This window comes from Cobetia crustatorum (assembly GCF_000591415.1).
GTDB lineage: Bacteria > Pseudomonadota > Gammaproteobacteria > Pseudomonadales > Halomonadaceae > Cobetia > Cobetia crustatorum.
This window is the reverse complement of record NZ_JEMF01000005.1, coordinates 1-56,227: the sequence shown is the minus strand read 5'-3', so window position 1 is coordinate 56,227 and position 56,227 is coordinate 1. Positions and strand designations below refer to the sequence as shown.

The following is a 56,227-nucleotide window of genomic DNA, read 5'->3' as shown; positions in this document are numbered from 1 at the left end:
CCAATAGAGAAATAGAAACGGCCTGCATCAATTGATGCAGGCCGTTTCTATTTCTCTATTGGGTGTGATCTATGCGACGCGCGCCTTGGCATTGAGCAGATCGAGCAGCGTCTCGCAGAAGCTGAAGCGTGTTTCGGCGTCTTCCATGTCGGTGGCAAAGCGCAGAGTGTCAGCACCTTCCAGTTTGTAGATATCTGATTGACGCTGAATGAGGTTGACCAACGTCAGCGGGTCGACCGGCGTCTGGGCGCCGAAGATGATACGACCTCGTCCTGCACCGGCTTCCAGCTTGGCGATGCCTAACGCTTGAGCGCGTTGGCGTAGACGGGTCTGGCGGAATAGGGTCTTGACTGGCTCTGGCAGTAGCCCGAAGCGGTCGACCATCTCTACCTGCAGCTCACGTAGCCCGCCGGCATCCTCGGCATTGCTGATGCGCTTGTACATCATCAGGCGCTGTTGGACATCGTGCAGATAGTCGGCCGGAATCAACGCGGGCAGATTGAGGCTGACCTCGACGCCGTCGTCTAGAGGGGACTCGATATTAGGTGTCTTGCCTGCCTTGATGGCCTTGACTGCACGATCAAGCATTTCCATGTACAGCGAGTAGCCGATGGTTTCCATTTGCCCTGACTGCTCATCGCCCAGTAACTCGCCAGCACCACGAATCTCCATGTCATGTGAGGCCAGTGTAAAGCCTGCGCCAAGATCCTCTGCTTCGCTGATGGCTTCCAGGCGTTTGATGGCATCACGCGTCATCGACTTGGGATGTGGTGTCAGCAGGTAAGCATAGGCCTGATGATGCGAGCGACCGACACGTCCCCGCAGCTGATGCAGTTGGGCGAGGCCGAACTTGTCGGCACGCTCGATCAAAATGGTATTGGCACTCGGTACATCGATGCCGGTTTCGATGATGGTCGAGCAGACCAGCACGTTGAAGCGCTTGTGATAGAAGTCCGACATGCGTCGCTCAAGGCTACGTTCTGGCAATTGGCCATGAGCAACGCCAATGCTGGCCTCTGGCACCAGCTCGGCAAGGCGAGCTGCCGTTTCTTCGATAGTCTTGACTTCATTATGCAGGAAGTAGACCTGACCACCGCGCAGTAGCTCACGCAGAATGGCTTCCTTGACCACGCCATCGTTGCGTTGCTGAACGAAGGTCTTGACTGACAGGCGGCGCGCCGGGGGCGTGGCAATGATGGACAGGTCGCGAATGCCGCTCATCGCCATGTTCAGCGTGCGCGGAATGGGTGTGGCGGTCAGGGTCAGGATATCTACCTCGGAGCGTAGGCTCTTGAGGCGTTCCTTCTGGGAAACACCGAAGCGATGCTCCTCATCAATCACCAATAGGCCCATGTTGGGTAACTGGAGAGATTTGGACAGTAACTTGTGGGTGCCAATCACGATATCAGCCTGACCATTCTTGATGCGCTCAAGTGACGCCTCTTGCCCCTTGCCGCTGGTGAAGCGCGACAGCAGTGCAATCTCTACCGCGGTATCGGCGAAGCGATCACGGAAGTTGTCATAATGCTGCTGGGCCAGCAGCGTCGTCGGTACCAGTACGATGACTTGACGTCCGGAATTGACGGCGAGGAAGGCGGCGCGCATGGCGACTTCTGTCTTGCCGAAGCCGACATCGCCACACACTACGCGGTCCATCGGTTGTGGGGAGCACATGTCCTGGATGACCGCGCCGATGGTCTGGGCCTGATCCGGCGTTTCCTCAAACGGGAAGCTGGCGGCGAAGCGGGCGTAATCCTCGGCGGGGAAGTCGCAGGCATGGCCGACGCGCGCTTCGCGGCGTGCATAGACATCCAGCAATTCTGCCGCCGTATCGCGAATCTTCTCGGCGGCCTTGCGCTTGGCCTTCTCCCATTGCTCCGACCCTAGTCGATGCAGCGGAGCCAACTCGTCGCTGGCACCAGAGTAGCGTGAGATCAGGTGCAGGCTATCGACCGGTACATAAAGCTTCGCACCATCAGCATATGCGAGCGCCAGGAACTCGGCTTCTTGACCGCCAGTATCGATGGTCTCAAGTCCCAGATAGCGCCCTACGCCGTGCGTATGATGGACGACCGGTGCGCCATTGCGCAGCTCTGAGAGATGGCGTACAGCCAGCTCGTTATCATCGGTGGCGCGTGCTTGACGGCGGCTCTGGCGGACCACTTCACCGTAGAGCTCTGTCTCGGTAATCACCACCAGTCCTTTGCTGGCGACACCGGTCTCTGTCTGGGCGGTGCTGGTGATCCAGGCGCCTTCGTTCAAGCCGCCCACGACAAGGCCTACAGCTGCGTTACTAGCGAGGAAGGTATCGAAGTTCGCGAAATCATCCAGCGTACGCAGCCCGAAGCCGCGTAACAGTGGAGATAGCTGCTCTTCCACCACCTCGCGGCGGCCCTGAGTTTCCGCCACAAACAGGACACGCTGGGCTTCATCGCCACTTAACCGCTGGCTCAGGAAACTGGCCAGTGCCTTGGTCGGGTCAGTGCTACGTGCATCAATGGCGAGTGTCGGCAGTGGCTGATGACCAAATTCGATGGCGTGCTCGTGGCTATCACGCAGCAGTTCGATGCGCTCATGCTGCTTGATCAGTCCGAACAACTCGTTGACCGGCACGAAGGCACGGTGAGGCGGTAGTAGCGGACGTGTCGGATCGACGCCGAGGTTGGCATGGCGCGTAGTGATGGCGTCCCAGTGATGCTCAGCGGCTTCACGTACGCCAGGCAGCATGGCGATACGCAGGGTCTCACCGAGATGGTCGAACAGTGTCGCGGTTTCTTCGAAGAACAGTGGCAGGTACTGCTCAAGACCCGGTGAGGGAATACCCTTGAGTGCATCGTTGTAGAGGATGCACTGACGCGGATCGATATCAAATAGCGTCTCGAAGCCTTCGCGGAAGCAGGCAATTGCGCCGCGCGTCAGCGGGTATTCGTGTGCAGGCAGAATCTCGATGGATTCCACCTTGTCGCCACTGCGCTGAGTGTCGGGGTCGAAGGCGCGCAGAGTGTCGATCTCCTCATCGAACAGATCAATACGCAGCGGTTGCTTGCTGCCCATCGGGAACAGGTCAATCAATGCGCCACGCAGTGCGTACTCGCCGGGCTCATAGACTGTCTCGACGGCACGATAACCGGCACGCGAAAGACGGGTGCGGAAGTCTTCGCGATTCAAGGTGTCACCACGGCTCAGACTGAAGACCTGCCCCGCGATGTAATCCACTGGCGCAAGGCGCTGCATCAGGGTATTGACCGGCACCGGCACGATGGCACGTCGGCTGATTTGCAGCATGCGCAAGGTGCGCAGGCGCTCAGAGACGATGTCCTGATGTGGAGAAAAACTGTCGTAGGGCAGCGTTTCCCAGTCAGGGAAGGGTAACAGGCGTTCAGGATGGCGCGTGTAGAAGCGTAGATCAGCCTCAAGGCGCTGGGCACTGGCGGTATCAGGGGTGATCACCATCAACGGGGCATCATCAGCATCGGCCAGACGTGCCAATGCCAATGCAGCAGCGCTGCCGCCATCCAGTGTCCAGTAAGTGGTTTCGCGGCTAGGGCGCGGCAACGGGGGCGTCAGCGGAGTCTCGAACATGGGCTCTGTATCTTGTGTCCTGGGGCTTGGGCGCTCGTGGCCGGGCGACGGTAGGTGCGAGGAAAAGGGCGCGACCGCCGAAGGTATGCATGATCATAGCAAGTCAGTTGTGTTGATGGGGGCGGGTGGAGCGCTTTTACAGTAATGGGCTGCTGTAGGGCAGAAGATGATGCATGCACGGCGTTGTTATGGGGCATGGCAAGAGTGGGAGAAAATGCTGTCTGCTCTGCAATGGGGTAAACGGTCTTGTAGTCAAATCGTTGATTCTGTAGCACTACTACCCCCAGTGCGACCATCCTTTCATTGTCCCTCACCGGCCCGTTGCGCATACTTGCCTGGCCTTGTCCTGCGTTGCAAGTCTACTTGCTGCGCCCGTTTTTAGATCGTCCGTCAGAGGAAAGCATCCGTGAGCCAAGAGAATCTCGAAGCCTGTTTCAAGCAGTGGCAGGACAATGAAGCCCTCGCCGAACAGATGATTCCGTTGTTGGGTGATCTCTATCGTCGCTTCAATGTCGTGCCCTCCATCTATGGGCGTTCGCTGATCAACCGTTCGATGGTGCGCATCCTCAAGAATCATCGTTGGGTTCGCAAGGCCGAAGGCGTTGAGCTGTCGGTCGAAGATACCTTCCCGCTGGTGCGCGCGATGATTGCGCTTAACCTCGGTCCTGCGCATATCGATATCGGTAAGCTGGCGGTCGCGTTCAAGCGATCCGGTGAGACGGATATCACTGCTTTCCTCACACGTGAGCTGGCCGAGATCGTCGGTGGTCACGTCGAAGGCGGCATGGGCGGCGAGCCGAAGGATGTCGTGCTGTACGGCTTCGGTCGTATCGGTCGTCTGCTGGCGCGCATCATGATCGAGAAGGCAGGCGGTGGTAATCTGCTGCGTCTGCGCGCCATTGTGGTACGTGGCGATGGTGATGATCTGGAGAAACGTGCCAGCCTGCTGCGTCGTGACTCCGTGCACGGGCCTTTTGAGGGCAGTATCACTGTTGATCAAGAAAACTCGGCGCTGATCGTCAATGGCAACTACATCAAGATCATCTACGCCAGCTCACCGGCCGAGATCGATTACACCGTGCACGGTATTGATAACGCCATCGTGGTAGATAATACCGGTAAGTGGCGTGATGAGGCCGGCCTTGGTCAGCACCTGGAATGTAAAGGTGTCGCCAAGGTACTGCTGACCGCTCCGGGCAAGGGCGATCTGAAGAATATCGTCTATGGCGTCAACCATGCTGACATCAATGACAGTGACCGCATCATTTCTGCAGCGTCCTGTACCACCAATGCCATCGTGCCGCTGCTGAAGGTATTGAACGATGAATACGGTGTCAGTCAGGGGCACGTCGAGACGGTGCATTCCTATACCAACGATCAGAACCTGATCGATAACTTCCACAGTGGTGATCGCCGTGGTCGCGCTGCAGCGCTGAACATGGTGCTGACCGAGACTGGCGCTGCCAAGGCTGTCGCCAAGGCGCTACCGGAACTGGAAGGCAAGCTGACCGGCAACGCCATCCGCGTGCCGACACCGAACGTTTCCATGGCGATCCTCAACCTCACGCTGAACACGGCAAGCGATGCTGAACGCATGAATGACTTCCTGCGTACCGCGTCACTGCACTCTTCACTGCAAAAGCAGATCGACTACGTCGATTCCTGTGAGGTCGTGTCGTCAGACTTCGTCGGTAACCGTCACTCCGGTATCGTCGATGGTCAGGCGACGATCGTCACTGACAAGCAGGCCGTGGTCTACGTCTGGTATGACAACGAGTTTGGCTACAGCTGTCAGGTCGTGCGTATCCTGCAGCATATGTCCAACGTGCGTTTCAGCTACTTCCCGACGCGCTGAGCTTGAAAACCAAGCTTGAAAACCAAGTTTGAAGGCCAAGCTGATGGAAATTGAAGGCTGAACTCGATATCTGACCTTGATCGTTGAGCTTGTGTGTTGGCAAGCGTGCTGCACATTTCCTCAACAGGAATCGTCGGCTATCGCAACGGTCGCCAAAACAGCCTCGAAATGGTCCTCAAGACAATGCCCTCGCCATCCATGATGGTGGGGGCATTGTCATTTTGGCGGATCGCACCACTTTAGTGTCGTATGGTCTTTCCGGCCTCGCATCTTTATAATGAGGCGGATTTTTTGGGCCGGCCCAGTCTCTGGGTCACACCTCCAACCGTCTGATAAGAAAAGCATTCATATATCGTGACGCTAGCTATTCTTGGGGCTGCCTGGCCATTTATCGGCCTCTAGTCGTGTCATCGACGCATGATCTTTCTTTAATAACATCAGATCCGACAATTGGGCGAGTCTATGATCGAAGTCAAACGTGGCCTGGATCTCCCCATCGCTGGGGCTCCGGAGCAGCGTATCGAGGATGCGCAGCCCGTTCGTCGCGTAGCGATCCTGGGTGTTGACTACGTCGGTATGAAACCGACGATGGAAGTCAGCGAAGGGGATAAGGTGAAGCTGGGGCAACTGCTCTTCACCGACAAGAAGACTCCCGGTGTGCGATACACCGCGCCTGCAGCTGGTACTGTGGTAGAGATCAATCGTGGCGAGAAGCGTAAGCTGCTGTCTGTAGTGGTCGAAATTGATGAGCAGGGTGGCGCAGAGGAATTCACGGCGCACGGCGAGACAGCTCTCGCCACGCTCGAACGTCAGGTGATGGTCGACCAATTGGTCGAGTCAGGCCTGTGGACGGCACTGCGTACCCGCCCGTTCTCACGCGTTCCGGCGCTCGATGCCAAGGCGGCGGCTATCTTTGTCACTGCCATCGATACCCATCCGCTGGCTGCTGATCCGGCCGTTGTGCTCAAAGGACAGGAAACGGCTTTCCGTCAGGGGCTTGTCGCACTGACACGCTTGACTGAAGGCAAGGTCTTCCTGTGTCAGGCACCGGGTGCTGATATTCCGGGTGGCGACGTTGCAGGTGTGGTCAGCGAGTCCTTCAAGGGTCCGCATCCGGCCGGTTTGCCGGGTACGCATATCCATCATCTGGCACCCGTCAGCCTGAAACGTCAGGTGTGGCATGTCGGTTATCAGGATGTCGTCGCCATCGGTACCCTGCTGGCGGAAGGCTGTCTGGATACCCGTCGTGTGGTCGCTGTTGGTGGCCCGCGTGCGAGGAAGCCGCGCTTGTTGCGTACGCGTCTGGGTGCCAGCACTGTTGACCTGCTCAAGGGTGAAGTGGAGCAGGCCGAAGACACGCGCGTGATTTCCGGTTCGGTGTTCTCCGGGACCACCAGTGAAGGCGCATTGCGTTTTGTTGGCCGCTACCACACTCAGGTGAGTCTGCTCGAAGAAGGTAACAAGCGTGCCTTCATGGGCTGGCTGTCCACGGGCGCCAACCGTCACTCGGTACTGGGTATCTATCTGTCGAAGCTGACAGGGCTGCGTGATTATCGTCCCAACACCTCGACCAATGGTTCCGAGCGAGCCATGGTGCCGGTGGGTGCGTACGAGAAGATCATGCCGCTGGATATCCTGCCGACGCAGTTGCTGCGTTCACTGATTGTCGGCGATATCGAGACTGGGATGCAGCTTGGCTGCCTTGAGCTTGATGAAGAGGACCTCGCGCTGTGCACCTACGTGTGCCCGGGCAAGTATGAGTACGGTCCCATCCTGCGTGACAACCTCACCACGATCGAGAAAGAGGTCTGATGATGGGCATTCGACAGACTCTGGATAATCTGGAGCCGCACTTCCACAAGGGTGGCAAGTACGAGAAGTTCTACGCGCTCTACGAAGCCGTGGACACGATTTTCTATGTACCGGCGAGTGTCACGCGCACCACGGCACACGTGCGTGATGGTATCGATCTGAAGCGGATCATGATCACGGTTTGGATGTGTACCTTCCCGGCCATGTTCTTCGGTATGTACAACGCTGGTCTGCAGGCCAACGACGCGATCGCGGGTGGCTTCAGTTCACTGGGTGGCTGGCGTGAAGCGATCGTCATGCTGCTGGCAGGAAGCCATGATGCCGGTAGTGTATGGGCCAACTTTATCCTTGGTGCCACCTACTTCCTGCCCATCTATCTGGTGACCTTCGCGGTCGGCGGCTTCTGGGAAGTGCTGTTCGCCATGCGTCGTGGCCATGAAGTCAATGAGGGCTTCTTCGTCACTTCCGTGCTGTTCGCATTGACGCTACCGGCGACGATTCCGCTATGGCAGGTCGCGCTCGGTATCACCTTCGGTGTGGTGATCGGCAAGGAAGTCTTCGGCGGTACTGGCAAGAACTTCCTCAACCCGGCGCTGTCTGGTCGTGCCTTCCTGTACTTCGCGTATCCGGCCAGCATTTCCGGTGACGCGGTCTGGGTGCCGGCTGATGGCTATACCGGTGCGACGGCACTGTCTACCGTAGCGCAGGATGGCATGAGCACCCTGATGCAGCAGATGAGCTGGTCCGATGCCTTCCTGGGCTTCATCCCGGGTTCCATGGGTGAGGTCTCGACGCTTGCGATCTTCATTGGTGCGGCCGTTCTGCTCTGGACGCGGATTGCCTCGTGGCGAATCATGCTGGGTGTGTTGTTAGGCATGATCGCGACATCAGCCCTGTTCAATGCCATCGGCAGTGATACCAATGCGATGTTCGAGATGCCGTGGTATTGGCATCTGGTGATCGGTGGCTTCGCCTTCGGTATGGTCTTCATGGCTACCGATCCGGTCTCGGCCTCGATGACCAACAAGGGCAAGCTGATATTCGGTGCGCTGATCGGTGTGATGACCGTCCTGATTCGCGTAGCCAATCCGGCCTTCCCGGAGGGCATCATGCTGGCGATTCTGTTCGCCAACCTGTTCGCCCCGCTGATCGACCACTTCGTCGTGCAGGCCAACATCAAGCGCCGTATCAAGCGCGAGACTGCCGGCATCACGAACGAGGAGACCGTCTGACATGGCCAGCAATAATTCCATCAAGAAAACCCTCGGTGTCGCGCTCGCGCTGTGTATCGTCTGCTCGGTGGTCGTTTCCACCGCAGCGGTCGTGCTGCGTCCGCAGCAGCTGACCAACGCCGAGCTTGACCGCAAGAGCAACATTCTTGCGGTCGCCGAGCTGCTGCAGTCGGGCGAAGATGTCGGCCAGCAGTTCCGTGACAAGGTCACCGCCAAGGTGGTTGATCTCAATACTGGCGACTATGTCGACAATATTGATCCGGAAAAGTATGACCAGGCCAAGATGTCCAAGGATCCGGCGACTTCACGCACACTGTCTGGTGATGAAGACCTACCTGGCATCAAGCGTCGTGAGCAGTATTCCGTGGTCTACCTGGTCGGTGATGCCAAACAGCCTGATCAGATCATTGTCCCGGTGCGCGGCAATGGCCTGTGGTCGATGATGTACGGTTATCTTGCCCTCAAGGGTGACGGCAATACCGTCGTCGGACTGTCCTTCTATCAACAGGGGGAAACTCCTGGGCTTGGCGGCGAAGTCGACAATCCGAAGTGGAAGGCTCAGTGGGATGGCAAGAAGATCTATCCCGAAGACAGCATGGATCCGGAAGTGCGTCTGAAGAAGGGCGGTGTCAATTCGTCCTCTCCGGATGCCCAGTACCAGGTCGATGCTCTGTCTGGTGCTACCCTGACCAGTAACGGTGTGACCAACCTGCTGCAGTTCTGGATGGGTGAAAATGGCTTTGCCAAATACCTGACCCAGTTCCGCGACGTCAAAGGAGCGTAACGATGTCTGCCGAAACTCCTAAAGGTGTCCTGACGACGCCGATCTTCAAGAACAACCCTATCGCGTTACAGATCCTCGGCATCTGTTCCGCGCTGGCGGTGACCAACTCGATGAACACCGCCCTGATCATGGGGATTGCGGTGTCGCTGGTAACAGCGTTCTCCAGCATGTTCATCTCGTTGATTCGCAACCATATCCCGTCGTCTATCCGCATCATCGTGCAGATGACGATCATTGCCTCGCTGGTCATCGTGGTCGATCAGTCGCTGAAGGCTTTCGCCTTCGAGACTCCAAGCAGCTGTCGGTCTTCGTCGGTCTGATCATCACCAACTGTATCGTCATGGGTCGCGCCGAAGCTTACGCGATGCAGAACGGCCCGGTGATGAGTTTCATCGATGGTATCGGCAATGGCTTGGGCTATACCGTGATCCTGCTGGTGGTTGGCTTCGTGCGTGAACTGTTTGGTTCTGGCTCTCTGTTCGGCATGACCATCCTGCAAACCGTCAATGACGGTGGCTGGTACATCCCGAATGGCCTGATGCTGCTGCCGCCGTCTGCGTTCTTCGTCATCGGTCTGTTCATCTGGATACTGCGTAGCGTCTATCCAGAACAGGTCGAGAAGGCGGAGTACAAGATTACCGCCAATACCAAGATCAAGGAGGCCGTGTAACATGTTCGAACACTATCTGAGCCTGTTCATCAAGGCCGTGTTCGTCGAGAACATGGCACTGGCCTTCTTCCTGGGGATGTGTACATTCCTGGCGGTGTCCAAGAAGATCCAGTCCGCGATCGGTCTTGGCGTGGCGGTTGTCGTGGTGCTGGCGGTGACGGTGCCGGTCAACAACCTGATCCTGAACTACCTGTTGCGTGAAGGCGCGCTGACCTGGACGGGTCTGGAAGGGGCCGAGAGCATCGATCTGTCCTTCCTGGGTTATCTGTCCTACATCGGCGTCATCGCGGCGATCGTGCAGATCCTCGAGATGTTCCTCGACAAGTTCGTGCCTGCGCTCTACAACGCGCTGGGTGTGTTCCTGCCGCTGATCACGGTCAACTGCGCCATCCTCGGTGCTGCACTGTTCATGGTTCAGCGTGACTACACCTTCGGTGAGTCCGTGATCTATGGCGTGGGTGCAGGCTTTGGTTGGGCGCTGGCGATCGCTGCACTTGCCGGTATTCGCGAGAAGCTCAAGTACTCCGACGTGCCAGCTGGCCTGCAGGGTCTTGGCATCACCTTCATTACCGTTGGCCTGATGTCGTTGGGCTTCATGTCCTTCTCCGGCGTCCAGCTGTAACGCAACCGAGCATAAGGAAACCGACATGGTTGATATTTCCATCATCGTGCTCGGCGTTGTCATGTTCACCGTGGTCGTTATCGGCCTGGTGCTCGTGATCCTCGCAGCACGCAGCAAGCTGGTCTCGAGTGGCGACGTCCAGATCGAGATCAATGGCGATCCTGCCAATACCCTGACAACCCAGGCCGGCGGCAAGCTGCTGCAGACCTTGGCAGCCAATGGCATCTTCCTGTCCTCCGCCTGTGGCGGCGGCGGTTCCTGTGCCCAATGCAAGTGTCGGATCTCTGAAGGCGGCGGCTCCATCCTGCCGACAGAAGAGTCCCACTTCACCATGGGTGAGAAGAAGGAAGGCTGGCGTCTGTCGTGTCAGGTACCGGTCAAGCAGGACATGAAGGTCGAGGTTCCGGAAGAGATCTTCGGCGTCAAGAAGTGGGAAACCACGGTCAGCGCCAACCCGAACGTCGCGACCTTCATCAAGGAGTTGAACCTGGAACTGCCGGAAGGTGAGGAAGTCAACTTCCGCGCCGGTGGTTACGTTCAGCTGGAAGCGCCGGTTTACGATATCAAGTTCTCCGACTTCGACATCGATGAAGAATATCGTGGCGACTGGGAGAAGTTTGGCCTGTTCAACATTCAGCACAAGAATGAAGAGCCGGTGATTCGTGCTTACTCGATGGCGAACTATCCGGAAGAGTACGGCATCCTGAAGTTCAACATTCGTGTCGCGACGCCGCCGCCCAACAGCCAACATCCTCCGGGTCTGATGTCCACCTATGTCTTCTCTCTGAAGCCGGGCGACAAGATCACCGTGATGGGGCCGTTTGGTGAGTTCTTCGCCAAGGACACTGATGCTGAGATGGTCTTCATCGGTGGTGGTGCTGGCATGGCGCCGATGCGCAGCCATATCTTCGATCAGCTCAAGCGTCTGAACTCTACGCGCAAGATCTCGTTCTGGTACGGCGCGCGCTCCATGCGCGAGTCGTTCTATAACGAGGAATACGACCTGCTGGCCGAAGAAAATGATAACTTCGAGTGGCATCTGGCGCTGTCTGATCCGCAGCCAGAGGACGACTGGGAAGGAGCAACAGGCTTCATCCACAATGTTCTCTATGAGAATTATCTCAAGGATCACCCAGCCCCTGAAGATTGCGAGTACTACATGTGCGGTCCGCCCATGATGAACGCCGCGGTCGTCAAGATGCTGACTGACCTGGGCGTGGAGCCGGAGAACATCCTGCTCGATGACTTCGGTGGTTGATCGATGATGTCACGCGTCGCAAGACGACTGGCAGGGCCGGCCCTCATAGGGCTGGCCCTGCTGGTTGCAGGCTGTGAAAATTCCAGCAACCCTGAGTTGCACCGTTTTGCCGGGCCCATCTTCGGCACCGGTTTCCACGTCAGTGTAGTGGGGGATCTGGATGCGGATGAGGTGGCAGACCTCAAACAAGCCAGTGTCGAGGCGCTGAATAAGGTCGATTGGCAGATGTCGACCTACAAGGACACCTCGGAGCTCTCGAAACTGAATCAGGCACCGGTGGATGTGCCCGTCACGCTGTCTGATGATCTGGCGCATGTGCTCAGTGAGGCGCAGGATGTCGGTAACCGTTCGGATGGTGCCTTTGATGTCACGGTAGGTCCTGCGGTCAACCTGTGGGGCTTCGGACCGGATGCACGTCTGGACAAGGCGCCCAGTGATGCGCAGATTGCCGAAGCCTTGGCCAAGGTCGATCACCTGGCACTTGAGCTTGATGGTAATACGGTGATCAAACGCAAGCCGGTGTACACCGATCTATCGGGTATCGCCAAGGGCTTCGGTGTTGATCGAGTGGCCGATGCGCTCGAGGCAAAGGGTATCGAGAATTACCTGGTTGAGGTCGGTGGCGAGATTCGCGTCAAGGGCGAGAAACCTGGTGGTAAACCATGGCGGATCGCTATCGAAGCGCCGAAGTCATTCGAGCGTTCCGTGCAGCGCATCATCAATCCGGGCAATGCGGCGGTGGCCACTTCTGGTGATTATCGCAACTACTTCGAGCAGGATGGTGTGCGTTACTCGCATACCATTGATCCACGTACCGGTCGGCCCATTCAGCATCGTCTGGCCTCCGTTACCGTGATCACGCCGAACTGTTCGACGGCTGATGCCTGGGCCACGGCACTTAACGTGCTGGGCGCTGACAAGGCCATGGCGACGGCAAAACGTGAGAACATTGCGGCCTACTTCATTGTCAAAACCAAAGATGGCTTCGAGCAGTCCTGGAGTCCGGCATTCGCGCCTTACCTGAAGGATGCGCCGGTCGCAGGAGCTGACAAGTCTGCAGGCAAGACGGTTCACTAAGCAGTTCTGAATCGTTGCCTGTGTCTGATGTATGACGGTGCCTATCCTCATGATGCTCTATCACGAGACACAGGCCCGTTCCGTAGGGGGATAACCCCGGGAGAAACTGACATGACTATCTGGTTACTGGTGTTCGCGGCCATGCTGCTGCTGATTGCAGCAATGGCTGTCGGGGTATTGATGGGTGGCAAGCCGATTGCCGGTTCTTGTGGTGGACTCAATAACCTCGGGCTCAAGGATGGCTGTGATATCTGCGGTGGCAAGGACGAGGAGTGCGAGAAAGAACAGGATCGTCAGCGCTTGATGGAACAGAGCGGTGGTAAGCCGGCCAGTGATCTGGCTTACGAAGCTCCGCGTCGCTGATTTGCTATACGTGACTCTACGCATGGCTCAATGCCTGCCGGCCTGACGACTGGCCAGCCGCCGGTTCTGCTATGACGGAGTTGCTCTCAATGAGAGTGACCTGTGGTAGCAGGGCCGGCTCACGAACAATCAAGGAGCAAAGCGAGTCTCATGGCAGTCTATAACTACGATGTGGTCGTGATCGGTACCGGTCCGGCGGGGGAAAGTGCTGCCGTCAATGCAGCCAAGCATGGCAAGCGCGTCGCAGTCATCGAGGCGCAGTCTTCGGTGGGTGGCAACTGCACCCACAAGGGCACCATTCCCTCCAAGGCGCTGCGTCACGCGGTCAAGCAGATCATCGAGTTCAACACCAATCGCATGTTCCGCGACATTGGTGAGCCGCGCTGGTTCTCCTTCCCCAAGGTACTGGAGCGCTCGCGCCGTACCATCGAACAGCAGGTCGAGATGCGTACGCGCTTCTACGCCCGCAACCGCATTGATGTCTTCTTCGGGACGGCGCGTTTCAAGGACGAGCACACCGTCGTGGTGCGTGATGCCCATGAGGGTGTCGAGGAGCTACATGCCGAGAAGGTCGTCATCGCGACGGGCTCTCGCCCTTATCGTCCGGCTGACGTCAATTTCCGTCATCCGCGCATCTATTGCTCCGACACCATCCTGGGTCTGTCGCATACGCCACGCACGCTGATCATCTACGGTGCTGGTGTTATTGGCTCTGAATATGCCTCTATTTTCTCGGGTCTTGGCGTCAAGGTTGATCTGATCGATACGCGTGATCGTCTGTTGTCGTTCCTGGATAACGAGATTTCCGATGCGCTGTCCTATCACCTGCGTAATAACGGGGTGCTGGTACGCCACAACGAGGAATATGAGCGCATCGAGGGCGATGAGTCCGGTGTGGTCGTACATCTGAAGTCAGGCAAGAAGCTGCGTGCAGATGCCTTCCTATGGGCCAATGGCCGTACAGGCAATACTGATAGTCTTGGTCTCGAGAATGTTGGCCTGCAGGCCAATGGCCGTGGCCAACTGACAGTGGATGAGCAGTACCGTACCAGCTTGGACCACGTCTATGCTGTGGGTGATGTGATCGGTTGGCCGAGCCTGGCCTCAGCTGCCTATGATCAGGGGCGTTATGCCTCTGCCAATCTGCTGGGCGAAGACTTCAAATTTGTCAGCGAAGTGCCGACCGGCATTTATACCATCCCCGAGATCAGTTCGGTGGGTCGTGGTGAGTCGGAGCTAACGGAAGCACGTATTCCCTATGAAGTCGGGCAGGCGTTCTTCAAGGACACTGCGCGTGCTCAGATCACCGGCGATACCGTCGGCATGCTCAAGATTCTGTTCCACCGGGATACGCTGGAGATCCTGGGCATTCACTGCTTCGGTGATCAGGCCTCCGAGATCGTGCACATCGGTCAGGCCATCATGCAGCAGGAAGGTGAGGCGAATACGCTCAAGTACTTCGTCAATACCACCTTCAACTACCCGACGATGGCGGAAGCCTATCGTGTGGCAGCCATGAATGGATTGAATCGTCTGTTCTGATGATGGCCTGTCAGTGATAACGAGCGATAAAGGCCTCGGCACTTCTGGTGCCGAGGCCTTTTGGTATTGGCACGGTGGTTTGGCAAAGATAGGGGAATAATGCATGAGTCAGCATACGGCGTACGATACGCAAGACACACTTGAAGACGATCCGGCAACGGACTTGACCTTCCGCCTCGGCCGCGAAGAGTTGATTATCCACCGCCGCTATGAACTGGCCAGCATCATCAATGAGCTGGTGTTAGGAATACTGTTCACCGTGGGTAGTGTGTGTTTCTTCTGGGAGCAGTGGATGACACTTGGCGTCTGGCTCTTCGTGATTGGCTCCGTGCAGTTGACCCTCAAGCCAATTATCCGCCTGGCGCGCCGCATGCATCTCAAGCGATTGCCCGAGTCGGCACTGGATCTCTAACACTCTGTCCCATCAGCCTCATCTCGTCTGCCAGCTGGCTTGAGCATCCGTCAGCAACCGTCAGCGGTAACGATGTACACGCAAGCTCTTGAGGAACGGCTCATCCTCAATGCGAACATCGCCACGCCGTGCGCGCGTACGCTCTGTCGGTGGCGTGCTCGGCGGTTGATTGAGGGAGGGCAGGCGCAGGTCATCGTGAGGCAGGAATAGCGGTAACGACACGTTCAATGCACGGCGTGTACGAGGCGCTTCTCCATCGTCACGCAGTACCGGCTCACGATAGAACAGGTTGGCGCGCATCAGCGGTGCCTGTGGCTGTATGCGTGTCAATATCTCATCCGGAGGTAGGCCCGCGAGCAGCCGTAGCTGCAAGCGAACATGCTCGGCCTCAGTATCCAGCTTCATCAGCAGTGCCTCGCAATCTGCCACGCTGATGCGCTGGATGGAGCGTCCAGAACTGTACCAGGCAAAACGTACGCGAGCGACAGAGGCTTCTGCGACTGGCACGCGTCGCCAGCATTGTTTTAGGTGCAGTCGAGCAAGGCCATCACCCCTGAGGTGCTGGTTCAATCCTGGATGGCGGAAAGGCAGAATCGCCTTGAGCTCCGACAGTTGCTCAGGGTACTTCTCGCGAAGTTCAGCGAAAAGTCTAGCGAGACGTTCCTTGGCCAGGTTGAGCTCGGCCACTGCATCTATCACCGCAGATCCAGCTGCTACCACCCCGAGGTAGGGGCGAGTCACGCGGCCATCCTGACCGTCTTGATACCAGACATCTTGCAGAGCCAAGCGCAGCCAATCGATGTCGGCAGTACCACCATCCATTCGCCATAATGGTGAATCTTCCTCGCTGACCGCAGTAATGACCTGTTCTGCAGCGATTATTTGCTCATCAAAGGCCGCTTCGATGCGGGCCATCAACTGGTATTCGGGCATGGTATGCGTCCTGATGTCGGCAGGCCTAAGCTGATTATTGTTATCGCGTTATATTGTTTAGCGTAGCTCGACGCCAATGGCAAGTCACCTATAGGTGACAGAGGTGGGTCGACAGGTGAAGTGGCAAAGCGATAAATGATGCAGTGGTCATGTTACTGAGAAACTTGAGTATCAAGCAGCAAGGGCGCCTCGAGAGGCGCCCTTGTGGTGTGTGGTGAGCATGACGCTAGGGACTAGCGGTCGCGATAGCGTTCAGTGAGGTCGCCATAGGCATCGATGCGGCGATCACGTAGATAGGGCCAGATGCGGCGTACGTCTTCACTCCGTGTCAGGTCCACCTCGACCAATAGCTCTTCGGCCGCAACGCCGCCATGCGCGAGAAGCTCTCCCTGCGGCCCGCAGATGAAGCTCCCCCCCCAGAACTGGATGCCATCGCTGGCGGCAGAAGGATCTGCCTCATGACCGACGCGATTGGCAACGATCACCGGCACGCCATTGGCGACGCCGTGACTACGCTGGATCAGTGTCCAGGCATCTTTCTGACGTGCCTTCTCGGCCTCGTCATCACGCGGGTCCCAGCCAATCGCGGTGGGATAGAGCAGCAGCTCTGCACCGGCGAGTGCCATCAAGCGTGCGCCTTCCGGATACCACTGGTCCCAGCAGACTTGTACGCCAAGGCGCCCCACGGAGGTATCGATGGGCTCGAAACCACGTCGTGGCACTTGCAGGCTCGGGGCATCGCCCGGCGTGAAGTAGAACTTCTCGTAGAAGCGGGATCATCCGGGATATGCATCTTGCGGAACGTGCCTACCAGTCCAGAGGCCTTGTCGAGCACGACTGCTGTGTTGTGGTAGACGCCCGCTGCGCGTCGCTCGAAGATCGAGCCGACGATGACCAGCTCAAGTTCAGCAGCAAGGTCTGCCAGACGCTGAGTCGTCGGCCCATCGATGGCCTCGGCGAGGTCGAAGAGGTCAGTGTCTTCGGTCTGGCAGAAGTAGTGACTGGCATGCAGCTCCTGCAGCATTACAAGCTCAGCACCGTCTGCTGCCAGACGGCGGATGGCCGCCTCGCTGGCCGCCAGGCTTTTGGCCTTGTCAGGCCAAGCCTGTTGCTGGACAACACCGACCTTGAGCGTACGGCGAGAAGCAGGCATCAGTAGTCTCCTTGATGAGATGACACGGCGACATCGGCAAGCGTGCCACGCGGCAATTGCATGGTCATGCAGTGCAGGCTGCCATGTTGGCGAATCACGGCGCGACAGTCGACAGGAATGATGTCGCGTTTCGGGAAGGCGCTCGCGAGGGCTTTCAGAGCAGCCATATCGTGACGGTCGGCATAGGTCGGTACCAGTACCGCGCCGTTGATGATCAGGAAGTTTGCATAGGTCGCGGGAAGGCGATGGCCATCATCGGGATCAAAGCAGGCGTCAGGCCATGGCAGCGGCACCAGGAAGTAGGGGTCGCCATTGGCATCCAGCATGCCTTCAAGCTCGGCTTCCATCGCCTTGAGCGCCGGGTAGTGCGGGTCCCGCGTATCGTTACAGCGCACGTAAGCGATGGTACGTGGGTCGCAGAAACGCGCCAGTGTATCGACATGACTATCCGTGTCATCGCCTTCGAGATGGCCGTGGGTCAGCCACAGAATGCGTTCAACACCGAAGTCGGCCTTGAGCTGGGATTCGACCTCTTCACGACTCAATCCAGCGTTGCGATTGTCGTTGAGCAGGCAGGCTTCAGTGGTCAGCAGTGTACCCTGGCCATCGCTTTCGATCGCGCCGCCTTCGAGAATGAAGTCACGACTTTCCACTGGGCAGGCAAAGACACCTTGCTTGGCCAGCGTGCGTGTCAGTGCGTTGTCTCGCGCCGCTTCGAACTTGCCGCCCCAGCCGGTAAAGGTGTAGTCGAGCAATACTGGCTTGCCATCACGTTCAATGGCGATCGGACCGTGATCACGCACCCAGGTATCGTCCAATGGCGCGACATACAGATGGAGGCGCTCGGCTGACATGCCAAAACTTGCAAAACGGGACGCCAGGCGCTCGCGTGTTACTTCATCGCAGACGCTGATCAGTACTTTTTGATAGCGACTGATGGCAATCGCCATGGCTTCACAGGTGGCTTCAATGCTCTCGAGCATTTCGTTCCAGTCGCTGTGCGGGCTGGGCCAGCTGAGCTGGATGGCGTCCTGTGGATGCCATTCGGCGAACAGTCGGGTGGCCATAGGCATCTCCCTGATGGCTGAAACATGAATAGGCGAGCGGTTGGGCAACGTACGGCGCGCGATGATAGCAGAGCCATGCGCAGGTGCTAGCCTTCTGAGAATTACCTGCCGATTTCTTTATCCTTCATGCCTCCACGTGGTTCATGCTGTCCTCATATGAGGGCTGGCAAACTGCATTCGATTGTGGCCCCATGCGCCGAGCACGCGGAATGCGTATCATGACCCGCGACCCTGACCCAAGGAATCGACTTCGATGCTGCTGGATCGCTTACCCTTTCTTATTGGCCTGCGCTATACCCGCGCCAAGCGCCGTAATCACTTCATTTCGTTCATTTCCCTGACCTCGATGCTGGGCCTGTCGCTGGGCGTCGCCGTGCTGATTCTAGTGTTGTCGGTGATGAACGGCTTCGACCACGAGTTGCGTACGCGTGTATTGGGCATGGTGCCCCATGTACGTGTCGAGGCACGCGATAGTGTTACTGACTGGAAGACACTTGCCGGTCAGTTGCGTGAAAAGCCGCACGTCGTCGGTGCTGCGCCCTATATCGAGCAGCAGGGCATGTTTACTGCCAATGGCCGCAACAAGGGCGCGCTGGTGACGGGGGTTGATCCGAAGGCGGAAGACCAGGTCTCCATCATCAGTGATCATATGGTACACGGCAGTCTCGCGGATCTGACGCCCGGTAGTTGGGGCATCGTGATGGGAGAGTTACTGGCGCGCAATCTTGGCGTTGGCGTGGGTGATCGCGTCACGTTGTTGGTGCCTGAGGCCTCCATTACGCCAGGCGGTATCTTTCCGCGTCTCAAGCGCTTCACGGTGACCGGTATCTTCAAGGTCGGCGCCGATGTGGATGCCAGTCTGGCCTATACCGATATCAGTGATATGGCCAAGCTTGCACGCTTCAAGGAAGGCGATGTTCAGGGTATTCGCCTCAAGCTGGATGACCTGTTCAGCGCAGATCAGGTGACGCAAGATATTGTCAGTCAGCTTGGGCCGCAATATCGCGGCATGGATTGGAAGCGTACACATGGCAACTTGTTCGCGGCAATCCAGATGGAAAAGAACATGATCGGCCTGTTGCTGATGGTGATCGTTGCTGTCGCGGCCTTCAACATCGTCTCTACGCTGGTGATGATGGTGACTGACAAGCATGCCGACATCGCGATACTGCGAACGTTAGGCGCGAAGCCCGGCACCATCATGGGTATCTTTATCGTACAGGGGCTAACTATCGGGGTAATGGGCATCGTGATCGGCGCCATTGCCGGGGTGGCCTTGGCGTTGAGCGTGTCTGACATCATTGCCTGGGTGCAGGCGACCTTCGGTATCCAGTTCCTTGATCCCAATGTCTACTTCATCAGCTATCTGCCTTCGCGCCTTGAGGCCAGTGATATGGGTGTGATCATCGGCTCTGCGCTGGTGCTCAGCTTCCTGTCGACGCTGTACCCGGCCTGGCGCGCCTCGCGCATCCAACCAGCGGAGGTGCTGCGCTATGAGTAACACCTCTTCGTCTTCTGACGTGTCACCCCGTTCTGATGTCATTGGAGAGATTGCCATGTCCACGCCTGCTTCCGACCGTCCGCAGGGCGAGGTGATGCTGATCTGTGAAGGCCTGAGTCGCAGCTACGATGAAGGCCCGCAGAAAGTGCAGGTGCTGGAGAATCTGGAGCTGTGCGTGCGTGCTGGTGAGCGAGTCGCGGTGGTCGGCAGCTCCGGCTCTGGCAAGACGACATTGCTCAATCTGCTCGGCGGGCTTGACCACCCGAGTCAGGGCGTGGTCAAGGTGGCAGGCCAGCGTCTCTCCACATTGAATGAGGCGGCCCTTGGCAGCTTCCGCAATCAACACATCGGGTTCGTTTATCAGTTTCACCACCTGTTGGCGGAGTTCAGCGCCGAAGAAAACGTGGCGATGCCACTGATTATTCGTGGCCAGAAGCGTGCTGAAGCCGCCATCAAGGCGCGTAAGCTGTTGGAGCGAGTAGGCATGGGGCCGCGTGCCAATCACAAGCCTGGTGAGCTGTCAGGGGGGGAGCGTCAGCGTGTGGCAATTGCACGAGCACTAGTCACTGACCCAAGCCTGGTGCTGATGGACGAGCCGACTGGCAATCTGGACCAGACCACTGCCGCGCGCATTCTGGAGTTGATGGACGATATCGCGCGTGAGGCGCAGGCTGCCTTCATCGTCGTGACTCACGACGTAGGCTTGGCGGCGCACCAGCACCGTGTGCTGCGCCTTGACGGTGGCAAGCTGCACGAGGATTGAGTCGCGCTACCATAACGCTTGGATAAAAAACGCCCCCGCCATCGAAAGATGGTGGGGGCGTTTTTTGTGCGCGATGGCTGAGCGTGTCGATCAATTATTCAGGCAGTAGTCAGCAGCAATATCAGGTTTTCGATTTTTCGCCACGGCGAGCGGCGGCTCGCGCCTTGCGGCGACTGCGCCAGCTACGTACGACTTGATAACGCCACAGCAATCGCACCAGCAGGTTACCGAGTACGGCGATCACGATAGCGCTGACCAGCGAGCCGAGCGCCAATGCAGGAAGAATATCCTCCAGCTGACTGGCAAACCAGGCCGTGGAGACTTGGTCTGGCATCACTCGTGTCGGAGTATCCAGCATCCAGGCACCCACGCGATAGGTCGCGTAGAAGACTACAGGCATGGTCAGTGGGTTGGTAATCCACACCAGACCGACCGACAACGCGAGGTTGCAACGCAGAGCCCAGGCGCCAAAAGCCGCCAATACCATTTGAAAGGGTATCGGTAATAACGCACAGAACAGACCCACCATGAAGGCATTGGCCACGGTTCTCCGTGACAACGCCCACAGTGCGGGATCAGCAATCAGGTGATGCATGAAGCGCAGAGACTTCTTGCGCCTGAGGGCATCGGGTTCTGGCATGAACCGTTTGAGTAGACGACGAGGCATGACTTGGCCATTTGGCATTCAACGCCGGCCATTATCCATACATGACTGCAGGACTGCCATGCTGTGTGTGCAGTAAAGCGGTCCGTCATGCGCAACCAGCGTCTTTTAATCCGGCACCGAGCACAAGGAAGAGCCCGCTATGCCCGATGGCACGCGGCATGTGTCACCTCCAAGGGTGTCGAGTGGCATGTCGGAAGTCACCTTGAACAACTCCCATCATTTGCCACTGTTTCGGCTATCGCCAACCTGTCTGGCGCAATGGCTCATCGGTGTCATGGCAGGTCTGTGGTTATCTCGTCATGGTGAATGGGCTGCAGATTGGCAGGCGCGCTCGACGGAGGGGCTGACGCCTGATGTCACGTTGAGCCCCGATGCGTGGCTCACGGATACCATGTTGCTGCCAGGCTGATGCTTAGCTTCATGTTGCTACTATCGCTGTTCAGCACAGTCAGGTTTGATGTCGGCGGTTCTCGTGAGTCTTTCCGTGGTAGGCGATTGAGGCATGTTCTGAAGCGTTGTCAGTTGAACGGTATGCGAAGTCTTGGTGCGCTGTGGCTGGGCATCATGCTCGGGCTTTTGCATCAGCCGTTGCTGATGCCAGGGGCACTATCGCGCGAGCAGGTCTGGTTGGAAGGGCGCGTTGCGCAGGCGAGTCAGGCAGCGCCTTCGCCGAGGGAATCGGCGCGTATGGTGCTGAAGGTTACGAGTTGCCGACCCTTTGCACCTTCGACGGCCAACGCTCCTGATACTTTTCGTTCAGTAACTTTGGAAAAAAATTCCTCGGCGAAACTGTCGGGCAAGCGCTTCGCTTGTCAGCGTCTTGAAGGACAGCATATTCAACTACGGCGTTATTGGCCGCGCCGAGCGGGGGCCGACCACGCTCCTGAGCGTTGGCAGGTCGGTGAGCGCTGGAAATTAGTGGCGCGGCTAGTGCCGGTAAGTGGTAGCAGCAACCCTGGTGAGCGCGACGCGTTCGATCGTGTCGGCTGGCTGTGGCGCGAAGGCTTGGTCGCCACGGGATATGTGAGGCATGAAGAGAGAGCGCAGCGACTGTCATCGCCTCAAGGGTTATCAGTTCTGCGCTTACGAGCGGAGCAGACGTTATGGCAACGTTGTGAAGGGGATACCGACCGGAGCATTGAGGACAACATCGAGAGGGGAGATGAGAAAGGCGCTGAGATGATTGAATGGGCCACCAGCCCCTGTCGCTGGCTGGCCGCCTTGACGTTGGGGCGTGCGTCGGCGCTGACACGCGAAGACTGGAATACGCTCAATGCCACGGGGCTGACGCATCTGGCGGTAGTGTCTGGCTTGCATGTCGGTTTGATGGTCAGCCTGACGCTACTGCTCGCTTTCGGTAGCTTGCGACTGCTGCGGCCGGCTGATTGGCGTTTTAGTGCAGCGCCTTGGTGGCTAGCGTTCGTGGCAGCCTGGAGCTTCGCGTTACTTGCCGGGCTAGCCCCTCCAGCACTGCGAGCTGCGCTGATGGCAAGTGTCGGGCTATGGATGGCCAGCGGTCGCAGTGGTCTGGGAGTCTGGCAGGTGTGGATGCTGGCCTTGATCACGGTATTGGTACTGGACCCATTAGCGCTGTGGCGACCGGGCACCTGGTTATCTTTTGTGGCGGTGGCTGTGCTGTTGCTGGCATGGCAGGGACGAGCACGCCCACGCGGTTTGATGGGCTGGTGTCTCGCAACCTTGCGCAGCCAGTGGCTGTTGTCGTTGGCAATGGGCGCGGCCTTGCTGGTATGGCGTGGGCAGTTGTCACTGCTCTCGTTACCGATGAATCTGGTCATGGCGCCGCTGGTGACTCTGCTGGTCGTTCCGCTCGGCATGTTGGGCTGGGCGCTGGCAGGCATCGAGTATCTACTGGCGGCGAGTGGATTCATTCCAGAGGAGATGGCAGGTATAAGCGGAGCTGGATTGAGTGGAATGCTGTGGCAGTGGTTAGCACACGGAGTGGCGCTGGGAGTCGCAACACTGACGCCCATCGCCGAGTCGTACGGTATGTGGCCATCCTGGGATGTATCGACAGGATTGGCAGAGTCGTGGGTGTTGGCTGCCGCATTGGTCACGCTGCTATCAGCCTGGTTGGCAAGCGGAGTGCCGGGAATCGATGCGAACATGAGGCGTGTCTGCAGCGTGGTAGCGGTGATATGGGGACTAGCACTTGGAGGCACGCTGCTGATGCCTTCTTCTTTCATTGAGATGAAAAGCTCACGGCCGTATGCATCACGCTCGTCGCATGGTCCCGCGCTCAGCGTAACGGTGCATGATGTTGGACAAGGACTGGCCGTCTCGCTGGTGATCGGGGTGAGTTCGGAGGATGCATTGCAGTTCTTGGCCACGCCGTCCGTTCCTCGCCTTTGGCGCTATGATCTCGGCGCTGGCTCAACCTATGGTGCACCGCGGATCGCCTCATTGTTGCCATCGCTATCATCTGAGGGCGCGTCACAAGGTGTCATCATCAGCCATGCCGATGAGGACCATGCGGGAGGCGTCTCGGCGCTATCGGCCGCAGATATTGTTGAACTGTGGGTGCCAGATGGGCAGCGTACCCGACTCCTCAAAAAGGCCGGCGGGCTTGCTTCAGTGCCTCTCAAGGCATGTGTGGCAGGGCGCAAGGTCGTACTCGGTCACGTTGAAGGCAAGTCTCTGATGATGGAAGTACTGTGGCCTTCCCAAGGGCTGAAAACACGCAATGATAATGCGCATTCTTGCGTCGTGTTGATTCAGCACGGAACGCGACCCTTGGCACTGTTGACAGGAGATATCCGCCAACAGGAAGAGCGCCGGATCATTGCGCAGTTGAGGAAACGTCTCGCAGGGAAGTCGCTACCGCTGCTGATCGTCGCGCACCACGCAGTCGCAGCAGCAGTGGTGATGCATGGCTTGAGGCCCTGTCGCCGCGCCATGCGATCATCAGCGCTGGACGCTACAATCCGCACGGCCATCCTCACGACGATGTGGTGGTTCGTCTGGCGGATCACGCTGAATGTCTATGGCATAGCGGGTTGGATGGTGCGCTGCGTTGGGAGTGGTCGCCCGCGGGTGAACACTTGATACCTGCACGTGGGGCTGCTGGTATCAGTGCGGGGTGCCTTGGGGTAAAATCTGCTGATTGATCAGATGCATGGCGTATTTATGCGCTTTACGCGGCAGGGATGACGCGTACGACATCTGACGACGATAATAATGATTGCCTCCCGGTAATAGAGGCATCGAGACCAAGGGAGAGGTCACATGCTGGAAGCCTTGTACGCTGGGGGAGTCTTGATGCTCCCGATTCTGGGATGTTCGGTCGTTGCACTGGCCATTATCTTCGAGCGCCTGTGGACATTGCGCACGCGACGCATTGCGCCGCGTGGGCTAGGGCAAAAAGTGTGTGAACTGATCAGCCAGGGCCAGGTCAATGTCTATTGGCTGGAGAGTCACTCTCCGTTGGGCAACGTGTTGGCGGCCGGATTGCGCAATGCGCGGCTGGGGAATGAGCAGGTACGCGCAAGAATGCAAGAGTCAGCTGTGGCAGTGATTCATGACATGGAGCGCTTCTTGAGCCCGCTGGGCACGATTGCTGCCATCACGCCGTTGCTGGGGTTGCTGGGCACCGTGGTGGGCATGATTGATGTGTTTGCCGTGATCGTGGATGCCGGCAGTGCCGAGCGTGCTCAGGAGCTGGCAGGGGGGATTTCTCAAGCCCTGGTCACTACCGCGTCTGGACTGACGGTCGCGATTCCGGCGCTGATGTTTCACCGCTATTTCCAGCGTCGGGTGGAAGACATCACCGTCAACATGGAAGAGCAGGCTGGGCAGGTAGTGGAATACATTTCCCATCATCAAGGCGAGCTGGGTCTGGCCGAGAGTCACGATGGTATTGATCGCCGTAACGGTCAGGATCGTCGCGAGACGACACCGAGTGACATGCCTGCCTATATGCGGCGCGATGCGGATGACCCGTTCGGTGATGATGGCCGTGCGGATGGCGCCGGTGACAAGGGGGCAGGAATCGGGAGGCCATCATGAGGTTCCCCAGGCGCCAGCGCGAGTCGGTGGAGGTCAATCTCACACCACTGATCGATGTGGTCTTCCTGTTGCTGATTTTCTTCATGGTATCGACCACGTTTGATTCTCGGCGTGCGCTGGATTTGATTCTGCCTCAGTCGAGTCAGGCCAGTGCCGTTGAACAAGCCCCGCTGATCTTGAGTATCGCGGCGGGCGGAGACTTTACGCTCGGGGAGGAGTCCCTCGCCGAGTCTGAGCTAGGAACGCGTCTTGCCGAGTACAAGGATCAGGCTGATCGCTTCGGGTTGATCCTCGAAGCAGATGGCCGCACCCCACATGCCAAGGTGGTGAAGGCATTGGATGCCGCCGCCGCAGTGGGTATTACCCGAGTGCGTATCAGTACGCGTACCGGGACGGATATATCACCACCGGATACCCCCTGAGGGTGCCGCCAAAGTCAATGGAGACCCCGTGAGTCGCGACTCCTCCTGGATTCATTACCGCCGCTTGCTCGGCTATGTTCGTCCGTACTGGAAGATGTTTCTGGCCGCGATTGTGGGCTACATCATCTACGGTGCCTCAAGTACGGCGCTGGCCGAGATGATGAAGCGCCTGATTGACGGCATTCAGAATCCAGATGCTCAGTTCCGACTGTTTCTCCCTCTCTTCGTCATCGGCATGTTTGCGGTGCGTGGTGTGGGTACCTTCCTTGGCACCTACTGCATGAGCGACGTGGCGCGTAACGTCGTGCATACGCTGCGTACCACCGTGTTCAATCACATGCTGCATCTGCCGGGGCGTTATTTTGACGAGAATTCCACTGGCCACCTGATTACCCGTGTGACTTACCATGTCGAGCAGATTACTGGTGCCGCCACCAAGGCGTTAACCATCATCATGCGCGAAGGCTTTTTCGTGCTGGGGCTGCTCAGCTATCTGTTCTGGACCAACTGGAAGCTGACACTGGTCTTCATCGCGGTGACACCGCTGATCGGTTGGGTCGTCAGTTATGCCAGCAAGCGCTTCCGCAAGCTTTCCAAGCGCATCCAGGGTTCCATGGGAGAGGTGACGCATGTCGCCTCAGAGGCCCTTTCCGGGCATCGCGTGGTCCGTACCCACGGTGCGGAAGATTTCGAGAAGGCGCGTTTTGCCGCGGTTAGTGAGTACAACCGTGAGCAGAAGATGAAGGAAGCATTGACCAAGGCCACGGCGACTCCGGTTATCCAGCTATTGATTGCCATCGCGTTGGCAACGTTGGTATGGCTGGCGATGGCCCCGGAGCTGATGGCTGGCATGACGGCAGGCGAATTCGTCGGCTTTATCACCGCCGCTTCGATGATGGCTAAGCCGGTACGTCAGCTGACGGAAGTCAACGGCGAGATCCAGAAAGGCATGGCTGCCTCTGAGGAGCTATTTGGTCTGCTTGATACTCCTCCTGAACCTGACAATGGCACCCTCGTTCCTGACGGACGTCTGGCAGGTCGTGTGCGCTTCGACAACGTGTACTTCCGCTATGCTGCACGCCAACCCGATGTGCTCAAGGGGATTGATCTGGAAGTGAAGGCTGGCCAGATGGTGGCTATCGTTGGGCGTTCCGGATCTGGCAAGTCAACGCTGATGAGCCTGCTGCCGCGCTTCTACGCGCCTACCGAAGGCCGCATTCTGATCGATGATGTCGCGATTGAAGACTACCAGCTGCGTCCGATGCGTCAGCAGATTGCACTGGTTTCGCAAAATGTCACGCTGTTCAATACCAATCTCACTGCCAATATCGCTTACGGCACTGGTGAGGTGGATGTTGAGCGAGTCGAGCAGGCGGCGCGTGCGGCTTACGCACATGAATTTATCGAACGCATGAGCGAAGGTTACAACACCGTTGTTGGCGATAACGGTGTGATGCTTTCCGGTGGTCAGCGGCAGCGCATCGCGATTGCACGTGCTATCTACAAGGATTCGCCGATTCTGGTATTGGATGAGGCAACCTCGGCGCTGGATACTGAATCCGAACGTTATATTCAGCGCGCGCTGGAAGAAGTCTGCCAGGGCCGGACCACCTTCGTGATCGCCCACCGTCTTTCTACCATCGAGAAAGCCGATCGCATCCTCGTGATGGATGACGGCGAGATCATCGAAGACGGTACCCACGAGGAGCTAATTCAGCAGGAGGGCGCTTATGCTGCCCTGCATCGCATTCAGTTCCGGGAGTCAGTCGACGCATGAGTGAACGACTGGTAGACGCCTGGTATCGCGGCGCCACGTGGTTGCATCTATTGCGCCCGCTGGAATATGTCTACAAGGGCGTAGTCGCACGCCGGCGTCAGGCATTCCTCAGCGGCAAGCGTGAGGTATGGAAGGCACCGGTGCCAGTGATCGTGATTGGCAATATTACGGTGGGCGGTACCGGCAAGTCACCGTTGGTGGCTTGGTTGGGCCGCTGGCTGAGTGAGCAAGGCTGGCGGCCGGGCATCATTTCACGCGGCTATGGCGGGCACTCATCGCGTTATCCACTGTTTGTGCAGGCCGATACGGACCCTCAGCACGCTGGCGATGAGCCCGTGATGCTAGCTCAGCAGACCGGCTTGCCGGTGGCGGTCGATCCGGACCGCCCGAGTGCAGCGCGCCGCCTGATTGCGGCGGGCTGTGACATTCTGCTATCCGATGACGGACTCCAGCATCACGCACTGGGGCGCGATATTGAATTGGTTGTCGTGGATGGCGAGCGCGGCTTTGGCAATCAACGTTGCCTGCCTGCCGGACCACTGCGTGAGCCACTGTCGCGTCTGGCCAGTGTTGATGCAGTGATTTCCAATGGCAATATCGACTGCACGTTGCTGCCGGTGGAGTCGCACTGCATGACGCTGACCCCCGTGCATTGGCGTCACCTGATCGACGATGTACGTTATCCGGCCAGCCATCAGCCGTTCAGCGGCTCGGTACATGCATTGGCCGGTATCGGTAATCCTCAGCGCTTCTTCCGTACCTTGACCACGTTGGGGGTGGAGCACATTCCCCATCCACTGGCGGACCATCATCGCTTTACGCCGACGGATCTGCGTTTTTCCGACAACTTGCCGGTGGTGATGACTGCCAAGGACGCCGTGAAATGTCGTCGCTTTGCCAATGAGCGTTGCTGGGCGTTGGACGTTGAGGCGCGCCCGGATCAGGCATTGGTTGAATGGCTCACCAAGCGCCTTGAAGCGCTCTGATACGATAATGATGAGCTGCTCGACACTGTATCGAGCGGCTCGGTCGTCACTTTTTCACGTTATGCTGCTTCTTAATCATTCCCCTGCTATTACCTCGGAGACGTCTCGATGGACAAGGAACTGCTGGCGCTGCTGGTCTGCCCGCTATGTCAGGCCAAGCTGACCTATGATGCAGCAAATGCCGAGCTCAAGTGTTTCTACGATGGCCTTGCCTATCCCGTGCGTGACGGTATTCCCGTCATGTTGGAAGAGGAGGCGCGTGAGATGGATGTCGATGAGAAGCTCAAGGGGAGCCGCGGCTGATGAGTGATCTTCCGCAGGACGTGACACTGTCGTCAGATGCGCTGCTCAACGCCACAACGGATGGCTTTGTGGTGGTGATTCCCGCGCGCTTCAACTCTTCACGCCTCCCGGGCAAGCCGCTGGCGGACATTCACGGCCAGCCGATGATCCAGCATGTCTGGCGTAACGCATGTGCCAGCCAGGCATCGCGTGTCGTGATTGCCACGGATGACGAGCGTATTCGCCAAGTATGCGAAGCCTTCGGGGCGGAAGTGGTGATGACGCAGGCGGAGCATCCCAGCGGTACCGACCGTCTAGCCGAAGTGGTCAGTCTACTTGAGCTGGCGCCCGAGACGCTGGTGGTCAACGTGCAGGGCGATGAGCCACTGCTGCCAGCAGCATTGATCGATCAGGTGGCCGTGCGCTTGGAAGAAGATGCCGGTGCATCAATCGCGACGTTAGCCGAGTCGATCGCGAGTGTCGATAGCCTGTTCAATCCCAATGTGGTCAAGGTCGTGCGTGACCTGCGTGGGCGCGCACTGTACTTCTCGCGTGCGCCGATTCCTTGGGATCGTGAGCAGTTCACCACTCCCCCGACAGTGCTGGCGACTGACTCCTGGCTTCGCCATATCGGCCTCTATGCCTATCGTGCCGGTTTCCTGACCGAGTATGTCGACTGGCTGCCGGCGCCACTTGAACAGCTTGAGCAGCTTGAACAATTGCGTGCGCTGCATCACGGGCATGCCATCCAGGTAGCGATTGCCTGCACTGCGCATCCGGCGGGTGTCGATACCTCAGAGGATCTTGAGCGGGTGCGCGCATGGCTGGCGAGCCATGCAGGAGACGTGTGATGAACGGGGATATTTCTCATGCCTCTCAGATGATTCGTGAGCAACTCGCCGCACGTGACGTGCCGGTTCAGCGCATTCTCATGGTGTGCTTGGGCAATATCTGTCGCTCACCGAGCGCAGAGGGTGTATTGCATGCCGCGTTGGCGCATCACTGGCTAGGTAAATGTATCGAGCTTGATAGCTGCGGTACCAGCGATTGGCACGTGGGCGAGCCCCCTGACAGGCGTGCCATCGTGCATGCCGCCAAGCGCGGCCATGATATCAGCGGATTGCGGGCGCGCCAGTTGGCTGTGAGCGACTTCAGTGACTTTGATCTGATTCTGGTGATGGATGATGCCAATCTTGCCAATGTCACGGCGTTGGCACCGGCTGACAGCCCAGCGCTGATCTGTCGTCTGCTGGACTTCTTGCCGTCACCGCTGCCAGCGTTGGCCGAAGGCAGCCGAGAGGTACCTGACCCCTATATTGGCGGTGCTGATGCGTTCGAGCGTGTGCTGGATCTGATTGATAGCGCCTGTGCAGAGCTGATCTTGCTGCTCGCGTCACAGGGTCAGTCACACTCTGGGCACGCGCCACGAGGCCAGATGTGAGCGTTATGCGAGGCGCAAGTATTGGGCGAGGAGAGCCGAGTGGGCCGGCATCCAGTGTGTCGTTGGCCGCGTGCAATACGCTGGGTTTCGCGGCGCGCGCGCGCAGCTTCAGTGAGCCTGACAGCATTGAGGCAGCCCGCCAGCAGGTGCTGGCAGTACAGACAGCCAATGAGCGCCTGATAGTGATTGGCGGCGGTAGTAACCTCGTGCTGCTCCCATGGCTTGATGCACATGTCATGCGGCCTGCCTTCGATGCGTTGACGATAGTGCCGTCGCAGGATGGCCTGTCGGCGACTGTCCATGTCGAAGCCGGTCGGCGTTGGCATGATCTGGTGATGACACTGGCATCTCAAGGATGGTGGGGGCTTGAGAATCTGGCGTTGATCCCCGGTTGTTGCGGCGCTGCCCCCATCCAGAACATCGGTGCCTATGGCGTCGAGTTGGCCGACCACCTGTTGCGTCTTGAAGTGATGTCACTGGAAGATGGTAGCTGTCGCTGGATGAGTCGTGATGAGTGTCAGTTCGGCTATCGCGATAGCATCTTCAAGGGGGCGCTTGAGCATCGTGTGTTGATTACTCGGCTTGAGCTGAGCGTGACGCGTGAAGCGACGCCGCGATTGGGTTACGGAGATCTCGTGCGGCGTGTCAGTGATGCCATGTCAGGCGAATTACCCACTCCGCTGGCAGTGGCTAACGCTGTGATTGCCACGCGCAGCGAAAAACTGCCTGATCCTGCAGTGCTGGGCAATGCAGGGAGTTTCTTCAAGAACCCCCAACTTCCGGCAGGGCAGGTGGAGGCGTTGTTGCAGCGCTATCCGGCAATGCCACACTTTGTGCAGGCAGATGGTAGCGTCAAGCTGGCAGCGGGGTGGTTGATTGATCAATGCGGCTTGAAGGGGGTGCGGCGTGACCACGTCGGTATTCATTCCCAGCAGGCACTGGTGCTGGTGCACTTTGGCGGTGGGCAGGTGAGTGAGCTTCTGGCACTGGCAGCAGAAGTTCGTGATGCGGTGGTGACGCGCTTTGGCGTGACGCTTGAGCAGGAGCCCCGTCTGCTGGGGGCCATGCCAGACTAGCGTTCATTTAGCTTCCGGTATTCGGCATGAAAAAAACGCTCCGCAGATAACTCTGCGGAGCGTTTTTGTTTTCATCACTACGTTGGCAAACTGCCCTCACCACTGGTGACAGGGTGAGGGCGGCGCAGCTTTTCAGTTTGACGTGTGGCTATTGTCATCCTGAGTTGTCGCATCCTGAGGGCTCGCATCGGCTTGCTCGGCAGCCTCACGCTCACGGCGCTTCACTTCACGCGGATCGTTGTACGCGCGAGCGCCACGACGACGGCGTTGCGCAGAGGCTGAGGCTTCAGTCGTTTCCTCTGCAGGCTCGCTGACAACGCTAGCCTCATCGTTGGTGATGTGTTCATCGACATCATCTTGGTCAGATGTGACTGACTCAGGAGCTGCTTGCTCAGGCACATGCTGCTCAGTGGCCGGTTCGGTAGCAATGGACGTTGCTACCGCCTCGGCAGGCTGAACATCGACGGCCTGAACGGCTTCCACCACTTCCGGCTGATCGAAGGCAGATGACGCCTCGACCGGTGCAGTCTCTTCTGTGGCGACTGGCTCAGCAGTGACGGCCTCTTCTGACGGTGCCACGCTGGCCTTGAGCACTTCATCGTCAGCGGCGGCTTCCGGAGCAACTGCCGCTGCAGTTGTTGCGGGAGTCCCGTCGGAGTCCTGCTGCATGTCAGAAACGTCACTGGCTTGTGCCTGGTGAACACTGTCCTGTTGGGCAGCATGCTGCTCGTCATGCTGGCTGGCATGATGTTCTGTCTGCTGAGGCTGGTGCGCTGTTGGTGTCTCGCTAGCCTGCTCAGCGATCTCTGCAGCTTCTTCCACTGCAGTCTCGGCAATCGGAGCCTCGGCTACCGGTGCTTGCGGCTCGACACTCTCTTTCAGTGTCTCATCGGTCGGTGCCTTCACTTCCGGTGCACTAGCTTCAGCCTCTGTAGAGGCTTCGACAGCGGCTGCGCGCGGTTCATCTGCAACCGCTGGTTCGACGCTTTCGGATTCTGCACTCTCGGTATCAGCAGCTTGCACTTCAGATGTCTGCGTCTCGGCAACACTCGCTTCGACAGCGATGGTTTCAGTCTTTGCAGCGGCAACTTCAGCACTCGGTGCTTCAGTTGTTGCAGCTTCCTGAATTGGAGCAGCAGCTTGCACATCGGTTGCCGTCACGGCGCCGTCAGTGCCTTCTTCGGTAATCGCCGGAACAGCCACTGTATCGCTGGCATCGTCGGACAGCGCCAGTGCTGCCTGCGGACCTGCGAGTGTCATGGCTTTGAGCGTCTGTTGCTCTTCGATAGCCTGCGGGTTAAGCGCATGGCTGCGACTACGTTCGCGTGGATTGTTGCGGGTCTCTTGCTGAGTTTCAGCGGTAGTCTGTTCGACTTGCTCGGCCTGTTCTGCAGCCTTGATAGACTCACGCGCCTGTCGGCTATCGACCTGCTCTGCTTTATCAGCCTTGCTGGGCTTCTCGCCACGGGCAGGCCTATCACTGCGCTTGCCGGAATCACGCTTTGCGGCAGTCTCGGGCTTGGTAGTGTTGTCAGCTTTTGCGCTTGTATCTGCCTTCGGAGCAGCAGAAGTATTAGAGGCCGCTTCGGACTGCGGAGTCGTTACCGGCTCGGGTTTCTGAGACGGCTCAGCCTGCGGCTTGCTTTCATTGGTGAAAACTTCCTGCTGGCTGTCCTGGCGAGACTCGTTTGTCTTGCGACGATTGCCACGATCGTTGCGCTGACGGCGCTTGTTACCGCCATTGCGTCCTTCGGTACGGCCATCACTCTGACTATCGTTACGGCTATCAGTGTCATTGCTCCGCACCGTCTCGTTGGCACGAGTCGTGTCATTGCTACGAGACTCATTGCCGCGGGAATCATTCTCGCCATTGCGACGACGATTATCCTTGCGGTTGTCGTTACGACCCTCGTTACGGCTGTCATTGCGTGAGTCGTTGCGCTCGTTGCTGCGATTGCCACGATTCTCATTGCGTGAAGAGGAAGTGGCAGTGTCGCTGACGCTCTCACGACGCTCGCGTGCTTTGTCCAGTGCCTTGCGGGCTTCACTGGATTTAGTCGGCGCCGCCGGAGCGGCTGCATCATTCCCGAGCAGACGGCTAAAGCCCTTGGCAAGGCGTGACAGAAGGCCGCCACCACTGGCTACAGGGGGCGTTGCCTGAGCGACGACTGCCGGCTTGCTGGAAGAGGTGCGGCTATCTTGACGGCTGTCATTGCGTGAGCTTTGACGAGTGTCCTGACGGTTGTCATTACGCGAGCTTTGACGGTTGTCATTACGTACGTCTGAGCTGCCTTCCTGGCGAGCATCCTGACGATTACGGCCGTTGCCATTCGTGTTGCGACGACGATTGCTGTTGTTCTTGCCATTATTGCCGCGAGCATCGTTGTCAGCCGTTGAGGCGGTTTCTTTCGGTGCAGCAGGAGCGGCGGCCGGCGCAGGTGTCGGGGCAACTTCCACTTCAACTTCCGGTGTGGCAACTGGTGCTGGCGTAGCGTGAGAAACGCTTTTGACGGCAGCTTCCGTACGGGCCGGCGGCTTATCGAAATTCGGATCTGGCTCCTTGCCCACTTCTGTCTCGACGGACAGTTCGAAGCTGGACTTGTCAGCACCATCTTCATCGACGTGATCATCACGTAGACGAACGACTTCGTAGTGAGGTGTATCGAGTTCCGGATTTGGCAGTAGTACGACATTCACGCCCTGACGACGCTCGATGTCGAACAAGGTGGCGCGCTTTTCGTTGAGCAAATACGTTGCGACCGGCACCGGCAGAATGGCGCGGATCTGAGAGCTACGCTCCTTCATGGCCTCTTCTTCGATGAGACGCATGATGGAGAGTGCCATGGAGCGCACGTCACGGATGGTGCCTTGGCCGTCACAGCGTGGGCAGACCACGCCGCTGGTTTCGCCCAGAGACGGACGCAGGCGCTGGCGTGACATTTCCATCAGGCCGAAGCGCGAAATGCGACCGATCTGGACGCGAGCGCGGTCAATCTTCAGTGCATCACGCACACGATTCTCGACTTCGCGCTGGTTACGAGCCGGCGTCATATCGATGAAATCGATGACGACCAGACCGCCGATGTCGCGCAGACGTAGTTGACGTGCGATTTCGTCGGAGGCTTCCAGGTTGGTCTGCAGCGCGGTTTCCTCGATATCACTGCCGCGCGTCGCGCGCGCTGAGTTGATATCGATGGAGACGAGAGCTTCGGTGTGATCGATAACGATAGCGCCGCCAGACGGCAGCTTCACTTCGCGCTGGTAGGCGGTTTCGATCTGGGATTCAATCTGGAAGCGCGAGAACAGCGGTACGTCATCTTCGTAGAGCTTGATCTTCTGTTGATAACTCGGCATTACCTGGCGCACGAAGGACAGGGCTTCATCCTGAACCTCGGAGGAGTCAATCAGCACTTCACCGATATCGTTGCGCAGGTAATCGCGCATGGCGCGAATGATGACGTTGGATTCACGATAGATCAGGAACGGAGCAGGACGGCTTTCAGCCGCCTTGGTCACGGCATCCCAGACCTGAGCGAGATAGTCCAGATCCCACTGCAGTTCTTCAGCGCCTTTGCCGATCCCCGCGGTACGCACGATGACGCCCATGCGGTCTGGCAGGGTCAGGCTGTTCATCGCTTCTTTCAGCTGTGCGCGTTCTTCGCCTTCGATGCGGCGTGAGATACCACCGGCACGCGGATTGTTGGGCATCAGTACCAGATAGCGTCCGGCTAGACTGATGAAGGTGGTCAGGGCGGCGCCCTTGTTACCACGTTCTTCCTTGTCGACCTGAACAATGACTTCCTGGCCTTCCTTGAGGACTTCCCGAATGTTGGGGCGGCCTTGGCCGGGGTCCTTGGAGAAGTACTCGCGGGAAATTTCCTTCAGCGGCAAGAAGCCGTGACGCTCAGCGCCGAAATCGACAAAGCACGCCTCGAGGCTGGGCTCGATGCGCGTGATCTTGCCGCGATAGATGTTGGCTTTCTTCTGCTCGCGGGCCCCGGACTCGATGTCGAGATCGTAAAGGCGTTGTCCGTCGACCAGTGCGACGCGCAGCTCTTCCGGCTGGGTCGCGTTGATGAGCATCCGTTTCATGTCGTCTCGCTAGACTGGGCGTGCCGAAGGGCAGCCGCATTATGCGTCGGCGACGAGGAACCGTTTTCAGCTTCGTGTTGTGCTCAGCGCATGTCGTGGGATGCGTCTTTCGCATGCAGGAAAACCCGTAGGCAAGCCACATGCGGCATGATCATGTTGAGTACTTGGAAGAGGCAAGACGTGTTGCGGGGAATGATGCTCCTCCGGCCCTGCGGTCTCTTCCTTACACCTGGCATTCGCCGATTCATCGACGCCGCCTTCGGCACGGATATCGAATGAGTACTCGGGCATCATGCCCGAGCGGTCTTATATCTTGAGGCTCATAAGGTGCTGAGCGGTTCTGCTGTATTAACTGCGTGCCGAATGCTCAATGCTCTCGCGTAGAGTGACATTGATGGCCGGCTACGCTGCGGCGCGCGGAGATCAGGCTTTCCGCGCCCGCTGATATCGTCATCTCGCCTTGGCAAATGCGGTATCGATGTTTTGCGTCATATCGCTGGCTAACCATTGGCCCCGAGCGACTGTCCTTGAGGCAGCATTCGATACCTACAACCGGCAGGTTCGATGCGCAGGACAGCACGCTACCGACAGGGTAGATGACAACAGGGTGTGCAGAAATCGTACACGGTGCTGATGTCGGTGCGCGTTATTTCGCCGCAGGCCATTTGGCCTTCTTCGCCGACTTGTGGCGCCTCTGAAGAGGTGCATTACAACCCGTTTTTGGCCACTCTGGCCAAGTTGCGAAGCTGGCGGTAGGGCATATAGAGAAGGCCCATCTCACCGCGTTCGAATATACCAGTAAAGGTATGGGCCAGCAATTCAGTTGCCAGATCAAATGCTTCGCCTCCAGCGCCCGTCGGATGAGGCTTGCAAGCACGCCGTGGCCGGTCATCGAGGGAGGGATGATTCCCCATTAGTCACATGACACCGTAGAATGAGCAGTCTGAGTGCGCCACGGCGTACGGCAACATGATGAGAAGGTAGCGCGAAGGCGATGCCGGAAAGGAGCGAGACATGGCCGAAGGCCAAGCAGTCCAGTGGATCGAGATCGCCCCGGAAATGGCTGGGCAGCGCATCGATAACTTCCTGCGCACCCGGCTGAAGGGCGCGCCCAAGGCGTTGATTTATCGCATTGTGCGCAAGGGTGAAGTGCGGGTGAACAAGAAGCGCATCAAGGTGGATTACCGCTTGCAGGCAGGAGATCTGGTGCGAGTGCCGCCATTACGATTGTCGCCGGAAACTGCCGTACAGGAAGTCAGTGACAATTTGCGCAAGGTGCTGGAAGGCTGCGTGGTCCGTGAGACAGCTGATTTCATGGTCATTAACAAGCCGTCCGGACTTGCTGTGCACGGCGGCAGCGGTGTCAAGATCGGCTTGATTGAAGCCATGCGGCAAGTTCGCTCTGAGTTGCCGTTTTTAGAGCTGGTGCATCGTCTGGACCGTGATACGTCCGGATGCATCCTGTTGGCCAAGTCACGAACGGCACTGGTGCAGCTGAATGCTGATCTCAAAGCTCACAAGATGACCAAGCTATATCTTGCGCTGGTCGAAGGGCGTTGGGATGCGCGGCGTGATTACGTCAATGCTCCGCTGGAGCGCTATGACGGGGGGAATGGTGAGCGTCGCGTGCGTGTTGATGAGGCTGGCAAGACGGCCAGTACACGCTATGCGGTGCGTGAAGCATTTTCGAGCATGACGCTGGTTGAAGCGGAGCCTGTTACCGGGCGCACACACCAGATTCGCGTGCACTCGGTGCATGCTGGGCATTCGCTGTTGGGCGATACCAAGTACGGTACCGAGCGAGGTAATGCGTTAGCGCGCAAGGTGGGGCTGGAACGTCTGTTCCTGCATGCCGCTCAACTCAGCTTTCCTGATCCAAGCGATGGGCGCACTGTCACCGTACGTGCGCCGCTGGATGCGCGCATGAAGCGTGTGCTGGCCAATGCTCGTGAGACGGGAGTTCGCCATGAATGATCACAGAATGGTGCTGTCAGTGCCGCGTTATCGACTTGTCATCTTCGATTGGGATGGCACGTTGATGGATTCCGAAGCACGCATTGTTGACTGCTTGCAGGCGGCATCCCGTGAGACGGGCATGGGAGAGCTATCTGCCGCTGCTGCGCGAGACATCATCGGCCTCGGTTTGCCAGAAGCGATGGAGAGACTGTTTCCGGGGATCGATGCAGTGCAGGGCGAAGCACTGGTCGCGGCCTACAAGCGTCACTTTGTAACGGTAGACACGACGCCGTTAGCGTTTTTCCCCGGCGTTGAGGCGGGGTTGGCGCGTCTGCGCGCCCATCCAGACCAGCTACTGGCGGTTGCGACAGGCAAGAGCCGTCGCGGGCTGGATCGCATGTTTGAGCATCACGCCTGTGGAAGTTGGTTTCATGCGTCGCGCACCGCGGACATGACGCTCTCCAAGCCGCATCCACTGATGCTCGAGGAACTGCTGTTGGAGCTGAACGTTGAAGCTCACGAAGCCTTGATGGTCGGCGATACCGAATATGATCTGGAAATGGCGCGCGCGCTGGGAATGCATAGCATTGGCGTCGACTATGGCGTGCACAGTGTGCCGCGCCTTGAGGCCTGCGCACCGCAGCGTGTGGTCTCACACTTCGATGAATTGATGGACTGGCTATACGTTCCGCAGTCGTAACGCAGTGGCATGATGGTTGATCTGGCTGGGAATGCAGACTCCTGAGATGAAAAACAGAACAAGGGACGGGAGCAAGATGCGATGAGTGATCAACCGCAGGATCCGTGGCGAGAAAGGCAAAGCGGACAGGCTCCGGCCGGAGTGACCGCGGATCAGCAGCAGGCACGTAGCACATCTTCGGCTGGGGAGGTGGATTGGCAGGCTCGTGAGCGTACCGCGCAGCTTGAGATGATGGACCGCTGGGTGCAGGGCGTGGTCACTGAGCAGCGTCGTTCGCGTCGCTGGAAGCTATTCTTCCGTTTCCTGTTCGCGTTGCTGTTCATCGCCTCGATCGCGACCTCGGTGTCGATCTTCATGCTGGGCAGCCAGCCGGCAGTGCTGCCCGGTGAGCAGCATCTGGGTGTCGTGCGTGTAAAGGGAGTGATTGAGGCGGATGGTGAGGCCAATGCTGAGCGGATCATCAAGGGATTGCGTGCCGCTTGGGACTCTCCCTCCGCTGTGGCAGTCGTGCTCGATATCAACTCACCTGGTGGTAGTCCAGTGCAGTCCCAGCGCGTTTACGACGAGCTGATGCGAATGCGTGAAAAGGGTGACAAGGCAGTGATTGCCGTGATCGAAGATCTAGGCGCGAGCGGGGCGTACTACATGGCGGCGGGCGCGGGAGAAATCATCGCAGCGCCATCAAGCCTGGTGGGCTCCATTGGTGTGATTTCCTCAAGCTTCGGGCTCAAGGGGCCGATGGAAGAGTTGGGTATCGAGCGTCGAGTATTTACGGCAGGAGATAATAAGGCGTTTCTGGATCCCTTCTCTGATATCTCGTCGGATCAACGTGCCTTCTGGCAAAACGTGCTGGCGACGACACATCAGCAGTTCATCGCAGCGGTCAAGGCAGGTCGGGGAGATAGACTCAAGGATGACCCGAAGCTGTTCTCCGGTCTGATCTGGACTGGCGAGCAGGCGCTTGATCTAGGGCTGGTGGACCGTACGGCGACGCTTGAACAGTTGACGGCAGAGCTGGCACCTAAGGGTGGTATTCACGACTACACGCCACGTCAGGACCCGTTTGAGCGCTTCACGCGTCGCTTCGCTGGGGTGGTGGCCAGCGCCGTAGGCTTGGACGCAACAGTGTCCCCGGTCAGCTATCGTCTTCCGTAGGTGGCCGGACCTGAGGGGGGGGGAGGACGTTCAGCGCTCAGATGCATCGAGAAGTGGATCAAGGCCTGCCTCGCGTAGCAGTTCGCACAGGCGAATCAATGGCAGGCCTATCAGAGTGTTGGGATCACGGCCTTCAAGGCGCTCAAACAGTGTGATGCCCAGCCCTTCCATGCGAAAGCTGCCCGCCGAGTCGAGCGGTTGCTCGCGTTCCACGTAACGGGCGATCTCTTCGCTGCTCAAGATGCGAAAGACGACGTCGAAGCTCTCGTGGCAGACCCAATGGCGCGGCCTGGCGGTATCGATCAGGGCAAGCCCGGTCACGAAGCGTACGCGTCGACCTGAGAAACGTGCCAGCTGTGCGCGCGCTGCGTCCAGACTTGCCGGCTTGCCGAGAATCTCGCCTTCGAAAACAGCGACCTGGTCGCTGCCGATGATCAGATGCTGCGCATAGTTCTCGGCTACGGCGTTGGCCTTGCCCAGCGATAAGCGATGCACCAGTGTTTCAGCGTTTTCGCCGATGCGTGGTGTCTCGTCGATGTTGGGTGTGCTGCAGTCGTAGGGCAGGCCGAGGCGATTCAGTAGTGCGCGCCGCCAGCGTGAGCTGGAAGCCAGTACCAGGCGAGTCATTGCAAGTGTCCAGAGTGGCGGCCCTGCTGGTCGCGAGAGGCGTTTCAGGGCATTTGTATGGCAAGTCATTGAAATGAAGAGGGTTGCAGGATGCCGCAAATCCTCTCGGCATTGAAGAGACAGGGGCGTACAATCGCGCGCTGTACATGTTTCCTGTCATGACACCCCTGGTTGTCATTGAAAGAAAGCATGTGTGGAATGAACAAGTTGCTCATGCATTTTGACACCGGGAGGGGGAATCCCTATTATGGCGCGCCTATGTTGACCACAAGACTGCCGACCAAGGTCGAGCCCTACCGGCTGGCGTCATCGGGTAAATGCCTTGAAGGTGTTATCCCGCTGGCGGACATGCCCCGTGTCGTAGAAGCTATTGGTGTGCAGGAAAGCGACGTTCGTATATCGCTCACCTTCGACATTGATAGTCAGCGACGCAGCTTCATCGAAGGATCCATCTCTTTCGAGGCAAGTCTGCTGTGTCAGCGTTGTCTGAGGCCGACTGAGCCGGAGCCGCTTTCCAGCGACTTTCGACTAGGTCTCGTCACCAGCGATGCACTGGCGGCACAGCTGCCCGGTGAGTACGAGCCGGTAGTGGTGGAAAACGAACAGCTGGATCTCCTGTCAGTGATCGAGGATGAAGTGCTCCTGGTCCTGCCGCAGGTGGTCTACCACGAGGAGGCAGATTGTGCCGTCTCGCGCGACCAGCTGGCCAGCGGTGTGGAACCCGAGGCCTCGGACGCACCCGCTGTGAATCCATTCAGTGTGCTTCGCACTCTGAAGGACAAGCACTGAACTCATTTTGTCGACAAGATTGGAGTAATCCCCATGGCAGTTCAGCAGAACCGCAAAACTCGTTCCAAGCGTGGCATGCGTCGTAGCCACGACGCTCTGACAGCACCGACCCTGTCCCAGGACAAGGAAACCGGTACTATCCACCTGCGTCACCACGTTTCTGCCGACGGTTTCTACCGTGGCCGCAAAGTCGTTGATGCATAAAGCATTGATGCAGCGCGCGGTGTAACGCCGTGCGTATAGCCATCGATACGATGGGCGGGGACTTCGGTCCCCGCGCTACGTTACGGGGCACTGCCAGTGCGCTGCTGCGCGATTCGCGGCTATGCGCCACCCTTGTTGGCCCCAAGCATCTTCTGGATGCTGAGCTAGACTCCCTCCCAGCTTCACTCTCTCATGCTCGTGAGCGCCTTCAGACCCTGGCTGTCGACGGCATAGTTGCGTCTGATGCTCGGCCCTCCCGTGTATTGCGAGGCCGTGAACCCAGTAGCATGTCGGAAGCCTTGCGCCTGGTCGCCAGCGGTCATGCAGATGCCTGTGTCAGTGGTGGTAATACTGGTGCGCTGATGGCGCTGGCCATGCGAGAAGTGGGGAGAGTGGTGGGGGTTGAGCGTCCGGCGATCTGTGCGGCAGTGCCCACACGGGGCGCACGCCCTTGTCATCTGCTGGATCTTGGCGCAAACGTGGAGGTGGCGCCTCGCCATCTGCTCGCGTTTGCACGCATGGGGGCACTTCGTTGCCGCCTGCTCGAGGGTGTCGAACGGCCGCGCGTCGGCCTGCTCAATGTGGGTGTCGAGTCGGGTAAGGGCACGACGCAGGTGCGTGAGGCTGATGCACTATTGGCTAGTGCGGGGGAAGATTTCGACTACCTTGGCTTTGTCGAAGGGGGAGAGCTGTTCTCGGGCACGCTTGATGTCGTGGTGTGTGATGGCTTCGTCGGTAACATAGTGCTCAAGAGCAGCGAAGGGCTGGCGCAGATGTTGGCCGCTCAGCTTGGCGACACATTGGCAGCCAGCTGGCGGGCGCGATTGATGGCCTGGCTTGCACGTCCGGCATTGGCGCGGCTCACGCGAGAGATGGACCCGGTACGTTATAACGGGGCCAGTCTGCTGGGGCTTGCTGGCGTGGTAGTGAAGAGCCATGGGGGGGCGACTGGTGATGGTTTTTCCTTCGCGGTGACGCGTGCCGCACATGAGGCGCACCAACAGTTGCCGGTGTACTTGGCAGCAGGCATGACCCACGCAAGTGATATTGAGGGCGCAGTTGAGAGCCCTAAAAAAGAACTAGATAAGTAAATTGGTCTGAAACTTGTCCTCTGGGGTCGAGCTTGAGCGCGCACGGTGCGACAATGCCAGCGCTTGGCAGGAGAGCTGCTCATGCAAGGGCTTCTTCGCGCATTCAGACTGAAGCAGTCATGTGGTCGGTGGCAGGCAAGATAATCGTGCAGAGTGATTCATGGGTCCCAAGTGGGTCATGGGTGTGACGTGAGAAAGAAGCAGGCTTTCCTCTGATAGTTACGTGGTGATGAAAGCGTTTACGGATCAGTGGAAAGCGGGTTTCATGACCCGTGTCAGTCCCACCTGAACAGATGGAAATGGTGACAGCAATGACAGAATCCCTGGCCCTCATCTTCCCGGGACAGGGCTCCCAGCAGGTCGGCATGCTGCGGGAGCTAGCGGAGCGCTATAGCGTCGTCCGCACTACCTTCGAGGAAGCCTCTGACGCGCTGGGGCGCGATCTCTGGCACCTGACACAGGAAGGTCCGGCTGAGGAGCTCAATCGTACCGAGCTGACTCAGCCGGCGCTTCTGACGGCGAGTGTTGCTATCTGGCGTGTCTGGCAGGAGTTGGAAGGCCCGCGTCCTGGCCGCATGGCAGGCCACTCGCTGGGCGAGTACAGCGCCATGGTCTGTGCTGGCGTGATCGGGTTTGCCGAAGGCATCAAGCTGGTCAATCTGCGTGGCGAAGCCATGCAGGCCGCTGTTCCGCAAGGGCAGGGCGCGATGGCGGCCATTCTCGGCCTCGAGAATGCTCAGGTCGAGGCGGCCTGTGCCAGCGCTGCGCAGGGTGAAGTGGTCGCAGCAGTCAACTATAATGCTCCGGGTCAGGTTGTGATCGCAGGTGGTACCGCTGCTGTCGAGCGCGCCATCGCTGCCTGTCAGCAAGCGGGTGCCAAGCGCGCCATGCCACTGCCAGTCTCTGTGCCATCGCATTGTGATCTGATGCGTCCGGCGGCTGACAAGCTGGCCGGAGCCATGAATGCCATCGACTTTCGGACACCGCGCTACACTGTGATCCAGAATGTCGACGCGCAGGCGCATGAAGATGTTGAGACACTGCGTCAGCGCCTGATTGAACAGCTCTATCAGCCGGTACGCTGGACGGATTGCGTCAATGCGATGTTTGATAGTGGTGCGCGGACCTTCATCGAATGTGGTCCTGGCAAGGTGCTAACGGGCCTTGGCAAGCGTATCCAGCGCCAGGCGCGCGGCCTTGCAGTGAATGATCCGGATAGCCTCGAAGCAGCGCTGGAACTTGCCCGTGAAACTGCTGCCGAACAGAATAAGTAAGCTCATGATCAGCCCGTGTGGCTGGTCATATGACTTGGATTAGCCAACTCAGGACTAAAAATGACGACCGAACGCAGAATCGCACTGGTGACCGGTGCCAGTCGTGGCATCGGCCAAGCCATTTCCCGTGAACTGGGCCGTCAGGGCCGCATCGTGATTGGTACTGCCACCAGCGAGAAAGGGGCTCAGGCTATCAGCGCTGACCTCGAAGCTCATGGCATCGAAGGCGCAGGCATGCTGCTCAATGTTACTGACCAGGCAAGCGTAGATGCGGTGGTCAAGGAAATCGGCGAACGCTTTGGCGCACCGACCATCCTTGTCAATAATGCAGGCATCACGCGTGATAATCTGTTGCTGCGTCTGAAAGAAGAAGACTGGGATGCGGTGCTCGACACCAATCTCAAGTCCGTCTTCCGCGTCAGCAAGACCTGCCTGCGTGGCATGACCAAGGCGCGCTTCGGCCGTATCGTCAATATCTCGTCTGTGGTCGCGACCATGGGCAATCTCGGTCAAGCCAACTATGCTGCCGCCAAGGCTGGCATGGAAGGATTTGGCCGCTCGCTGGCGCGTGAAGTCGCGTCGCGGAACATTACCGTCAACTCAGTGGCACCGGGTTTCATTGCCACTGATATGACTGAAGCATTGCCGGAAGCGCAGCATACTGCGCTGCTCGGCAACATCCCGCTGGCGCGTCTTGGCCAGCCGGAAGAGATTGCTGCGGCAGTCGGCTTCCTGACCAGTGATGCAGCAGGCTACATTACCGGTGAGACGTTGCAGGTGAACGGCGGCATGAATATGCGCTGAACCCCGCGCAGGGACGTGGTTGCGTCCCCTTGGGGTGGCCTATAAACTACGCCCAGCTTTTTCGAGCTGCGGATTCCGTACCACTAGGAGTGATTGTTAAATGAGCACCATTGAAGAACGCGTCAAGAAGGTTGTGGCTGAGCGCCTGAATGCCAAAGAAGAAGAAATCCAGAACTCTTCCTCTTTTACTGAAGACCTCGGCGCCGATTCCCTGGACACCGTTGAGCTGGTGATGGCTCTGGAAGAGGAATTCGATACTGAAATTCCTGACGAAGAAGCAGAGAAAATCACCACCGTGCAGGAAGCTATCGATTACATCGTCAACCACCAGTAAGGTGGATTGAAGCGATCGCGGAGTTCATTTTCTCCCGTGGTCGTGATGTAATTGTCTGTACGTTCAAGGGCCGCACTGTTCATCAGTGCGGCCCTTGTCGTTACTGGGTATTGTGTTGGTTATGATATCGGTAATGATGGCGTTCTCCGGCGGTATGGTAGAGGGGCATCGGCGCATCCAGTTGCGCGTCGTCTCGACAGAGGAGTCCTTGTGTGCCAAGTCACGGAAATTACGCATGAAAACCGACTGCCCACGCATGGCAAGGTTTCTGTATAATGCGCTTAATTACGGCCCAGGCGCAGATGGCCCAGGCGTGCCTAATCGATAGTTTTGGAGGAGACACGATGCCTCGCAGAAGGGTAGTGGTGACAGGTCTAGGCCTGGTGACCCCCGTCGGAAATACCGTCGAGGAAAGCTGGAGCAGTATCAAATCGGGCAAGAGTGGCATTGCGGCTATCGAGCATTTCGATGTCAGCGGCTTCAATACCCGTTTTGGTGGTTCCATCAGGAATTTCGATGTGGGTCAGTATCTGAATCCGAAAGAGGCCCGCAAGATGGACCTCTTCATTCAGTACGGTATCGCGGCGGCCCATCAGGCCATCCACGATTCTGGTCTTGAGTGCACCGAAGACAATGCCGATCGAATCGGTGTGGCCATCGGGTCGGGCATCGGCGGACTGCCGATGATCGAGCACAACCACAAGGCCATGGAAAAGGGCGGTGCACGTCGCATCTCGCCTTTCTTCGTGCCCGGCTCCATCATCAACATGATCTCCGGTAATCTGGCGATCATGTTCGGGTATCGCGGTCCGAATATCGCGATCACCACGGCATGTACTACCGGTACCCACAACATCGGCTATAGCGCACGCACCATCGCCTATGGCGATGCTGATGTGATGGTGGCGGGAGGGGCTGAAATGGCGACCACGCCGCTGGGCCTCGGTGGTTTTTCGGCTGCGCGTGCACTGTCGACGCGTAACGATGACCCGCAGTCAGCGAGTCGTCCGTGGGATCGTGATCGTGATGGCTTCGTGCTATCCGATGGCGCGGGTGTTGTCGTGCTCGAGGAATACGAGCATGCCAAGGCGCGTGGTGCGACCATCTACGCTGAGGTACTCGGCTTCGGCATGTCCGATGATGCACACCACATGACGGCGCCGCCCGAAGACGGTCGTGGTGCAGCCGCTGCGATGCGTAATGCCATTCGCGATGCCAAGCTGAACCCGAGCCAGATCGACTACATCAATGCTCACGGCACCTCCACCAATGCCGGTGACAAGGCCGAGAGCCTTGCAGTCGAATCCGTGTTGGGTGATGCGGCGCGCAATGTGGCAGTCAGTTCCACCAAGTCAATGATTGGCCACCTGCTGGGTGCTGCCGGTGCGGTAGAAGCCGTTTTCTGCCTGTTGGCGATGCGCGATCAGGTCGCTCCACCGACTATCAACCTCGACAACCCGGCCGAGGGCTGTAATCTCGATTACGTGCCGCATACCGCACGTGACATGAAGATTGAGTACACCTTGTCCAATTCCTTTGGCTTCGGCGGCACCAACGGTTCGTTGGTGTTCGGCAAGCTCAAGGACTGAGATCACACGGCTATCGTGTGATCTCCTCTCAGACGCGCTCCCATTAGGGGGCGCGTCTGTCTATGGCGCACGGTCAGTTGTCTGTTGCCGCTCTCGTCATCATCCGTACACTCTCGCAGGCATGCCATCATCTGCATGTCATTATCTGTACGCCCTCATGGGAGTTATCGCCATGACTGACATGAATTGCCCGACAACACTGGGGGCTGACCTGCCTCTCGATGATCGTGGGTTGGCTTATGGCGAAGGTGTTTTCGAGACGATTCTGGTCCGTGATGGCGTGCCACAATTGTGGTCACAGCATATGGCGCGACTGACACGTGGCTGTATGCGATTGGGCGTGGCGGTACCCTCTGACGCCGCTCTGATAGCGTGTCTTGAGGTATGTGGTGGTCGGGGGCTTGAGGTGCTCAAGCTGATCGTGACCGGTGGTTCCGGTGGCCGTGGTTACAAGATGCCGGATCAGCCTGTGCCACGCCTGCGCGCTCGCGCGATGCCTTTCGCCGTCGATCATCAGGCACGGCGCGGCATCACGGCACGCGTGTGTGAGTTACGCGTCGCTGAGCAGCCAGCACTGGCCGGTCTCAAGCATCTCAACCGGCTGGAGAACGTCCTGGCGCGCCGCGAGTGGACAGATGCTGCCATCAGCGAGGGGCTATTGCTCAATGTGCGTGGTGAGCTTGTCGAAGCGACCAGCATGAACCTGCTCTGGTATCGTGACGGGCGCTGGTATACGCCATGGCTTGATCGAGCAGGGGTCGAGGGCACGTTATTGACAGCGTTGAGCGCTGAGCAGCCCATTGAAAAAGTTCGATTGGGTATTGAAGCACTGCTCGCCGCTGAGCAGGTCGTGTTGCTTAACTCAGTGCAAGGTATCTGGCCTGTCACGCGCCTGCTGGATAGCGAAGGCGAATGCCTGAATGAATGGAAGCAGGGAAAATCTCCTGCGCTGGATATAGTGAACAAGCGTGTCGCGTGTTTGCTCGGTGAGCGCGCGGACTGACAGAAGCTCTACGGCAGTGGCATGCAGCGTCGCGTGTCGTCTGTGTATCGCCTTCTCTGATACGAAGAATGGATAACTGACTATGCGTGTGTTCAAGGTGCTGTTGATGTTGGTAGTGGTGGCAGTCGCTGCTGGCGTTGTGGGCTTTCGCTATTGGCAGGCGCAGTTACTGTCGCCGCTAGCTATCGAAAAGGAGCAGATCTTTGAGGTACCCCGTGGCGCTAGCCTCACGAAGGTCGTGAGTGATCTGGAAGCTGAAGGCATCATCGAGGCTAGCTGGCCGTACAAGGTGTGGGCACGGCTCGAGCCGACGGCCGTCAACGGCCTGCGTGCAGGTGAATTCCGCCTGACACCGGGCCTGAATGGCCGTGAGCTGGTGGCGCTGCTGTCCAGTGATGAGGTGGTCAGTTACACCCTGACCGTGCCGGAAGGCTGGACCTTTGCCCAACTGCGCACCGCTATCAATGTTGCCCCCAAGCTTGAGCACGCCACGCAAGAAATGAGCACTGCTGATCTGATGACGGCGATCGGGGCGGGTGACGAAAAGCCGGAGGGTCGCTTCTTCCCGGACACCTATCGCTATCATAAGGGCGTGAGCGATATCTCGTTGTTCAAGCGCGCCCACAAGCGCATGGCGATCACGCTTGAAGAAGTGTGGGCGAATCGTGATCAGGGTCTGCCGATTTCAAGTGCCTACGAAGCACTGATTCTGGCCTCGCTGATCGAACGTGAGACTGGTGCTCCCGAAGAGCGCGGCGAGATTGCTGGCGTCTTCAAGCGTCGTCTTGAGCGTGGCATGCGTCTGCAGACAGACCCGACGGTCATCTATGGCTTGGGAGATGACTATGATGGCTCGTTGTCGCGTGTGGATCTGCGCAAGCCGACCCCCTGGAACACCTATGTGATCACCGGCTTGCCGCCAACGCCGATCGCCATGCCGGGGCGCGCTGCGCTTGAAGCTGCTGTGCACCCCAGGCCGGGCGATACCTATTACTTTGTTGCCAAGGGTGAAGGGCGTCATCAGTTCTCGCGTACGCTGCGCGAACACAACAACGCCGTACGCCGCTATATTCTCAATCGCGACTGAGCGATGCCGTGCATCAGTATCACCACGATTCAACCGCTGTCAGGATCAGGAAACACCATGTCTTCACGCCCGCTGTCTTCACGCACGACGCCTTCCTGCTCGACACCTTCCGGTGGTCAGACGGCCGTTGATACCTGCCAGTCGGGGCGTTTCATCACTTTGGAAGGCGGTGAGGGTGTCGGCAAGAGCACCAATGTCGCCTTTGTGGTCGCCGAGCTGGAAGCATGTGGTATCGAGGTGGTGCGCACGCGTGAACCGGGCGGTAGTGAGCGCGCGGAGGCCATTCGCCAGCTGCTGCTGGACCCCGCGCCCGCTGAGTCGCTATGCGATGACGCCGAGCTGTTGTTGATGTTTGCTGCCCGTGCTCAGCATCTGGCGGCGACCATTCGTCCTGCCTTGGCGCGTGGTGCCTGGGTAGTGTGTGATCGTTTCACTGACGCCACCTTTGCTTATCAGGGTGGCGGTCGTGGGCTTCCACAGGCGGATATTGCCGCGCTTGAGACACTGGTGCAGAAGGGGTTGCAGCCGGACCTTACCCTGTTGCTGGACATGCCTGTCGAGGCAGCGCGTGGGCGACTTGCCGCGCGGCGTGCTGAGACAGGTGAAGGGGCCGATCGTATCGAGCAGGAGGCCGAGCAGTTCTTCGAGGCCGTGCGTATTGGCTATCATCAGCGCCGCGATGCAGACCCTGAGCGTTTTGCTACCATCAATGCCGATCAGTCACTGATGGCAGTGCAGGCTGATATTGCCGCGGCACTCGCCACGCGTGTCACAGATTGGCAGGCTGCCACGTCCGCAGGAGACAAGGCATGAGTGCATCAGATGCCAGCGGTGGTGTCACTCTCTCGAGCTTCTCGCCACTCCCGTGGCAGCATTCACTGTGGCAACACTTCACGCAGGTGCATGATAGCGGTCGCTTGCCACATGCAGTGATGCTGAGCGGGCCAGCAGGCCTTGGCAAGCACGAGTTGGCAGATGCCATGATCGCACGCGTGCTGTGTCGCACGGCACTGGGCAAGCCCGGCGCTGCTGCCTGCGGAGAATGTCATGGTTGTCATATGCTGGCGGCGGGCCATCACCCTGACCTGATGGCGATCGCACCACAGGATGTCGGCAAGATGATCCGCATCGACCCGATTCGCGAGGTCAACCGCTTCGTCTCACAGACCGCGCAGCAGGGCGGCTATCGCGTCATCCGTCTGCAGCCGGCAGAGTCGATGAACATTGCGTCGGCGAATGCGCTGCTCAAGAGCCTCGAGGAACCGGGTGCCAAAACTCTGTTCATCCTGCTCAGTGATATGCCATCACGCGTACTGCCGACGGTCCGCTCGCGTTGTCAGCAATGGCCATTGGTCATTCCGCAGAGCCATGAAAGTCTGCCGTGGCTTCAGGAGCAGTTGGGGGATGATGCCCAAGCCTTGCTACGCATGGCCGGTGGATTACCTCAGTTGGCGGTACGTCTTGGCGTATCGGAGCAGCGTCAGCTGCGTCAGGCGTTGCGAGAGCTTTTCGATGCCCTGGTGCGCGGCGGTGAACCGGTCGCTGAAGCATGGCGGCTGGAGCGACAACCGTTGGCGCAGGTGCTGTGGTACGGTATCGCATGGCTGGAGGATTTGATTCGCATGGGGTTGTCCGGCAATGCAGGGCATCTGCGTGATCCAAGCTTGGAGCCGTTACTGCGTCAGGCGGTCAAAAATGGCCGTACCCAGGACTGGTTCAAGCTGCTGGACTTCGCGCGTGAGCAACGACGGTTGTTGGCCGCCGGAGGCAATCCCAATCCCCAGCTGGTGCTGGAAGCCTGGTTGGTGCGCTGGTCAGCCTTGCTACGCTCCTGATATGGCGTAGCGTGCGTCAGAAGCCAGGTAAGGCGACTGAGCTGCCGACAGGGCGGGTGTGGCCAGTCGCGCTAGACTATTCAGCAGTATGCAGTAGCAAAGGATTCAATCCGCGCTGTGCCCGTCGGAGGCATGAGGTCCGTTGACACGGCGCTTGGTATCGAGACTGGATGCGCCGGCAGTGACCGGCCGGAGGTGAAGGATGCACACCGCTCCACAGCAAGGCCAGAAGGCGCTGTCGCTGACCATTCGTGATCAGAAGACCCTGCTGGCAGCCTACATGTCGACGCTAGTGCGTGGTGGCATCTTCGTACCGACCACTGAGCGCTACACCATGGGGCAGGAGGTTTATCTGCTGCTGACTCTGCCGGAAGAGTCCGAGCGGATTCCCGTCACTGGTCGTGTGGTCTGGATCTCACCTCAGGGTGTCGGTGGCCGTCGCACACCCGGCATCGGGATTCATTTCAGTGAGGAAGATCGCCAGGTACGCGACCATATCGAGAATCATCTGGCCGGTATGCTGGGCAAGGGTCACGCCACCTACACGCTATAGTCACTAGCGAGGAGCTTTGGTGAGAAGCTCTGACGACAGGGTATGGCGAAAGTATCTGGTAAAAGTAGCTGGTAAGAAGTGAGCAGGCTTCGGCCTGTCTGAATGCATGTCGACCGGCCGCGCAGTAGCGCCGTGCCGGTCGTCTCCGTTTTTCGCGGCGATTCACGTTGCGCCCATCAGCAAGTGAGAGTTCTGGATGTTTGTCGATTCGCATTGTCACCTTGATCGCCTGAAGCTCGAAGAACACGGCGGCACTCTGTCCGGCGTGCTGGACGCGGCGCGTGCCCGTCACGTGCACCAGTTTCTCGCCATCGCAGTGACGCTGGATGATGTGCCGGAACTCTCCGCCATCGAGCAGGAGCACGATGACGTGGTGATCTCCGCCGGCGTGCATCCGCTGCATCAGGTAGATCCGGAACCAACGGTCGACGATATCAAGAAGTGTGCTGAGCGCTATGGCGCGGTGGCCATCGGTGAGACGGGCCTCGATTATCATTATGAGAGTGTCAGCCGTGAGGTGCAGTACGAACGCTTCACGCGTCACTTGATCGCTGCGCGTGAGCTTGAACTACCGGTCATCATTCACACGCGTGAAGCACGAGAAGACACCTTGGCGCTGATTCAGAAGCATACCGATCCGGCCGTCGGTGGTGTGCTGCACTGCTTCACTGAAGACCTTGATATGGCTCGTGTCGCGGTAGGTCACGGCTTCATGGTGTCCATCTCCGGTATCGTTACCTTCCGCAATGCTGAGCATGTCCGTGAGCTGGCTCGCGCCATCCCGCTGGATCGCCTGCTGATCGAGACTGACAGCCCCTATCTGGCCCCAGTGCCGTATCGTGGTACCTCCAACGTGCCGGGTAATGTGGTCGAGGTCGCGGAATGCATCGCAGCCGAGCGTGGTATCACCGTCGATGAGCTGGCCATGCAGACCACGGCCAACTTCTATCGGCTGTTCCGTACCGCCGCACCTGAGGCACCAGAAGGCGTGCGCGAAGCACTGACCAGCAGTGGCATGCTCAATAACTGAAGCTTCCTTGTGCGGGGAAAGCTTCCTTTAACGGGAGGTGCACCATGAATCCAGCCGCCATCTTGACGCAACTGGGCAAGCAGGCCGAGGGTAGCCAATCGCTGCCGCCAGTCGACCAGTGGCATCCCGAGCATTGTGGTGAGATGGATCTTGTCATCTGCCGCGATGGCCGCTGGTTGCATGAGGGCGCTCCCATCGGGCGGGCGCGACTGGTGCATCTGCTCTCACGGGTGCTCCGGCGTGAAGCCGATGGCAGCTATTGCTTGGTCACACCGGTAGAGAAGATGACTATCCAGGTCGAAGACCGCCCCTTTTTGGCAGTAGATTGCGCGCTCGTTGCAGAGACAAGTCCTTCTAGTGTCGTCTCAGGTGATCACCAAGCGGTATGGCAGCTGACGACCGATCAAGGCGATATCGTGCGCCTTGAAGGCGAGACCTGTCTTGAACTCAGCGAGACGCCAGAGGGCGAGTGGCTGCCCGAAGTGGTGGTCCGCTTCGGACTGGCGGCGAGGCTGCATCGCAATCTCTATTATCGCCTGCTGGAAACGGCTGATATCCGTGGGCTAGACGAGGGTGGTCAGGCGCTAGGCTTCATGAGTGGTGGACGCTGGCAGTGCCTTGGGCACCTGTCTGCTGCTGAAGCCGATGGCTGACGTGACGCCAGATCGCTGAAATCGTACTCGTCCTCTGTACGCTGTTACCGATGTTTCCCACACAGGTTCTCATGTCTCAGTCACTTCCCCCTCTTGAATCTGAACGGCACGTCTCCTCGCTCAACGACACGACTGCTGAAATGTTGGAGTCGGACGCTACCTCTGACATGCCGGACGCCGCTGTCGCGGAGAGTGAACCGACACCGCTTGAGGCGGCGCTCGCTACTCTCTCGCGACGACTGACGAGCCAACAACGTGCGGTGGTCGAGCATCGTGGTCGCCATGCGCGGGTAGCGGCAGTTGCCGGCTCTGGCAAGACGACGACAATGGTCGCGCGGGTGCTTGGTCTGTTGGCTGAAGGCATCGCGCCGCAGCGCATTCTGGTGCTGATGTTCAACCGCTCGGCGCGCGAGGATTTCGTTGTCAAGTTGGCACATTCAGCCCCACCCGGTACGCGCTTGCCCGACATTCGCACCTTCCATTCCATCGGCCATCGCCTGACGACCACGTTGGTACGCTGGGGCAGTCTTGAGCCGCGCGAGTTGATTCAGCAGGACTGGGCGCTGGAGCGATTGCTCAAGCAGGCGGCCCAGCGCGCGCTGGGCGATGCAGATCGCAGTGAGCGTGAAGCCGCACTTGATGGTGAGCGTCTTGAGGCGCTTGCTCAGTTCTGTGACCTGGTCAAGGCAGAAATGTGTGAGCCGGCGCTACTCTACGAGCGCATGAATCTGGGGGAGCATACTGGTCACTTCGTGGAATCCTTCGTGCAGTTGGAGCAGTTGCTCGAGCAATATCGCCAGATGACCTACGCCGATCTTCTGTATCGGCCGCTGCGTCAGCTGGAGCGAGAGCCCGAGACACGTGCGCGGATCCAAGGGCATCTCCAGCACGTCATCATTGATGAGTATCAGGACATCAACGAAGCACAGCAGCGCATGTTGTCATTGTTGGCAGGCGCGCCTTCGGCTGAGGACGTCGCTGCGGGTGCACCGTCAGACGCCTCTGCCATTGCAGAAGTCATGGCGGTGGGAGATGCCAATCAGTGCATCTATGAGTGGAGGGGCGCACGGCCTGATTACATGTTGACGCGCTTTGCCGAGAGCTTTCCTGAACCGATGGACTTTCCGCTCAGCTATACCTTCCGTCACGGCCATCGCCTAGCGCTGGCGGCCAATCATGCTATCGCTGCCAATGCGCGCCGCCCCGATCAGCTATGCCTTGCCGCGCCCGGTACGCCGGGTACGCGTCTGGCCGAGGGGCAGGGTGCTGCTAGTCTGGTTGCTGCGCTGACAGCCTGGCGGATGTCGGGGCGCAGTGGCGCTGAAGCCGCCGTGCTTGTTCGCAGTTGGGCATTGTCGGTACCGGTACAGCTGCAGTTGCTCAAGGCGGGAATTCCCTTTCGTCTCGGGCGCAGTGATCGCTTCGTATTTCGCTTGCCACTGGTGCAGGCGTTGGCAGGCTATCTTGAATTGTCACGTGATGCCTCACTACTGACAGATCCCGTGCACCTGACGTTGCTGTTTACCCAGCCCACCGCCTTTGTCGCGCGCGAACGTCTTGAGCGCCTGTGTCAGCAGCTGGCGGAAAGTCGGCATTGGCCGAGCAAGGAAGACCCGATACTCGAAGGCCTCAAGCCGCTGCAGCGTCGAACGCTCAGGAAGCGCTGGCAGTTGCTGTGCGACTTGCCGAGTCTGCGCGACTGGGCACCGGCGCGCTTGTTGCGTCACGTGGTCGATGAACTGGAGGCCGACAAGATTCTGCGTCGTGCCGCGGCGCGACGCGACAAAGGTGAAGAAGATGTACGGCTGCTGGATGTGCTGATCGAGCAGGCAGGTGAATTGGCCAATGATCCAGAAGCCTTCATCATGCTACTCAGAAATCCCGTCGAGGATGCTGACGATGGTGTGTTGATTACTACGGTGCATGGCGCCAAAGGGCTTGAATGGCCCTTTGTTGGCCTATGGGGCATGAACGAAGAAGACTTTCCGGCCTATTCGCGCGACAACCCGCTGAGTAGTGAGCGCCTCGAGGAAGAGCGACGGCTGTGCTATGTCGGCGTGACGCGTGCGCGTGAACAACTACATCTATGGCGCGATGGCGGTACGCATCCGCCCAGCCGCTTCCTGGCCGAGCTCTGTGTGGATGACTGCACGCGATTGGGTGACTGGGTTCACAGTGCTGGCCAGCGCGCAAAGACCGCTGCGAACACGCAGGATGATACAGCGGCATCTGCGCAAGTCGCTGAACCAGCACTGCGTGTTGCATCGCCGGGGCTGGGGCAAGCCTATCTGGCGCGTTTGCCGCTGGCGCGCCACGAGATTACTCCGCCCACGCTTGAGGCGACACCTGCGGCCAAGGCATCAGCTACATCAACGCGGAAGACTCAGGCAAGTGCGCCACGCTCAGGAGGGACACATTCGCGCAAGGCCTCTTCACGTGCCGAGCCTGTGGTACTGCGCCGGGTGGGTGGTTGGGAGATTGGTCAGCGCCTCCATCATGATGCCTTCGGTGAAGGCGTCATCGAGGAAGTCTCCGGCAATGAAACCAACCCATTGATTGAAGTGCGCTTTGCCGATGGCAACAAGCGCCGTCTGATCGCCACGCGTGCACCGCTGAAACTGCTGTAACGGTCAATGACGGCCGGTATTTATCGATACTTTGATGGAAAACCGGCACTTTTCATTCGTCATATCATCATCACGTCAGACAAGGAGTTCTCATGGCGCATTATCCTGATCCTGCTGCCCTCGCGGCGGCCTCGTCTGCCACTTCGCTACTGACGCCAGGCCAGCGTCAGGCACCGTTGCTTGATGCGGGGCAGCTGGTGACCCAGTTGGCGATGGCCGGTCTGACGTCTCCCGTGGTACTGGATTGCCGTGCGCGTCTCGATGATGGTGACGCTGGTGAGCGGATGTGGCGTCAAGGGCATCTGCCTGGTGCCGTGCATGTCGATATGGACCGCGATCTCTCGGCCTCTGTGCGTGAAGATGGTGTCGGAGGTCGACACCCGTTGCCATCCCACGACGTTGTCGCTGGACTGTTCCGTCGCCTGGGTATCACGCCTGAGCATCAGGTGGTGGTCTATGACGACATGGGTGGTCAGATGGCTGCTGCGCGGCTGTGGTGGATGCTGGCCTGGGCCGGTCATCCGGATGTGCGTGTGCTCGACGGTGGAATTCAGGCTTGGCAGGCTGTGGGTGGTGAACTCAAGCCTGCACCGTCAGCGCCGGTGTCACTTGATACCAGTGACTGGCAGCCGAACTTTGATGACAGCCTGCTGGTCACTGCCGAAGAGGTGGCGGCCGGTCAGGCGGTGCTGCTGGATGCCCGCGGTGAAGCGCGTTTTCGTGGCGAGCAAGAGCCGGTTGATCGGGTGGCGGGTCATATTCCCGGGGCACTGTGCCGTCCGACCACCAGCAACCTCGAGGCCAACGGCCGCTTCAAGGATCGTATGAGCCTGGTACGTGAGCTGCGCAAGACGCTGCCCGATGAGAGTGACGTCGTTGCCTACTGCGGTTCTGGCATCAGTGCCTGTCAGAACATCCTCGCCTTTGCGATTGCCGGCCTACCCCTGCCGCGGCTTTACGCAGGGTCATGGAGTGACTGGATCAGTGACCCCAAGCGACCTGTCGCTACCGGCGAGTAAGGTCGAAAACACGAACACAAGAACGCCCGCCAGAGTCTTTTCTGACGGGCGTTCTTGTTTGGCTGCACAGCTGAATTACAAGGCTTACTCAGGGCTTGTCTGCTTGCGGGCGCGTGAATCAAAGCGTTCCAGTAGCGCGGCATTGGCGCAGTTGCCCATCACGTTGAGCGCCGTGCGTAATCCATCGGTGAAGCGGTCCACACCGGCAACGACAGCGACGCCTTCCAGCGGCAAGCCGGCTGCGCCCAACACAGTCGTCATTGCGACGAGTCCGGCACCTGGCACCCCTGCGGTGGAGAAACTGACCAATAGTCCGGTAGTGAAGACGGTGATCACCAACGAGGTGGTGACATCGATGCCAAAGAGCTGAGCCACGAATAACGCATTGAAGCCCTGCAGTACGGCGGCGCCGTCACGCTTGAGCGCGGTACCAAAGGGCAGGGCGAAGCTCGCCAGCGACTCATCCATGCCGTAGCTGCGGGCATTGCCTAGTGCGAGTGGCAGG

At 58.6% G+C, this 56,227-nt stretch carries 48 protein-coding genes and 2 pseudogenes; 42 read left to right on the top strand and 8 right to left on the bottom strand.

From position 1 onward, the window contains the following. Positions 1-69: 69 nt before the first annotated feature. A complete protein-coding gene (gene mfd, locus BF12_RS0101000) occupies positions 70-3,582 on the bottom strand; it encodes a transcription-repair coupling factor (RefSeq protein ID WP_024950638.1) in 3,513 nt (1,170 codons plus the stop codon). 406 nt (positions 3,583-3,988) lie between these two features. Between mfd and BF12_RS0100995 the strand changes: the two genes are divergently transcribed. The 11 genes and pseudogenes from BF12_RS0100995 (at position 3,989) to BF12_RS0100945 (ending at position 15,209) form a co-directional block, all read left to right on the top strand. Continuing rightward, positions 3,989-5,437 carry a glyceraldehyde-3-phosphate dehydrogenase gene (locus tag BF12_RS0100995; protein ID WP_024950637.1) on the top strand — a complete coding sequence of 483 codons (1,449 nt, stop codon included), beginning with the start codon at positions 3,989-3,991 and terminating at the stop codon, positions 5,435-5,437. 462 nt (positions 5,438-5,899) lie between these two features. After that, the gene (locus tag BF12_RS0100990; RefSeq protein WP_024950636.1) at positions 5,900-7,249 is read left to right on the top strand and encodes a Na(+)-translocating NADH-quinone reductase subunit A; all 1,350 of its coding nucleotides are present in this window, start codon (positions 5,900-5,902) and stop codon (positions 7,247-7,249) included. Next, on the top strand, positions 7,249-8,481 hold the full coding sequence (locus BF12_RS0100985) for an NADH:ubiquinone reductase (Na(+)-transporting) subunit B (RefSeq protein ID WP_024950635.1): 1,233 nt from the start codon (positions 7,249-7,251) through the stop codon (positions 8,479-8,481). The genes BF12_RS0100990 and BF12_RS0100985 overlap by 1 nt, the downstream gene beginning before the upstream one ends. 1 nt (position 8,482) lies before the next feature. Next, positions 8,483-9,265 carry a Na(+)-translocating NADH-quinone reductase subunit C gene (locus tag BF12_RS0100980; RefSeq protein WP_024950634.1) on the top strand — a complete coding sequence of 261 codons (783 nt, stop codon included), beginning with the start codon at positions 8,483-8,485 and terminating at the stop codon, positions 9,263-9,265. A gap of 2 nt (positions 9,266-9,267) precedes the next feature. Next, positions 9,268-9,935: pseudogene (locus BF12_RS18095) on the top strand (NADH:ubiquinone reductase (Na(+)-transporting) subunit D). 1 nt (position 9,936) lies between these two features. Continuing rightward, complete coding sequence (gene nqrE, locus BF12_RS0100970; RefSeq protein ID WP_024950633.1) at positions 9,937-10,557, top strand: NADH:ubiquinone reductase (Na(+)-transporting) subunit E; 621 nt, start codon at positions 9,937-9,939, stop codon at positions 10,555-10,557. Between the two features lie 25 nt (positions 10,558-10,582). Then, positions 10,583-11,815 (top strand): NADH:ubiquinone reductase (Na(+)-transporting) subunit F, encoded by a 1,233-nt coding sequence (nqrF, locus tag BF12_RS0100965; protein WP_024950632.1) that lies wholly within the window; start codon positions 10,583-10,585, stop codon positions 11,813-11,815. A gap of 3 nt (positions 11,816-11,818) precedes the next feature. Continuing rightward, on the top strand, positions 11,819-12,892 hold the full coding sequence (locus BF12_RS0100960; protein ID WP_248623585.1) for an FAD:protein FMN transferase: 1,074 nt from the start codon (positions 11,819-11,821) through the stop codon (positions 12,890-12,892). Positions 12,893-13,003: 111 nt separating this feature from the next. Then, positions 13,004-13,255: a (Na+)-NQR maturation NqrM gene (nqrM, locus tag BF12_RS0100955; protein ID WP_024950630.1), complete on the top strand. Its 252-nt coding sequence runs from the start codon at positions 13,004-13,006 to the stop codon at positions 13,253-13,255. 150 nt (positions 13,256-13,405) lie between these two features. Continuing rightward, complete coding sequence (gene sthA, locus BF12_RS0100950; RefSeq protein WP_024950629.1) at positions 13,406-14,797, top strand: Si-specific NAD(P)(+) transhydrogenase; 1,392 nt, start codon at positions 13,406-13,408, stop codon at positions 14,795-14,797. 103 nt (positions 14,798-14,900) lie between these two features. Then, positions 14,901-15,209: a YrhK family protein gene (locus tag BF12_RS0100945; RefSeq protein ID WP_024950628.1), complete on the top strand. Its 309-nt coding sequence runs from the start codon at positions 14,901-14,903 to the stop codon at positions 15,207-15,209. A gap of 60 nt (positions 15,210-15,269) precedes the next feature. Here the strand turns inward: BF12_RS0100945 and BF12_RS0100940 are convergent, their stop codons facing one another. From BF12_RS0100940 to BF12_RS0100930, 3 genes and pseudogenes are all read right to left on the bottom strand, one after another. Beyond that, positions 15,270-16,142, bottom strand: a complete 873-nt coding sequence (locus BF12_RS0100940) for a hypothetical protein (RefSeq protein ID WP_024950627.1) — start codon at positions 16,140-16,142, stop codon at positions 15,270-15,272. A 233-nt stretch (positions 16,143-16,375) separates the two neighbouring features. Next, positions 16,376-17,295: pseudogene (locus BF12_RS18090) on the bottom strand (carbon-nitrogen hydrolase). Continuing rightward, positions 17,295-18,362 carry an agmatine deiminase family protein gene (locus BF12_RS0100930; protein WP_024950626.1) on the bottom strand — a complete coding sequence of 356 codons (1,068 nt, stop codon included), beginning with the start codon at positions 18,360-18,362 and terminating at the stop codon, positions 17,295-17,297. The pseudogene BF12_RS18090 and the gene BF12_RS0100930 overlap by 1 nt, the downstream one beginning before the upstream one ends. Positions 18,363-18,618: 256 nt before the next feature. Between BF12_RS0100930 and BF12_RS0100925 the strand changes: the two genes are divergently transcribed. Together BF12_RS0100925 and BF12_RS0100920 are read left to right on the top strand one after the other, a co-directional pair. Continuing rightward, positions 18,619-19,863 (top strand): lipoprotein-releasing ABC transporter permease subunit, encoded by a 1,245-nt coding sequence (locus tag BF12_RS0100925; RefSeq protein ID WP_024950625.1) that lies wholly within the window; start codon positions 18,619-18,621, stop codon positions 19,861-19,863. A gap of 55 nt (positions 19,864-19,918) precedes the next feature. After that, on the top strand, positions 19,919-20,626 hold the full coding sequence (locus BF12_RS0100920) for an ABC transporter ATP-binding protein (protein ID WP_024950624.1): 708 nt from the start codon (positions 19,919-19,921) through the stop codon (positions 20,624-20,626). Between the two features lie 121 nt (positions 20,627-20,747). Here BF12_RS0100920 and BF12_RS0100915 read toward each other — a convergent pair whose 3' ends face one another. Continuing rightward, positions 20,748-21,293 carry a DUF2062 domain-containing protein gene (locus BF12_RS0100915; RefSeq protein ID WP_024950623.1) on the bottom strand — a complete coding sequence of 182 codons (546 nt, stop codon included), beginning with the start codon at positions 21,291-21,293 and terminating at the stop codon, positions 20,748-20,750. Between the two features lie 187 nt (positions 21,294-21,480). Here BF12_RS0100915 and BF12_RS0100910 point away from each other — a divergent pair, with 187 nt between their 5' ends. From BF12_RS0100910 to murB, 10 genes are all read left to right on the top strand, one after another. Continuing rightward, positions 21,481-21,702, top strand: coding sequence for a hypothetical protein (locus tag BF12_RS0100910; protein ID WP_024950622.1), 222 nt, complete (start codon positions 21,481-21,483; stop codon positions 21,700-21,702). Positions 21,703-21,824: 122 nt separating this feature from the next. Next, positions 21,825-24,356 carry a ComEC/Rec2 family competence protein gene (locus BF12_RS0100905; protein ID WP_024950621.1) on the top strand — a complete coding sequence of 844 codons (2,532 nt, stop codon included), beginning with the start codon at positions 21,825-21,827 and terminating at the stop codon, positions 24,354-24,356. 180 nt (positions 24,357-24,536) lie between these two features. Then, positions 24,537-25,316, top strand: coding sequence for a MotA/TolQ/ExbB proton channel family protein (locus BF12_RS18085; protein ID WP_024950620.1), 780 nt, complete (start codon positions 24,537-24,539; stop codon positions 25,314-25,316). Next, complete coding sequence (locus BF12_RS0100895) at positions 25,313-25,738, top strand: ExbD/TolR family protein (RefSeq protein ID WP_024950619.1); 426 nt, start codon at positions 25,313-25,315, stop codon at positions 25,736-25,738. Before BF12_RS18085 ends, BF12_RS0100895 begins: the two co-directional genes overlap by 4 nt. A gap of 28 nt (positions 25,739-25,766) precedes the next feature. Continuing rightward, positions 25,767-27,515 carry a lipid A export permease/ATP-binding protein MsbA gene (gene msbA, locus BF12_RS0100890; protein WP_024950618.1) on the top strand — a complete coding sequence of 583 codons (1,749 nt, stop codon included), beginning with the start codon at positions 25,767-25,769 and terminating at the stop codon, positions 27,513-27,515. Further along, on the top strand, positions 27,512-28,501 hold the full coding sequence (lpxK, locus tag BF12_RS0100885; protein WP_024950617.1) for a tetraacyldisaccharide 4'-kinase: 990 nt from the start codon (positions 27,512-27,514) through the stop codon (positions 28,499-28,501). Before msbA ends, lpxK begins: the two co-directional genes overlap by 4 nt. Before the next feature lie 108 nt (positions 28,502-28,609). Continuing rightward, complete coding sequence (locus BF12_RS0100880; protein WP_024950616.1) at positions 28,610-28,804, top strand: Trm112 family protein; 195 nt, start codon at positions 28,610-28,612, stop codon at positions 28,802-28,804. Beyond that, positions 28,804-29,634 (top strand): 3-deoxy-manno-octulosonate cytidylyltransferase, encoded by an 831-nt coding sequence (kdsB, locus tag BF12_RS0100875; protein WP_024950615.1) that lies wholly within the window; start codon positions 28,804-28,806, stop codon positions 29,632-29,634. Before BF12_RS0100880 ends, kdsB begins: the two co-directional genes overlap by 1 nt. Further along, the gene (locus BF12_RS0100870) at positions 29,634-30,224 is read left to right on the top strand and encodes a low molecular weight protein-tyrosine-phosphatase (RefSeq protein WP_024950614.1); all 591 of its coding nucleotides are present in this window, start codon (positions 29,634-29,636) and stop codon (positions 30,222-30,224) included. The genes kdsB and BF12_RS0100870 overlap by 1 nt, the downstream gene beginning before the upstream one ends. A 5-nt stretch (positions 30,225-30,229) precedes the next feature. Further along, a complete protein-coding gene (murB, locus tag BF12_RS0100865) occupies positions 30,230-31,300 on the top strand; it encodes a UDP-N-acetylmuramate dehydrogenase (protein ID WP_084487909.1) in 1,071 nt (356 codons plus the stop codon). 132 nt (positions 31,301-31,432) lie between these two features. On the opposite strand, the gene rne is transcribed toward murB, so the two are convergent. Next, positions 31,433-35,392 carry a ribonuclease E gene (rne, locus tag BF12_RS0100860; RefSeq protein WP_024950612.1) on the bottom strand — a complete coding sequence of 1,320 codons (3,960 nt, stop codon included), beginning with the start codon at positions 35,390-35,392 and terminating at the stop codon, positions 31,433-31,435. Positions 35,393-36,406: 1,014 nt separating this feature from the next. Here rne and BF12_RS0100840 point away from each other — a divergent pair. The 3 genes from BF12_RS0100840 (at position 36,407) to BF12_RS0100830 (ending at position 39,203) form a co-directional block, all read left to right on the top strand. Beyond that, positions 36,407-37,366 (top strand): RluA family pseudouridine synthase, encoded by a 960-nt coding sequence (locus BF12_RS0100840; protein WP_024950610.1) that lies wholly within the window; start codon positions 36,407-36,409, stop codon positions 37,364-37,366. After that, positions 37,359-38,048, top strand: a complete 690-nt coding sequence (locus BF12_RS0100835) for an HAD-IA family hydrolase (protein ID WP_024950609.1) — start codon at positions 37,359-37,361, stop codon at positions 38,046-38,048. Before BF12_RS0100840 ends, BF12_RS0100835 begins: the two co-directional genes overlap by 8 nt. Positions 38,049-38,129: 81 nt before the next feature. Continuing rightward, the gene (locus BF12_RS0100830; RefSeq protein WP_024950608.1) at positions 38,130-39,203 is read left to right on the top strand and encodes a S49 family peptidase; all 1,074 of its coding nucleotides are present in this window, start codon (positions 38,130-38,132) and stop codon (positions 39,201-39,203) included. 30 nt (positions 39,204-39,233) lie between these two features. Here the strand turns inward: BF12_RS0100830 and BF12_RS0100825 are convergent, their stop codons facing one another. After that, entirely contained in the window at positions 39,234-39,830 is a 597-nt protein-coding gene (locus BF12_RS0100825; protein ID WP_024950607.1) for a Maf family protein, read from the bottom strand. Between the two features lie 258 nt (positions 39,831-40,088). Here BF12_RS0100825 and BF12_RS0100820 point away from each other — a divergent pair, with 258 nt between their 5' ends. The 16 genes from BF12_RS0100820 to BF12_RS0100745 all read left to right on the top strand — a co-directional run bounded on the left by BF12_RS0100820 (position 40,089) and on the right by BF12_RS0100745 (position 55,722). Then, positions 40,089-40,619 carry a YceD family protein gene (locus BF12_RS0100820; protein WP_024950606.1) on the top strand — a complete coding sequence of 177 codons (531 nt, stop codon included), beginning with the start codon at positions 40,089-40,091 and terminating at the stop codon, positions 40,617-40,619. Positions 40,620-40,652: 33 nt separating this feature from the next. After that, on the top strand, positions 40,653-40,823 hold the full coding sequence (gene rpmF / locus BF12_RS0100815; RefSeq protein ID WP_024950605.1) for a 50S ribosomal protein L32: 171 nt from the start codon (positions 40,653-40,655) through the stop codon (positions 40,821-40,823). Between the two features lie 29 nt (positions 40,824-40,852). Further along, positions 40,853-41,914, top strand: coding sequence for a phosphate acyltransferase PlsX (plsX, locus tag BF12_RS0100810; protein WP_024950604.1), 1,062 nt, complete (start codon positions 40,853-40,855; stop codon positions 41,912-41,914). A 311-nt stretch (positions 41,915-42,225) separates the two neighbouring features. Next, the gene (fabD, locus tag BF12_RS0100805) at positions 42,226-43,188 is read left to right on the top strand and encodes an ACP S-malonyltransferase (protein ID WP_024950603.1); all 963 of its coding nucleotides are present in this window, start codon (positions 42,226-42,228) and stop codon (positions 43,186-43,188) included. A 60-nt stretch (positions 43,189-43,248) separates the two neighbouring features. Continuing rightward, positions 43,249-43,992 carry a 3-oxoacyl-ACP reductase FabG gene (gene fabG / locus BF12_RS0100800; RefSeq protein ID WP_024950602.1) on the top strand — a complete coding sequence of 248 codons (744 nt, stop codon included), beginning with the start codon at positions 43,249-43,251 and terminating at the stop codon, positions 43,990-43,992. 100 nt (positions 43,993-44,092) lie between these two features. Continuing rightward, positions 44,093-44,326, top strand: a complete 234-nt coding sequence (acpP, locus tag BF12_RS0100795) for an acyl carrier protein (protein WP_024950601.1) — start codon at positions 44,093-44,095, stop codon at positions 44,324-44,326. 344 nt (positions 44,327-44,670) lie between these two features. Continuing rightward, positions 44,671-45,915 carry a beta-ketoacyl-ACP synthase II gene (fabF, locus tag BF12_RS0100790; protein WP_024950600.1) on the top strand — a complete coding sequence of 415 codons (1,245 nt, stop codon included), beginning with the start codon at positions 44,671-44,673 and terminating at the stop codon, positions 45,913-45,915. Between the two features lie 172 nt (positions 45,916-46,087). Continuing rightward, positions 46,088-46,918, top strand: coding sequence for an aminodeoxychorismate lyase (gene pabC / locus BF12_RS0100785; protein WP_169734495.1), 831 nt, complete (start codon positions 46,088-46,090; stop codon positions 46,916-46,918). Between the two features lie 82 nt (positions 46,919-47,000). Beyond that, positions 47,001-48,005 (top strand): endolytic transglycosylase MltG, encoded by a 1,005-nt coding sequence (mltG, locus tag BF12_RS0100780; RefSeq protein WP_024950598.1) that lies wholly within the window; start codon positions 47,001-47,003, stop codon positions 48,003-48,005. A gap of 57 nt (positions 48,006-48,062) precedes the next feature. Further along, the gene (gene tmk / locus BF12_RS0100775; RefSeq protein WP_024950597.1) at positions 48,063-48,818 is read left to right on the top strand and encodes a dTMP kinase; all 756 of its coding nucleotides are present in this window, start codon (positions 48,063-48,065) and stop codon (positions 48,816-48,818) included. Continuing rightward, positions 48,815-49,840, top strand: a complete 1,026-nt coding sequence (locus BF12_RS0100770; RefSeq protein WP_024950596.1) for a DNA polymerase III subunit delta' — start codon at positions 48,815-48,817, stop codon at positions 49,838-49,840. The genes tmk and BF12_RS0100770 overlap by 4 nt, the downstream gene beginning before the upstream one ends. A gap of 202 nt (positions 49,841-50,042) precedes the next feature. Next, positions 50,043-50,393, top strand: coding sequence for a PilZ domain-containing protein (locus tag BF12_RS0100765; RefSeq protein WP_024950595.1), 351 nt, complete (start codon positions 50,043-50,045; stop codon positions 50,391-50,393). Positions 50,394-50,589: 196 nt separating this feature from the next. Then, positions 50,590-51,423 (top strand): TatD family hydrolase, encoded by an 834-nt coding sequence (locus BF12_RS0100760; RefSeq protein WP_024950594.1) that lies wholly within the window; start codon positions 50,590-50,592, stop codon positions 51,421-51,423. Between the two features lie 44 nt (positions 51,424-51,467). Continuing rightward, the gene (locus BF12_RS0100755; RefSeq protein ID WP_024950593.1) at positions 51,468-52,076 is read left to right on the top strand and encodes a DUF1285 domain-containing protein; all 609 of its coding nucleotides are present in this window, start codon (positions 51,468-51,470) and stop codon (positions 52,074-52,076) included. Between the two features lie 71 nt (positions 52,077-52,147). After that, on the top strand, positions 52,148-54,703 hold the full coding sequence (locus BF12_RS0100750; RefSeq protein ID WP_248623584.1) for an ATP-dependent helicase: 2,556 nt from the start codon (positions 52,148-52,150) through the stop codon (positions 54,701-54,703). A 92-nt stretch (positions 54,704-54,795) separates the two neighbouring features. Further along, positions 54,796-55,722, top strand: a complete 927-nt coding sequence (locus tag BF12_RS0100745) for a sulfurtransferase (protein ID WP_084487903.1) — start codon at positions 54,796-54,798, stop codon at positions 55,720-55,722. Positions 55,723-55,806: 84 nt separating this feature from the next. On the opposite strand, the gene BF12_RS0100740 is transcribed toward BF12_RS0100745, so the two are convergent. Further along, on the bottom strand, positions 55,807-56,227 hold a 421-nt coding region (locus BF12_RS0100740; protein WP_024950590.1), incomplete at its 5' end, for a dicarboxylate/amino acid:cation symporter.

Excerpts from the sequence above, each read along its gene's own strand:
- rne (WP_024950612.1), bottom strand. The coding sequence starts at position 35,392 with ATGAAACGGATGCTCATCAACGCGACCCAGCCGGAAGAGCTGCGCGTC.
- lpxK (WP_024950617.1), top strand. The coding sequence starts at position 27,512 with ATGAGTGAACGACTGGTAGACGCCTGGTATCGCGGCGCCACGTGGTTG.
- BF12_RS0100980 (WP_024950634.1), top strand. The coding sequence starts at position 8,483 with ATGGCCAGCAATAATTCCATCAAGAAAACCCTCGGTGTCGCGCTCGCG.
- BF12_RS0100820 (WP_024950606.1), top strand. The coding sequence starts at position 40,089 with ATGTTGACCACAAGACTGCCGACCAAGGTCGAGCCCTACCGGCTGGCG.
- sthA (WP_024950629.1), top strand. The coding sequence starts at position 13,406 with ATGGCAGTCTATAACTACGATGTGGTCGTGATCGGTACCGGTCCGGCG.
- mfd (WP_024950638.1), bottom strand. The coding sequence starts at position 3,582 with ATGTTCGAGACTCCGCTGACGCCCCCGTTGCCGCGCCCTAGCCGCGAA.
- tmk (WP_024950597.1), top strand. The coding sequence starts at position 48,063 with ATGTCTTCACGCCCGCTGTCTTCACGCACGACGCCTTCCTGCTCGACA.
- nqrM (WP_024950630.1), top strand. The coding sequence starts at position 13,004 with ATGACTATCTGGTTACTGGTGTTCGCGGCCATGCTGCTGCTGATTGCA.
- BF12_RS0100755 (WP_024950593.1), top strand. The coding sequence starts at position 51,468 with ATGAATCCAGCCGCCATCTTGACGCAACTGGGCAAGCAGGCCGAGGGT.
- BF12_RS0100870 (WP_024950614.1), top strand. The coding sequence starts at position 29,634 with ATGAACGGGGATATTTCTCATGCCTCTCAGATGATTCGTGAGCAACTC.
- BF12_RS0100895 (WP_024950619.1), top strand. The coding sequence starts at position 25,313 with ATGAGGTTCCCCAGGCGCCAGCGCGAGTCGGTGGAGGTCAATCTCACA.
- mltG (WP_024950598.1), top strand. The coding sequence starts at position 47,001 with ATGCGTGTGTTCAAGGTGCTGTTGATGTTGGTAGTGGTGGCAGTCGCT.
- BF12_RS0100765 (WP_024950595.1), top strand. The coding sequence starts at position 50,043 with ATGCACACCGCTCCACAGCAAGGCCAGAAGGCGCTGTCGCTGACCATT.
- BF12_RS0100840 (WP_024950610.1), top strand. The coding sequence starts at position 36,407 with ATGGCCGAAGGCCAAGCAGTCCAGTGGATCGAGATCGCCCCGGAAATG.
- BF12_RS0100920 (WP_024950624.1), top strand. The coding sequence starts at position 19,919 with ATGTCCACGCCTGCTTCCGACCGTCCGCAGGGCGAGGTGATGCTGATC.
- BF12_RS0100930 (WP_024950626.1), bottom strand. The coding sequence starts at position 18,362 with ATGGCCACCCGACTGTTCGCCGAATGGCATCCACAGGACGCCATCCAG.
- BF12_RS0100960 (WP_248623585.1), top strand. The coding sequence starts at position 11,819 with ATGATGTCACGCGTCGCAAGACGACTGGCAGGGCCGGCCCTCATAGGG.
- acpP (WP_024950601.1), top strand. The coding sequence starts at position 44,093 with ATGAGCACCATTGAAGAACGCGTCAAGAAGGTTGTGGCTGAGCGCCTG.
- kdsB (WP_024950615.1), top strand. The coding sequence starts at position 28,804 with ATGAGTGATCTTCCGCAGGACGTGACACTGTCGTCAGATGCGCTGCTC.
- BF12_RS0100905 (WP_024950621.1), top strand. The coding sequence starts at position 21,825 with ATGCGAAGTCTTGGTGCGCTGTGGCTGGGCATCATGCTCGGGCTTTTG.
- nqrE (WP_024950633.1), top strand. The coding sequence starts at position 9,937 with ATGTTCGAACACTATCTGAGCCTGTTCATCAAGGCCGTGTTCGTCGAG.
- BF12_RS0100825 (WP_024950607.1), bottom strand. The coding sequence starts at position 39,830 with ATGACTCGCCTGGTACTGGCTTCCAGCTCACGCTGGCGGCGCGCACTA.
- fabG (WP_024950602.1), top strand. The coding sequence starts at position 43,249 with ATGACGACCGAACGCAGAATCGCACTGGTGACCGGTGCCAGTCGTGGC.
- BF12_RS0100915 (WP_024950623.1), bottom strand. The coding sequence starts at position 21,293 with ATGCCTCGTCGTCTACTCAAACGGTTCATGCCAGAACCCGATGCCCTC.
- BF12_RS0100750 (WP_248623584.1), top strand. The coding sequence starts at position 52,148 with ATGTCTCAGTCACTTCCCCCTCTTGAATCTGAACGGCACGTCTCCTCG.
- fabD (WP_024950603.1), top strand. The coding sequence starts at position 42,226 with ATGACAGAATCCCTGGCCCTCATCTTCCCGGGACAGGGCTCCCAGCAG.
- BF12_RS0100830 (WP_024950608.1), top strand. The coding sequence starts at position 38,130 with ATGAGTGATCAACCGCAGGATCCGTGGCGAGAAAGGCAAAGCGGACAG.
- pabC (WP_169734495.1), top strand. The coding sequence starts at position 46,088 with ATGACTGACATGAATTGCCCGACAACACTGGGGGCTGACCTGCCTCTC.
- murB (WP_084487909.1), top strand. The coding sequence starts at position 30,230 with ATGCGAGGCGCAAGTATTGGGCGAGGAGAGCCGAGTGGGCCGGCATCC.
- BF12_RS0100745 (WP_084487903.1), top strand. The coding sequence starts at position 54,796 with ATGGCGCATTATCCTGATCCTGCTGCCCTCGCGGCGGCCTCGTCTGCC.
- BF12_RS0100985 (WP_024950635.1), top strand. The coding sequence starts at position 7,249 with ATGATGGGCATTCGACAGACTCTGGATAATCTGGAGCCGCACTTCCAC.
- BF12_RS0100835 (WP_024950609.1), top strand. The coding sequence starts at position 37,359 with ATGAATGATCACAGAATGGTGCTGTCAGTGCCGCGTTATCGACTTGTC.
- BF12_RS0100940 (WP_024950627.1), bottom strand. The coding sequence starts at position 16,142 with ATGCCCGAATACCAGTTGATGGCCCGCATCGAAGCGGCCTTTGATGAG.
- BF12_RS0100910 (WP_024950622.1), top strand. The coding sequence starts at position 21,481 with ATGTCGGAAGTCACCTTGAACAACTCCCATCATTTGCCACTGTTTCGG.
- BF12_RS0100880 (WP_024950616.1), top strand. The coding sequence starts at position 28,610 with ATGGACAAGGAACTGCTGGCGCTGCTGGTCTGCCCGCTATGTCAGGCC.
- fabF (WP_024950600.1), top strand. The coding sequence starts at position 44,671 with ATGCCTCGCAGAAGGGTAGTGGTGACAGGTCTAGGCCTGGTGACCCCC.
- BF12_RS0100770 (WP_024950596.1), top strand. The coding sequence starts at position 48,815 with ATGAGTGCATCAGATGCCAGCGGTGGTGTCACTCTCTCGAGCTTCTCG.
- rpmF (WP_024950605.1), top strand. The coding sequence starts at position 40,653 with ATGGCAGTTCAGCAGAACCGCAAAACTCGTTCCAAGCGTGGCATGCGT.
- BF12_RS0100760 (WP_024950594.1), top strand. The coding sequence starts at position 50,590 with ATGTTTGTCGATTCGCATTGTCACCTTGATCGCCTGAAGCTCGAAGAA.
- BF12_RS0100990 (WP_024950636.1), top strand. The coding sequence starts at position 5,900 with ATGATCGAAGTCAAACGTGGCCTGGATCTCCCCATCGCTGGGGCTCCG.
- nqrF (WP_024950632.1), top strand. The coding sequence starts at position 10,583 with ATGGTTGATATTTCCATCATCGTGCTCGGCGTTGTCATGTTCACCGTG.
- BF12_RS18085 (WP_024950620.1), top strand. The coding sequence starts at position 24,537 with ATGCTGGAAGCCTTGTACGCTGGGGGAGTCTTGATGCTCCCGATTCTG.
- BF12_RS0100945 (WP_024950628.1), top strand. The coding sequence starts at position 14,901 with ATGAGTCAGCATACGGCGTACGATACGCAAGACACACTTGAAGACGAT.